The 40,490-nt window shown below is 48.1% G+C and carries 34 protein-coding genes; 9 read left to right on the top strand and 25 right to left on the bottom strand.

Annotated features, from left to right (window positions below; all coding sequences use genetic code 11):
- Positions 1-6 precede the first annotated feature (6 nt).
- A complete protein-coding gene (locus QZV24_RS05255; RefSeq protein ID WP_290656654.1) occupies positions 7-330 on the bottom strand; it encodes a hypothetical protein in 324 nt (107 codons plus the stop codon).
- Between the two features lie 150 nt (positions 331-480).
- Between QZV24_RS05255 and QZV24_RS05250 the strand changes: the two genes are divergently transcribed.
- Positions 481-1,332, top strand: coding sequence for an AraC family transcriptional regulator (locus tag QZV24_RS05250; RefSeq protein ID WP_294521138.1), 852 nt, complete (start codon positions 481-483; stop codon positions 1,330-1,332).
- A gap of 10 nt (positions 1,333-1,342) precedes the next feature.
- Here the strand turns inward: QZV24_RS05250 and addA are convergent, their stop codons facing one another.
- From addA to QZV24_RS05235, 3 genes are read right to left on the bottom strand one after another with little or no spacing between them, the layout of a single operon-like run.
- Positions 1,343-5,176 carry a helicase-exonuclease AddAB subunit AddA gene (gene addA, locus QZV24_RS05245; protein ID WP_294521136.1) on the bottom strand — a complete coding sequence of 1,278 codons (3,834 nt, stop codon included), beginning with the start codon at positions 5,174-5,176 and terminating at the stop codon, positions 1,343-1,345.
- A complete protein-coding gene (gene addB, locus QZV24_RS05240; protein WP_294521116.1) occupies positions 5,176-8,697 on the bottom strand; it encodes a helicase-exonuclease AddAB subunit AddB in 3,522 nt (1,173 codons plus the stop codon). The genes addA and addB overlap by 1 nt, the downstream gene beginning before the upstream one ends.
- A gap of 24 nt (positions 8,698-8,721) precedes the next feature.
- Positions 8,722-9,399: an MgtC/SapB family protein gene (locus tag QZV24_RS05235; RefSeq protein WP_290656658.1), complete on the bottom strand. Its 678-nt coding sequence runs from the start codon at positions 9,397-9,399 to the stop codon at positions 8,722-8,724.
- 257 nt (positions 9,400-9,656) lie between these two features.
- Between QZV24_RS05235 and QZV24_RS05230 the strand changes: the two genes are divergently transcribed.
- Positions 9,657-9,794: a hypothetical protein gene (locus tag QZV24_RS05230; RefSeq protein ID WP_294521114.1), complete on the top strand. Its 138-nt coding sequence runs from the start codon at positions 9,657-9,659 to the stop codon at positions 9,792-9,794.
- A 452-nt stretch (positions 9,795-10,246) separates the two neighbouring features.
- On the opposite strand, the gene QZV24_RS05225 is transcribed toward QZV24_RS05230, so the two are convergent.
- On the bottom strand, positions 10,247-11,410 hold the full coding sequence (locus tag QZV24_RS05225) for an acyltransferase family protein (protein WP_290656659.1): 1,164 nt from the start codon (positions 11,408-11,410) through the stop codon (positions 10,247-10,249).
- Between the two features lie 33 nt (positions 11,411-11,443).
- Positions 11,444-12,025: a TetR/AcrR family transcriptional regulator gene (locus tag QZV24_RS05220; RefSeq protein ID WP_290656661.1), complete on the bottom strand. Its 582-nt coding sequence runs from the start codon at positions 12,023-12,025 to the stop codon at positions 11,444-11,446.
- A 139-nt stretch (positions 12,026-12,164) separates the two neighbouring features.
- Here QZV24_RS05220 and larA point away from each other — a divergent pair, with 139 nt between their 5' ends.
- Positions 12,165-13,451 (top strand): nickel-dependent lactate racemase, encoded by a 1,287-nt coding sequence (larA, locus tag QZV24_RS05215; protein WP_294521104.1) that lies wholly within the window; start codon positions 12,165-12,167, stop codon positions 13,449-13,451.
- A gap of 117 nt (positions 13,452-13,568) precedes the next feature.
- On the opposite strand, the gene QZV24_RS05210 is transcribed toward larA, so the two are convergent.
- The 15 genes from QZV24_RS05210 to smc form a co-directional block, all read right to left on the bottom strand.
- Positions 13,569-14,714, bottom strand: coding sequence for a DNA polymerase IV (locus QZV24_RS05210; protein ID WP_294521102.1), 1,146 nt, complete (start codon positions 14,712-14,714; stop codon positions 13,569-13,571).
- Between the two features lie 72 nt (positions 14,715-14,786).
- Positions 14,787-15,179, bottom strand: a complete 393-nt coding sequence (locus QZV24_RS05205; RefSeq protein WP_294521100.1) for a CGGC domain-containing protein — start codon at positions 15,177-15,179, stop codon at positions 14,787-14,789.
- Positions 15,180-15,253: 74 nt separating this feature from the next.
- On the bottom strand, positions 15,254-16,189 hold the full coding sequence (locus QZV24_RS05200; RefSeq protein WP_294521098.1) for an Abi family protein: 936 nt from the start codon (positions 16,187-16,189) through the stop codon (positions 15,254-15,256).
- Between the two features lie 173 nt (positions 16,190-16,362).
- Positions 16,363-16,995 (bottom strand): lytic transglycosylase domain-containing protein, encoded by a 633-nt coding sequence (locus tag QZV24_RS05195; RefSeq protein ID WP_294521097.1) that lies wholly within the window; start codon positions 16,993-16,995, stop codon positions 16,363-16,365.
- The gene (coaE, locus tag QZV24_RS05190) at positions 16,982-17,575 is read right to left on the bottom strand and encodes a dephospho-CoA kinase (RefSeq protein ID WP_294521096.1); all 594 of its coding nucleotides are present in this window, start codon (positions 17,573-17,575) and stop codon (positions 16,982-16,984) included. The genes QZV24_RS05195 and coaE overlap by 14 nt, the downstream gene beginning before the upstream one ends.
- A gap of 232 nt (positions 17,576-17,807) precedes the next feature.
- Complete coding sequence (mutM, locus tag QZV24_RS05185; RefSeq protein ID WP_294521095.1) at positions 17,808-18,638, bottom strand: bifunctional DNA-formamidopyrimidine glycosylase/DNA-(apurinic or apyrimidinic site) lyase; 831 nt, start codon at positions 18,636-18,638, stop codon at positions 17,808-17,810.
- Between the two features lie 70 nt (positions 18,639-18,708).
- Complete coding sequence (gene polA, locus QZV24_RS05180; RefSeq protein ID WP_294521140.1) at positions 18,709-21,375, bottom strand: DNA polymerase I; 2,667 nt, start codon at positions 21,373-21,375, stop codon at positions 18,709-18,711.
- A gap of 61 nt (positions 21,376-21,436) precedes the next feature.
- Positions 21,437-22,402: a L,D-transpeptidase gene (locus tag QZV24_RS05175; protein WP_294521088.1), complete on the bottom strand. Its 966-nt coding sequence runs from the start codon at positions 22,400-22,402 to the stop codon at positions 21,437-21,439.
- Between the two features lie 165 nt (positions 22,403-22,567).
- Entirely contained in the window at positions 22,568-23,323 is a 756-nt protein-coding gene (locus tag QZV24_RS05170; RefSeq protein WP_294521086.1) for an exodeoxyribonuclease III, read from the bottom strand.
- Positions 23,324-23,338: 15 nt separating this feature from the next.
- Positions 23,339-24,187, bottom strand: coding sequence for an undecaprenyl-diphosphate phosphatase (locus QZV24_RS05165; protein WP_290656671.1), 849 nt, complete (start codon positions 24,185-24,187; stop codon positions 23,339-23,341).
- 203 nt (positions 24,188-24,390) lie between these two features.
- Positions 24,391-24,831, bottom strand: coding sequence for a cytidine deaminase (gene cdd / locus QZV24_RS05160; RefSeq protein ID WP_294521074.1), 441 nt, complete (start codon positions 24,829-24,831; stop codon positions 24,391-24,393).
- A gap of 12 nt (positions 24,832-24,843) precedes the next feature.
- Positions 24,844-25,788, bottom strand: coding sequence for a nitronate monooxygenase (locus tag QZV24_RS05155; RefSeq protein WP_290656675.1), 945 nt, complete (start codon positions 25,786-25,788; stop codon positions 24,844-24,846).
- Between the two features lie 66 nt (positions 25,789-25,854).
- The gene (ftsY, locus tag QZV24_RS05150) at positions 25,855-26,769 is read right to left on the bottom strand and encodes a signal recognition particle-docking protein FtsY (RefSeq protein WP_294521070.1); all 915 of its coding nucleotides are present in this window, start codon (positions 26,767-26,769) and stop codon (positions 25,855-25,857) included.
- A gap of 20 nt (positions 26,770-26,789) precedes the next feature.
- Positions 26,790-28,211, bottom strand: coding sequence for a hypothetical protein (locus QZV24_RS05145; protein ID WP_294521067.1), 1,422 nt, complete (start codon positions 28,209-28,211; stop codon positions 26,790-26,792).
- Between the two features lie 7 nt (positions 28,212-28,218).
- A complete protein-coding gene (smc, locus tag QZV24_RS05140; protein ID WP_294521064.1) occupies positions 28,219-30,279 on the bottom strand; it encodes a chromosome segregation protein SMC in 2,061 nt (686 codons plus the stop codon).
- A gap of 207 nt (positions 30,280-30,486) precedes the next feature.
- On the opposite strand from smc, the gene QZV24_RS05135 reads away from it, so the two are divergent.
- The 3 genes from QZV24_RS05135 (at position 30,487) to QZV24_RS05125 (ending at position 34,020) form a co-directional block, all read left to right on the top strand.
- Entirely contained in the window at positions 30,487-31,368 is an 882-nt protein-coding gene (locus tag QZV24_RS05135; protein ID WP_294521061.1) for a LysR family transcriptional regulator, read from the top strand.
- A gap of 133 nt (positions 31,369-31,501) precedes the next feature.
- Entirely contained in the window at positions 31,502-32,731 is a 1,230-nt protein-coding gene (locus QZV24_RS05130; protein WP_294521058.1) for an LL-diaminopimelate aminotransferase, read from the top strand.
- Between the two features lie 50 nt (positions 32,732-32,781).
- On the top strand, positions 32,782-34,020 hold the full coding sequence (locus QZV24_RS05125; protein WP_294521055.1) for an ATP-binding protein: 1,239 nt from the start codon (positions 32,782-32,784) through the stop codon (positions 34,018-34,020).
- A 68-nt stretch (positions 34,021-34,088) separates the two neighbouring features.
- Here the strand turns inward: QZV24_RS05125 and QZV24_RS05120 are convergent, their stop codons facing one another.
- Positions 34,089-34,793 (bottom strand): TVP38/TMEM64 family protein, encoded by a 705-nt coding sequence (locus tag QZV24_RS05120; protein ID WP_294521052.1) that lies wholly within the window; start codon positions 34,791-34,793, stop codon positions 34,089-34,091.
- A 339-nt stretch (positions 34,794-35,132) separates the two neighbouring features.
- Here QZV24_RS05120 and QZV24_RS05115 point away from each other — a divergent pair, with 339 nt between their 5' ends.
- From QZV24_RS05115 to QZV24_RS05105, 3 genes are all read left to right on the top strand, one after another.
- Positions 35,133-36,086 (top strand): magnesium transporter CorA family protein, encoded by a 954-nt coding sequence (locus tag QZV24_RS05115; protein ID WP_290656689.1) that lies wholly within the window; start codon positions 35,133-35,135, stop codon positions 36,084-36,086.
- A 71-nt stretch (positions 36,087-36,157) separates the two neighbouring features.
- A complete protein-coding gene (locus QZV24_RS05110) occupies positions 36,158-36,388 on the top strand; it encodes a hypothetical protein (protein WP_294521049.1) in 231 nt (76 codons plus the stop codon).
- A 22-nt stretch (positions 36,389-36,410) separates the two neighbouring features.
- The gene (locus tag QZV24_RS05105; protein WP_290656693.1) at positions 36,411-36,584 is read left to right on the top strand and encodes a type II toxin-antitoxin system Phd/YefM family antitoxin; all 174 of its coding nucleotides are present in this window, start codon (positions 36,411-36,413) and stop codon (positions 36,582-36,584) included.
- 46 nt (positions 36,585-36,630) lie between these two features.
- Here the strand turns inward: QZV24_RS05105 and QZV24_RS05100 are convergent, their stop codons facing one another.
- From QZV24_RS05100 to QZV24_RS05090, 3 genes are all read right to left on the bottom strand, one after another.
- On the bottom strand, positions 36,631-38,787 hold the full coding sequence (locus tag QZV24_RS05100; protein ID WP_294521045.1) for a hybrid sensor histidine kinase/response regulator: 2,157 nt from the start codon (positions 38,785-38,787) through the stop codon (positions 36,631-36,633).
- 109 nt (positions 38,788-38,896) lie between these two features.
- Entirely contained in the window at positions 38,897-39,298 is a 402-nt protein-coding gene (locus QZV24_RS05095) for a hypothetical protein (protein ID WP_294521043.1), read from the bottom strand.
- A gap of 236 nt (positions 39,299-39,534) precedes the next feature.
- Positions 39,535-40,113, bottom strand: coding sequence for a peptidoglycan-binding protein (locus tag QZV24_RS05090; protein WP_294521038.1), 579 nt, complete (start codon positions 40,111-40,113; stop codon positions 39,535-39,537).
- Positions 40,114-40,490 lie beyond the last annotated feature (377 nt).

Raw genomic sequence — 40,490 nt, 5'->3', positions numbered from 1 at the left:
ATATACTTACGCAGTCTGCCGCAGGTCCTTATCAACGGCAATAACGCTGAGATAATAATCTGTGAGATGGTATTCCCGGTGCTGCCCCTGATTGGCAATTGCCCGAGCCGTCTGAAAATCATTCATATCAGGTACGATGGTCTTGCCATTAGCATTGAAAATGGCAATCACGGTATTGTTTACCATATCCATAAAAAGGACGCGGTCTGCACCAACACCATCCTTATATGCAGACAGGCTGCGGACGGAATCACGGTTCATCAGTGCCTCGTTAACATCCATCACCAGGTAATTTATTCCATTTATCTCATAGCCGTATACAATCTGCATATCTATCCCTCCCGATTCTTTCTGGCTTTATTATAACAGGCATTTTTTACACAAAATATGAAATTATTGCCATAAACATTGCAAAAAATGCTATAATATATCATATTCAAACCGCAGCTGAATAAAAATATTCCATCAAGGAGGCACAGTATGGCTAAATACATAAAAAAGGGCTATCTGCACCAGCACTTCCGAATATTTCATTTAAAGGATGTGGCTATGAAGGAAATTCCCTTCCACTATCACGACTTCCATAAAATCATCATATTTATCGATGGAGAAGGACAATACATCATCGAGGGTAAAAATTATCCATTAAAGCCCCGGGACATTCTGTTTGTCAGCGCCGGCGAAATTCACCGGCCTGTCACCTATCCCGGCAAGCTATACGAGCGAATTGTTATCTATGTATCCCAGGATTTTCTCAGCCACTGGCAGCAAGAGCAATGGGGCGACACGCAGATTGATCTGTCCCGATGTTTTCAGCTGGCCCGTGAAACCTCCAGCGTAATGCATATGGCCAAGGGTGGAGACCACGACCTGCTGTTTCATATGAAAAAGCTGGAAAGGGTAGACCACGAACAGGGCTTTGCCAACCAGCTTTATACAGAAATTCTCTTTATTGAGTTTATGATTTTATTGAACCGGGCCTTGCAGAGCAATCAGCTGGACCAGCTGCATGAGGCTTCCTACGACCCGAAAATCCAGCAGGTGCTGGAGCATATCAACCACAATCTGACGGAGGATTTGTCCATTGACACCCTGGCCGACATTGCCTTTATAAGCAAGTTCTATCTGATGCGGAAATTCAAGGCGGAAACCGGCTACAGCATTCATCAGTACATCACCAGTAAGCGGCTGATAATGGCCAAAGAGCTGCTAAGCACCACCACACTATCTATTACCGATATATGTTTCCAATGCGGGTTTCAGGACTATTCCGCCTTCTTTCGGGAGTTTCAAAAAAATTTTAAAATATCGCCTCGCAAATTTAGGCAATAATCAACAGCCTCTACATCTTCACCACACTGCTGTCGTGGAGCATTACCAGATACCTTTCGGCAACCTTTACGCCCAGTATTTGTTCAATAGCATCGGTGTAGAGCTGTATCTGCAGGGCATATTTATTTTTCACCGCCTCCGGCTGGGTGTCGGTATCGGTCTTGTAGTCCAGCAGTACATAGCTGCCGTCTTTTTCCTTGAACAGCACATCGATAACACCCTGACTGAAAATGTATTCCTCGTCCACATCTTTGTAGTAGGCACTGGCGGCCAGCTCCCGGCTAAATGGCAGTTCCCGCCACAGCTCGTCAGCATTTATCAGCCGCTGTCCCAGCTCCGATGCCAGAAAACTGGTGATGGAGCTTATTTTTATGTAAGAAGCCTGCTCCGGCGTCATCAGCTCATTGGCAACCATTTTATCCAACTGCTGTTTTATACCGGTCCTATCCAGCGGACCGGCAAAATCCAGATGCTGCATCACCGAATGCATCAATGTACCGTATTCATTGCCCCGCAGGCCGGCCTTGCCGGTGTCTTCCTGAATAAACCGTGGCCGGTTAAAGATGTATTCCCGGTGCTCCTGGTCGATCTGCTGCATATCCTCTGTCTGCAAATCCTTGGCAAACTGCCGCTTCAGCTCGGAAACCGACAGCTTGGCCGGTACTTCCCGGGTACCACGATAGTCATAATTTAACTCCAAATGATCAGACAAAGCCGCCGTTTCCTTAACGCCTGTTATCAATTCCCCAGCCTGAACCGCCTTCAATAAGGCATTGTCCTCTGTATCATTTTGCTGCTTTTTCCGGATATCACCAGCCCCAACAATAGATACTGCCCAATTGGACTCCCCGCCCATGGCACCAGGTATATTCACCTGTTCTATATCCAGTTTACGGACTCTGTTGACATATTTGATAATAGGTGCTCCATCCTGATGATGCACCACCGCGGTAGCTACCCAGTCCATAAAGGAATTCACCGCCAATAGGGAGTGTTCCAGCAAAACCTTATTGTTTTCACCCACATACTCACACCAACGCTCCCCTGCCGGTCCCAACCGATGGTTTTTGCTGATACGCCCTACCATAATCAGCTTTTCCCGGGCCCGGGTCATAGCTACATAAAGTACCCGTAGCTCCTCGGCCCGAATATCCCGCTTCATTTGAGCTTTTACGGCCATTTTGGCAAAAGTAGGATATTTTACCATCAGCTCCGGGTCCACATAACTGAGCCCCAGCCCCAGTTCCTTATGCACCAGCACATCCTTTGTCAATTCCTTTTCATTGAATTCCTTCCACATATCGGCAATAACCACCACCGGAAATTCCAGTCCCTTACTTTTATGAATGGTCATTACCCGGACTACATCCTCCCCTTCCCCCAGGGTACGGGCCATGGACAGGTCAGTTTCCATATCTCTCATCCGCTGGATAAACCGTAAAAATCGGAACAACCCCTGATAGTCAGTGCTCTGGAACTCCTGGGCCCGGGTCACCAGCATACGGAGATTGGCCTGCCGCAGCATACCGCCGGGCAGACTGCCGGCATAGTCATAGTAGCCGGTATCCCTAAATATCTGCCAGATAAGCTCCGGCACACTGACCTGCCGGGCCAGCTGCCGCCAGCTGCTCAACAGGTTTAAAAATTTATCCACCTTGTCCTTTATATCAGCTGAAACGCCGGAATCCGGGGTATTGGCCGCCAACAGAGCAGTATACAAATCACCGTTTCTGGCTGCCAGACGCAGCTGAGCCAAATCCTCAGTACTCAGTCCTACCACCGGGGAATACAGCACCGCTGCCAGGTAAATATCCTGCTGGGCATTATCAATAACCGACAAAATAGAATACATCAGCTGAATTTCCGTGGTCTTAAAAAACCCATCATCAGCATTGGCGTACACCGGTATGCCATTTTTCTGGAGAATTTCCTGAAAAACCACCGCTTTGTCCCGGGTTGCCCGAAGCAAAATAACCATATCCCGCCAAGTCACGGGGCGATACCCCTTGTTATCCGCCCAGTTCTTGTCAAATACCATTCTGCCGCTTTGCTTTATCTCCTTTAACCGGTCAGCAATGTACTGTGCCTCCAGCTCCAGGCCGCGCAGTTCCTCATCTTCCCCGTCGTCTTCATTATCTGATACATTTTCCTCTGCTTGAGGATCTTCCATATCCTCACCAGACATGCTGTTGATAATGGCCAATTCCACATTTTGCTCCAGAATATCGCCCTTTACCGGCTTCTGATATCCATAGGGTTCTCCCTCATTCAGCATAGCCCGCTCATCATAATCAATTTCATTTGGCACAGGCGTCATAACCTGGGCAAAAACATAGTTGATGGCCGACAAAACCTCCCGCCGGCTACGGAAATTCCGCCCCAGGGTAATAAGTTCTCCCTGCTCATTATCCGGCTGCTCATAGGCCTTATATTTGCCCAAAAACAGCCCCGGCTCCGAGGAACGGAACCGATAGATGCTCTGTTTTACATCACCAACAGTAAAGATATTGGCCTTGGCTTCACCGGCAATCAGCCGCACAAGAAAATCCTGCACTTCATTGGTATCCTGATACTCGTCCACCATTATTTCCTGGTAGCGTTCCCTCAGCGCCAAAGCAATCTCTGACGGCTTGATTTCACCTGGATTGGCCTCAGAATCATTCAAAATCTGCAGGGCAAAGTGCTCCACATCACTAAAGTCAACAATGTTTTTCTCCCGTTTGGCCTGAGCATAGGCCGCCGAAAAATCCTTGACCATTTGCACAATACAGGCCACATCCTCAGCCGCACCCTTAAGATCCTCCAACAGTACATCAGCATCTACCTGCACCAGCTTCCCGATATGATTGTCAAGATATTTCTTCAGCTTATCCCGGACTGGTGTAAAATTGTCTTTGACAAATTCAACTTCCTTTTCCTCTTCTATGGAAAGTTTTTTACTAAACCTCAGCGCCGGAATCTTCATATTTGAAACAGCTGCATAAACCTCATGCCAACCCTGCGCCAAACCGGCTTTAATGGCTTTAATCCCCTCATCATATGCATAAACAACTTTATCCAGGACCTCTTTTACCTTCGGCTCATCAATTTGCCCAGCAACTGAGACAAGCTGTTCCAAATATGCCTGAACCGGTACAATATGACAGCTTATTTCCCGTTTTATTATTGGCCACCACTTTGTTTTCTCCAGGCAAGTAATTTCCTGGCCTGCCGGTTTGTAATCAGCCGCCAGCTGGTCCAGCCACAAATCAGGAAATGGCTGATTTTGAGCTTTTACATACAAATTAAGCAGTATATCGTAAAGGACACTGTCCCCCCGGTCAGTACCATACTTGGCGGCAAAGCCAGTCAAGGCCTCATCTCCATCGGCATACTTTTGTTCAAACAGTTCATCCAACACATCCTGCTGAAGAATAACCAGTTCATTGCCATTGGCAATGCGAAATTTCGGGTCAATATCGATGGCATTAAAATTGTTTCTTACCAGATTTTGACAGAAGGAATCAATAGTACAGATGGATGCCCCGGACAGTAAAATCTGTTGGCGTTCCAGGCGTCTTACTTTTTTCCGGTTCACCTCCGGCTGGTCCATTTCCTGGGCAATAACCTCCTGCAAGCGTTTTTTAATACGCTGCTTCATTTCCTCCGCTGCTGCATTGGTAAAGGTCACTACCAGCAACCGGTCCACATCCCAGGCATGGGGCTCCGTTTCCGGGTCCCGCAGGAGATGGGAAACCACCCGCTCCACCAGCACCGCTGTTTTGCCGGAGCCGGCCGCTGCCGATACCAATATATTTTTATCGTCATTATTTATGGCTAGTTGTTGTTCCTGTGACCACTCCATTATTGTGCCTCCTTGCTACCCGTAGTGGCTTCTTCCTTTATTTGCTCCTCAATGGTGGATATTACTGCATCGTCTTTCAAGTTATCCAGTTTTCTGTAGCGATAACCGTCCTGCTTCGGGTCAAATCCGCACAATGGTTTAAACTTACAATAATCACACGCACTCCTGTCATTATATTGGCACGGAGCAATGTCAATAGCCCCATCCAATATTTTCTCCCCGGTTGCGGTAAGGATATGCTCAATATGTTCCATAATGAGGTCAAATTCAGCCTGGCTTCGCATGATTTTCATGGTGTTTTTGTCGAAATTACCATCCTTATCCAGCTTCATCTGAATAAACCGGCTGGCTGTCTTCGGCGCCAATGTGTAATCGAGTTCCTTGGCCACGGCCATATCATCTACGACCCAGCCCGGCATTTTCAGCTTGCTATCTATGGCCGCCTGAATTTTTTCCGCGTTATGGCTTTGCTTTTCCGGTGTCACCACCGGGCGTTGCAGGCGAAAATACAATATGGCAGCCGGCAGCACCGGGGTGTCCTTCCCTTTATTCAGCAGCTGGTTGGCCACCAGCAGATAGGTCAGCAGCTGCAGCTTCAGGCCATAATAAACCTCCGTAAGCTTGATTCCGGCCGAGCCGGTCTTATAATCCATTATCATAAAACGATTTTTGTCTTCGTTAAGGTCAATGCGGTCAATTTGCCCCACCAGCTCCAGCCGGTTGTTTTCCGCCAGTGGGAAAATCAGATTCAACGGCTCCCCGTCCCCATGGTATTCCCCAAAGGAGCGTTCAAACATCTCCGGATGGAACTTGCTGACCTGGTCAAATTCACAGAGCCGCTTCAGGGCAAACTGCGCCGTCTTTTCCAGCCGCTTCAGCTGAACTTCCAGCTGTTTGGAGGAATAAAGCATACCGTTGTTAACCCTTGGGGCCAGCTTGTGCAATATATCATGACACAGCTGATCCCGCTCCGCCTGGTCCAGTTCTCCCCACTTTTTTCCGGCCTGTTTCATCTGCTCGCCAAAATCCTTTAAAAGGGCGTGCATAAGCGTGCCCAGTTCCGGATTGCTGAAGCGGTTTATCTTGCGCTCCTTCAGCTTTAAGCCATCCTGGACAAAGAACCGGAACGGACAATTGTTGTACCGCTCAAATCTGGTAACAGAGCCCCGCAGGACTCCTTTTCTGGCATAAAGTGCCCTGGCCAAATCCCGGGGCAGCCTGTCCAGCCGCGGGTCCATAAACAGGCCTTGGCAAATCAGCTTCATATAGCTCCGGGTGGACTCATTCTGCAAAAGATAGTTGTATACCCGCTGCCACAGCTGAGGCAAATCCCCCTCATCCCGCAATTCCCGCAGGGCAATGGCCAAAGCCGATACAGACTGGCGCTTGTTGGCCAGCATGGTCAGCTGCTCAGCTTCCTCAAAGGATTTCATCCAATCCAACGGGATAGTCCGCAGCGTACCGGTTGGCAACAATGCTTTAATTTTGCTCACTATTTCAGCTCCGGTCATTGCTTCACCGGCCGCTGAGGCCAAGGTATAGGATACCCACAGATATTCCTGGGCCTGAGTAAAGGCCTTGTATATGAGATAATTTTCGCTAAAGCTGGCTTCCTCCCCCATAATGGCCAGCTCGATGATATTTGTCTGGTTTATATGCAGGCGGTCCGCATCGGACAATACGGGACTTTCCACCGTATGTCCCGGCATGACTCCAGCGTTGGCCCCCAAAATATATATCGCTTTGATATTATCCAGAGCATTTTTATCAAAGGAGGCAATATTAACATAATCCAGTCCCGGTGGTATCAAGGACATCTGCAGACCCGTCAGGCCTTCCTCCAACAATACCTGCAGCTCCTGAATCCCCATTTGGGTATCGCCACTGACCTCCACCAGCTGGTCCAGCATTTCCATAATGTCATTCCACACCTGCTGATGCTCCCTGGCCACATCCAGTGCCCCCGTTTGTTCCGCCTGATCCGCCCAGTCCTGCAAGGTCTTGGGCACATCTATATCCACTAAGAATTGATATATAGCCCCAATTTTTCCCCGGGTTGTACTGCTGTTGGTCAAAGCATCCTGCAGCTTGGCCAGCGGGGCCGCCACCAACCGGCGAAGCTGGTCAGCCGTTCCGGCCCGCAACTGCTTTTCTTCACTGATTTCTTCCTGCTCATCATCGATGGAGTACCGGGCATAATATGCCCATGGCTCGGTCTGACACCACACTTTACGGCCCTTCAGAACAAATTCCAAACAATAATTTTCCAACAAATCAATCTGCTGAAAGGTCAGCGGGAAAAAGCCCGTCTTAATGCAGGCAAATACATCCTCATACCGCCACCCCCTGGTCACGGCCAAAGCGGACCGAATCAGCTCTGCCACTGGGTGATTGGTGCATTGCCGCTTTTGATCACTGAAAAAAGGAATTTCATAATCCTTGAACACAAAGCTCAACAAATCACCATAGGCCGCCTCATCCCGGATGAGCACCCCGATATCCCGCCATTTATAGCCCTTTTCCTTCACCAGCCGAATGATGTCCGCCGCGGCCGCCTCTACTTCCAGACGGCAGGTAGCCGCTTCCACCAGGGAAATATCCCGGACATCAGCCACCGGCTGCAGTTTTCGCTTATCAAAGCCATTTTCCAGTGCCTTCAGCACCGGATTGGCAAACCGTTTTGTATCGGTAAAATGCCTGTATTCCACCGGACAGTGGTACTGTTCAGCCAGATTTAACAGCCGATTGCGGGTAATATAGGCCTGGTTGAACAGACCGGCGGCCTCCTGGTTGGCCCACTGCCCCTGGGCCGTAGTCATATCGTCCATATTAAATGTCACATGAATATTGGCTGCATACTGAAACAACTCGGCCAGAACCTGCCGCTCCAGGGGATTGAAATACAAAAAACCGTCCAGCCAGATATCAGCACCAGCCACCGTCCGGGACATAGACAGCCGCTCCGCCAAAATACTCATAATATCCTTGCTGTCATTGTAACGCCCCTCCATAGCTGCGGTATAATCCCCATACAGCAGGGCCAAATCAGCCAATTTATTGGTTAGGCGGATATCTTCCATGCTGTCACTGGTATCCTGCAGCTGAGCCGGGGTGATGCCATAGCCCTTGAACTCGTCAATAATATTGCCAAGAATCGCAGTAAAACCTCGCTGACGGGCTGCCCGGCCGAACACCTTCAACTCCTGACCGCGTTGGTCCAGAATATGCTTTAACAGCAATTGGCGTCCCATATCTGTAATGCCCTGCTCCAGTCCACCGCCGGTTTCCTGCAATATTTGATAAGCAAACCGTTTGAAGCCATAAATCTGGCACCGCATATACCCCCGGCCCTGTTGAGCCATCCGGTTGGCCAGCTGCCGCTCCACTTTGTATGTCATATGTTCCGGCAACAAAAGAATAATGGAAGGGCCCAGAGGCCTCTCCATTATCTCATTGCATATTTGATTGAGGCAGTAGTGGGTTTTACCACTGCCAGCCCTGCCTGTGATTATTTCTAACATTTTCCCCTCCAAAATAAATACGGCTTAATCCAATTCCACGCTAAGGACATCCGGAATACCGTTCAATGTCGACACAATAATTGGTTCCGGAATATTTTTCGTATTCAAAAGCTCCATGGCCACAATCAGCTGATTGCCGTCCGTAATCCGTTGAGCCGCCTTCAGTTTGACATTACGCACCTTTACTTCGTGACGATGGAGCACATCGTAGACTTCTTCCAGTGCCTCCGGCTTGTTGTTGATAATCAATCGGACGGAAAAATGTTTGTCAATGGCCAAAAAGGAATCCAATCGGGCCAGTAATGCCAATACCCCAAAGACAAAAACGGTGGTGGCCACTGCACCGGTGTAATGACCGGCCCCTACAGCCAGTCCTACTCCTGCAACTACCCACAGGCAGGCTGCTGTAGTCAGCCCGGTAACATTCAATCCTTCCTTCATTATGGCCCCGGCCCCCAAAAAACCAATGCCACTGACCACCTGGGCCGCCAAACGGGCCGGATCAGCATTGGTCTTACCCTCAACCCCGGCATACAGCTCCAAAGATAAAATCATAATCAGGCAGGACCCCAAGCATACCAACACATTGGTCCGCAACCCCGCCGATTTGTTTTTGGACTCCCGCTCATAGCCAATAATTCCTCCTAATATACAGGACATGGCCAGCTTGCCCAAAATTATCAAATCATATTCCAGCTCCATACCCTCACCACCTAAAAAGAAAAGGTTGTTATCGATATAATTACTACAATTATAGCACGATAACAACCTTTTATGTAAAAATTATAATCACTTCTTAGCCAACTGCAGGATAATCAAGAATTGTGCGAAGCCAGCCGGAGTGTCTATAAGAGAAGACGGGGTATTGGGCGGGGGCTGATTGCCTGAAGCCCCCGCCCAATTAGCCGCTACCCCCTCAGTCATCTAAAGATGCCAGCTCCCCAAGGGGAGCCGAGGGAATGGACCGGAGGGAAACTTTTCGCCTGCAAGCAGCGAAGTCCGGCCGCCGGCAGGCTCATCATGGGCAGAACACTTATTTACGCCTAGTGGAGGAGCGGCTCCGCCGCCTACGAAGAAACCGAAACCTTATTGCATGATGATTTCGGACGCAGCAATGAAGCCGAAAATGTTTTCCGCAGGGCTTGGCTGAATACTACATCCCATGGCAAGACTTGCGAAAAAGCCCCGTTGGGTTGAACCTCATCCGAGCGCTTCGCGCCCACCGACGGAGCTTTGCTCCTAGTGCCTGTAGGTGCTTCCCCATAGGGGAAGGCTTAAACAGGACCCGCGAAAAATGCCCGTTGGGTTGGACCTCATCCACCGTCTTCGACGGTCGGGAAGGCTTAAACAAGCCAGCTGGAGTGTCTATAAGGGGACATCAGATTGCCTTGGCACTTAGTGAGCACAAGCAACGAGCCGGGCGAGCTTAGTACCACTAGGCAATCTGTCTCAAGCGAGAGCGTGCCCCGTTAGACCTGCAGCTGGCAAATATGACCTGTTGAGTATTAGCTTATTGGTCGGGGCAGCTGCCTGTCGCCCCACCCCTCATTTATGCTGCAACCTTGGCTTTTTTACTCCCTGCAAAGCATGGCAAAAACAGCAGCAACCGGCTCACACAATAGGTCAGCACCAATCCGATGGCACAGGCCATTATCCACTTAGCCGCCGCCGGCAAATCAATCGGCAGCAGGAAATAAGCTACCGGGAACACAATCTGCATATGGCAGTAGTACATAGTGTAGGAATTGGCCGCCATTTCTCCCCAAAACTTGTTGGTCCCATCCAAAAACTGGCTAAAGAGAGCCAACAGCCCAAACACGGCTGACATCAGCAAAGACGCCTGCAAGGTAGCCTTTATCAGGACAAATTCGTACAGTGAAGTGGCAATCAGCTTGCCGAAAATTGCCCATACCGGATAAGAAACGGAAGCCACGCAAAACAGCGGTACCCATTTCACAAAAGACGGACGGTAACTCTCTTCCCCCTCAGCAAACCACTGGTGCTTCCAGGCATAGGCTCCCAAAAAGATAAACAGCACATACAGCAATATCCGGCATGGCTGCAGCACCAAAAAGTAGCTGAGATGTATCCACAAATCATCGTTACCGGTAATCAAATCCATGGCAAAAATATTGCAGAAAATCATTATAAACACGCACCACAGCAGGGTATTCCCCGGCTTGGACGGCGCACTCTGCTCCAACATCCCCGGATTAACCTTGCTGAACAAATACATCAACAGATACAGCACCGTCAATATTCCCAAATACCAATACTGCACATGGGAAAAGAATACGCCACTTCCCCCGGTCTGGGGATCAAAGAAGAACAAAGTATTGCAGAAAGTAGCAAAATCCATTGGAATATGGCGGCTATACAAAGTCAGATAAGAGGTTGGTGCCGCAAAGAGGGCTGCCCCCACTATCCACGGAATGGTAATCCGTTTTATCCGGCCCTTCCACCATTTGCTGTCGCCGTGCTTTTTCAGGCTCATAATACCGAAATAGCCCGCCACAAAGAACATTATTGGCATAATAAAAATATCGGCCCACAGGATAAACTGGGTAAAAAATAAATCGGAATGCTCCGCATCTACCACATACCACCATTCCGGCGCATAGGCCATATAACACATGGCCAGGTGAAAAATAATCATCAGATTGACAATAAACATCTTCAGATTATCCAAAAAAAACAATCTTTTTCCCTTCATCGAACAATACAACACCCTTCACAAAATATTTGATTACTTATGTATGATAACAGCATCCCAGCTGGCATCAAATAATATCTGATAAACCACATCATCGGCCCGGTTACCCCAAAACAGCTTGCCCTTTTCCAGGTTGGCCGCCAACAGGGAAAAATAACTGAGTACCACTATAGGATGCAGTTCTTTTTTGATTACCCCTTCCCGTTGGCCCCGTTCCACAAAGGAGTACAATGGCTTAAACAAATCAGTAACATTTTCCAATTCAGCAGTCTTGCTGATCATGGAGGCCATAAATTGCTCATAGACCTGAAATTCAGCCGGGTAAAGGCGATAATACTCCACCGTCCGCCAGTAATATCTTTCAAAGCACTGCTTTATCTCCCCCGTATCGTCAAAATCCTTCAACAGAAAATCGCAGTTCTTCTTTATGACATACCGGTACAGCTCCTTCAGCAGTTCCTCCTTGCTACTGAAATACACATATATTGTCGCCTGCGGTATGCCGGAGGTTTTGGCAATCATCGACATGGATACGCCGTTAATCCCCTGGGCTGCCATAAGTGAAACAGTGGCTTCCAATATTTTATTCTTCTTCAAGTCATTACGCTTTCTCATAGTCAATATGATAACCGATTAGTCGGTCGGTGTCAATCGTGAAAATTTATCAGACAAAAAAGAGGATAAACACCCTTATGTATCGAATTTTTACTATGTAATATTGTGGCGAAAAACCATATCGAAAGGAAGTAACGCAATGAGTGAAATGAAAAAAGTCAGTTTTTTGTATGGCAACGGAACCTTGGAGCTGGAGGTACCAGCCGAAAGTGCCGTACTTACCTCCCGGGTTGATGAATTAAAAAGCGACCGCTCCGGTCGGGAAATTGTCCATGAGGCTATGCTGAACCCCATCGACAGTCCACGGCTGTCCGAGCTGGCCAAAGGAAAACCCGACTGCACCATTATCATCTCTGACCATACCAGACCGGTACCCAGCCAGGACATTCTGCCGGAAATGATTGCCGAATTACGCAAGGGCAACCCTGATATCAAAATCACCCTGCTGGTATCCACCGGCTTCCATCGTCCTACCAGCACCCAGGAGTTGCAGGCCAAATTAGGCAAGGAATTGTATGATGAATTCAAGGATGATATTGTTGTCCACGATGCCCATAATCCAGCCACCAACACCAAGGTAGGTGAACTGCCGTCCGGTCCGGACTGCATTATCGACAAGGTAGCCGCCAATGCTTCCCTGCTGGTAGCCGAGGGCTTTATCGAGGCTCACTTCTTTGCTGGCTTCTCCGGTGGCCGAAAAAGTGTATTGCCGGGCATTTGTGATGCCGTAACGGTAATGGGCAATCACTGCGGTGAGTTTATCGCCTCCCCGTACGCCCGCACCGGCATTTTAAAGGGTAATCCTCTGCATATTGATATGGTGGCCGCCGCCAAAATGGCTAAACTGGCCTTTATCTGCAATGTAATAATCGACGAGGAGCAAAAAACTGTAGCCGCCTATGCCGGTAACTTTGAAACAGCTCATCTGGCCGGCACGGAATTTTTGGCCAAGTATTGCGCTGTTAAGCCTGCTCCGGCAGACATTGTTATAACCACCAACGGTGGTTATCCATTGGACCAAAATGCCTACCAGTGCCCAAAGGGGATGACTGCTGCCGAAGCCTCTATCAACGAGGGAGGCGTTATCATTATGCTGGCTACCTGTAGTGACGGTCATGGTGGTCAATCCTACTACGAGTCCATTCGGGATGCCAAAACAGCTGACGAATTTTTCCAAAAATGCGTCAACACCCCACAACGGGAAACCTTACCGGACCAGTGGTGTGCCCAGATATGGTGCCGTATCCTCCGAAAGCACACCGTACTTTTTGTAGCCGATCCAGCTCAAAAACAACTGATTGAGGATTTAAAGGCTCATTACTTCCCAACCTTGGAGGAAGCCTATGCTGAAGCCCGTCGTATAAAGGGTGAAAACGCAACGGTAACCTGTATTCCAAACGGGATTTCTGTAATAGTACGGGAATAAAAATAAAGTGACAGAAACAGTTGACTTTTTCAGGTGGCTCTCCGGGCTAAAAAAATTATCCCCCTGGCCAATTCTTCCGTCAATCTGCCTCTGTCGCTTTCTTGTTGCTGCACCGCCCTATTTCTTCAATAGAGCCCCCCGAGTCACCCCCAGGTTTCCAAACTTACTGTTAATATCATCAATAGCCTGATACAGCCTGTCCTTTTTTTCATCATGGAAAAGGGACAGGCTTTCCATTTCCTCAAAGCCGGTGGTGGACACCCCCAGCAGCCGAATTCCTCTGGTAATATTCAGATTTTCAAACAGCTCTTTTATCACCGTATATATATCATTATCAAAATTGGATGGCTCAAACAGCTGCTTTTGCCGGGTAAAAGTGGAAAAATCACTTTGCCTGAGCTTCAGCTGAACAGTTTTGGCCTTGAAGCCAGCCTGACGGAGCCGCCACCCCACCTTCACTGATAAATATAGCAAAACCTCCAACGCCGCCTCGGCAGACTGCAAATCCTCCGAAAAGGTGGTTTCGTTCCCAATGGACTTGGCCCGTCCTCTAGGCGCCACCGGTCGCTCATCAATTCCCTGCGCCAGTAAAAACAAATGCTGGGCCGTTTTATCCCCAAAGGTCTTATGCAGCTCCTCATAGGACATTTTCCGCAAATCAGCAATGGTCTTAACCCGCATTCTGTCCAAAATTGCCGCGGTCTTGGCCCCTACCCCCCAGATACGCCTTACCGGCAATGGATCCAAAAACTCCTGAACACGGTCCTTGTTCACTATCACCAGCCCGTCCGGCTTATCCAAATCCGAAGCTATCTTGGCCAAAAATTTATTGGGGGCAATCCCCACTGACGCTACTATTCCAGTCTTTTCCTTTATTTCCTGCTTTAACTTCAGGGCATATTGACGAGGACTGTCCATCAACCGTTCCATGCCAGTCAGGTCCAGAAAGGCCTCATCAATAGACAAAGGCTCTATCAATGGGGAATAATGGTCAAAAATATCAAATATCTGTTGGGATACCTCCGCATAGCGGGGATAATTTCCCTGAATAAAAATCCCTTGGGGACACAGCTTCATGGCCTTGGCTGTGGGCATAGCGGAATGCACCCCAAATTTTCTAGCTTCATAGGAGCAGGTTGACACCACGCCCCTACCACCAATACCGCCTACTATCAGAGGCTTTCCCCGGTATTCCTCATGATCCAGCTGCTCCACCGAGGCAAAAAAGGCATCCATATCCACATGCATAATGATTCTTTCCATGATTTTCTCGCTATCTTCTGCGATGACACCTCCCCCAAGACAGGCAAGCTTTATTCCATCAATACCGTAACATCAATCCAGCTTTAACCGCTCCCCACTGGCGTGCTGGCCGTGGGTGCCATCGTACACCCTCACCCCAACAGCTTCCAGCTTGCGGGAAATATTAGCAATAGTCGGGCAAAGCACCGGCACATCTTCCGCATTTTTCTTATTGGTGCAATGGGAAATATGCACCGCCTCAATATTATTCTTCACCATGCGGGCAATCTTCTTTTCAATGCCCTCTTCCTGGTTTTCCAGCATACTATCCCCACAGCCGTTACAGGTCCACATAGCCGCCAGCTGTACATCCTCACCAGCATATTTCCCAAACCCTTCACTTCGTTCATTGAAGGCTCTGAGGCAACCGGTCCCCGCACATGACGCAGATGTTTTCAGGCAACGCAAAATGGCAATTTTTTTCATATCATACTCTCCCAAATGAATATTATCTTTTCTCGTTTAAAGATAGGGCTTTAAGCCCCTCATTCCTAATTGTCTCAATACACCCAGTAGTTCTTCTCAGCCCGCTCATAAAAGGCCTTCACCAGCTTTTCTGAAAACTGCAGCACCGGCAACACCACCGGATTGTCCGCAAAGAAATCAATATGCCGGTTGAAGCGCTGACTGGTCAGCTTATTCAGCTCCTCCAGCTGAAAATATTTTTCCTCCCGACTGGACACCACATTATCAAACACATACAGGGTTATGGTCAAATCCCGGATAAACGGCACCAGCATCAGCTCCCTGACCATGTCCGCCTCCATACCCATTTCCAGGGCAATATCAACAGCAATGTCCGTTTCGGCGACGGCAGGCGTCTGGTGAAGGTTAAACATTATACAATTATTATGGGCAATGCTGTTCCGCAGGTTTTTTACCACATCCAGCAAATGAGCCGGTATATGCTTTTGGTCATATTTGTCAAAATACATCTCGTACAGGTCAATAAACTGGGAAAAAGTCTGGATTTCAATAATATTCCAAACCGCCAGGTTTCCCTTGTACTTTTCAATCAGGCCCTTGGCGTATTTAGTCTGGTGCTTGGACAGCTCCTTATCAAACCACTTGTGCCGGGCCAGATATTCCTCCACAATCTGGTAGCCATCTTCCTTCTTGTTTTTGGCCAGAGCCTTCAATAGCTTGATTTTGGCATAATGCTCCACATCCTGAACCAGATTGAACATTACCCGCCTAAAATATAAATCCAGCAGGGACAACTCCTTTAAATAAGCGAACTCCAGCTTCTTATATCGAGTCCCCACCCCGGGCAGCTTGGTTTTTTCATAATTTTCCGCATAGTATTTCAGACGAAAATAATATGTATGGTTAGACAGATATTCAATGGCCTCCGGCTCCTTCACAATGTTAAAGCCAATATTTTGGGCCTTCATCTGCTGTATCTGCCCCTCAAGGCTCAATTTATTGTTCCCCAATTTACCACCCCCAACTGCATTTACATAATAATTTTAACATTGCCAAAAAAGATTATCAAATAGGCCGCGGCATCGGCTGGCAAAAACAGGCCCCGTCTTATCGCTATTCTCCCCTCAAGGCCCCGCCGCCCATCCCACATATAAAAAAGTAACTACCTTTCTTGCACAGGTAGTTACTCATTTTCGTACAGCTTGCGGTATATTCCTTCATGTCGCAATACACTTTTAACATACAGCTCTGTTTCCTTGAAAGGAATGGCCGTCACATCGTTAAAATCGTAATCCCAACCGTTTTGTACCATCCATTCCTCCACATTGCCCCGGCCGGCATTATAAGCCGCCAAAGACAATATCTTGTTGCCATGGAACTCCTTCATTAGCTGGGCCAGATACCAGGAGCCGTACTGAATATTTTTTTCCGGTTCGCTAAGCGCCTCCACCGAATAATCCCGGTCATCCGTTTCCTCCGCAATCCAGGAGGCTGTTTCCGGCATAAGCTGCATCAGCCCCACCGCTCCGTGATGGGATTTGGCGTTATTTTTAAAGTTGCTTTCGGTCTTTATTACCGCTGCCACCATAAATTCATCAATTCCGTTGTCCTGACAATCCCTTTGAACAAACTCACGGTAATAATACGGGAACATAAAGGTCCGCTGCACCGTTTCCTGCTGCATGACAAAAAAGGTCAAAAAGGCCGAAAACAATATAGTTATACCAATAACAAAGCTCCAGGTCTTGCGCTTAAATTCTTTTTTCCGTTGCAGATATTCCTGCCTGCGCTGCCGTCTGACCTCATCTCTGTCCATTGTTCACCTTCTCCAACACCTGGCGACGCAGTGCTTCTATGTCGCCATCATTATTTATCACCACATCGGCCAGTTTTTGCTTTTCAGCAAGACTCATTTGGGAATTTATCCGGCGAAGAGCCTCGTCCTCCGTATACCCGTTGCGGTTTATCAGCCGAGCCTTTTGGGTAGCCGGAGATACATACACCAGCCATTTTTCATCAGTCATTTTATCAAAACCCGTCTCAAATAGCAAAGGCACATCCCAAAAAATCACTTTGGCACCCCGTTGCCGGGCAACCTCTGCCTCAGCCAGCAACCGGTCCTTTATCAGGGGATGAACCAGCGAATTTATAATATCCAACTCCTGCCGATCCCGAAAGACAATATCGGCCACGGCCTGTCGGTTCAGAGTTCTGTCCTGATTCAAAACCTTGGCCCCATACCGGTCCACATAAATTTGCCAAATGGCTTGACCCGGTTCGGCCAGCTGCCAGGCTATTTTATCACAGTCTACCACAGTGCAGCCAGCCTGAATCAGCATATCAGCCACCGTGCTTTTGCCGCTGGCAATGCCCCCTGTCAAACCAATTATTTTCATGGCTATACATCACCCACCAGTTCCCAATTCTATTACTACCCCCTCAGACATCTAAAGATGCCAGCTCCCCCCAAGGGAGCCGAGGAGAAATTCCTAATTCTTAATTCATCATTCCCAATTCTATTACTCCCCCTCAGACATCTAAAGATGCCAGCTCCCCCAAGGGAGCCGAGGAGAAATTCCTAATTCCTCATTCATAATTCCTAATTCCTAATTAACAACCAACTTCCGCTCAGTTCATCATCTGGCACTGCGGGCAGAAATGGGTTCCCCGGCCACCTACCCGAATCTTCTGCATTATAGTGCCACACTTCCGGCATGGCTGTCCATCCCGTCCATAGGCAAACAGATTATCCTGATGGCTGCCCTTGTCACCGTTCCCATCCCGATAATCCCGGAAGGTGGTACCACCATCATTTATACCGTCAGCTATCACCTTATTGATGCTTTCGTACAGTCTGGTCAGTTCATCCGCTGTTACCGAGGCTGGCGTCCTGATAGGATGAATTCCGGCCAAAAACAAGGCCTCATCCACATAAATATTTCCCAATCCCGCTATAACGGACTGGTCCAGCAGAAAGCTCTTAATGGCTCCCTGGCGACCGGTGCAGACTTTTTCCAGATATTCCAGAGTAAAGTCCGCTGACAGAGGCTCCGGCCCCAGCTCAGCTAAACCCTTTATCTGATTCAGCTCATTCGGCTTCATAGCATAGATAGTGCCCAAGGTCCGGCTGTCAGCATATACCAGGCTTCCCCCATCATTCAAGTTAAAGACAATCCTGGCGTGTTTTTGCTCCGGAGCCCCAGGTGGACAATAGCATACCTGCCCGGTCATCCGCAGATGAAACACCAGGGAAATCTGATTATCCATGTGCAGTATCAGATATTTGCCCCGCCGCTCCAGTCGGTCAATCACCCGAAACAGCAGCCTGTTTACAAACTCACCGGGAGTTGGATGCTTTATCTGACGACTTAACAACAGATTTATATTCTTAATGCGCTTGCCCTGAATATGAGGCTCCAGGGAACGCTTTATCGTTTCCAGTTCCGGCATCTCCGGCATATTTACTCCTCCAATCAACGGTTATTCTGCCAATTCTTTCATAGCAGGCCCCGCAGTGATATTTCGCTTATTACTTAGCTTCAGCCCAGTTTTTGCCTAAATTTATATCTATGGAAAGGGGCACCTTCAAGTGTACCACCTGCTCCATAGCCTCTTTCAAAATGTCCTTAACCGTCTCCAGCTCGGACTCCACTACCTCCAGCACCAATTCATCGTGCACCTGCAACAAAATACGGCTCTTCAGTCCGGCCTCCTGTATCATCCTGTAGGCCCTTATCATAGCCAGCTTGATAATATCCGCCGCCGTCCCCTGAATCGGCGTATTCATCGCCATACGCTCCGCCAGCATCCGTTGGTTATAGTTGCTGCTGTTAATGGCCGGCAAATCCCGGCGCCGTCCGAAAAGCGTCTGCACATAGCCATTGGTATGAGCCTCCGCCACAGTTTTATCAATGAAGGCCTTAACCCCCGGACATTTCTCGAAATAGCTTTCTATGTAGCCAGCTGCTTCCTTACGGGTAATCTTCAAATCCTGGGATAAACCGTAATCACTGATACCATACACAATACCAAAATTAACCGCCTTGGCACTGCGGCGCAGCTGTGGCGTAACCTCGCTGATGTCCACCCCAAACACCTCAGCCGCGGTACGGGCATGTATATCTTCGTTTTCATTAAACGCCTTAATAAAGCTCTTGTCCTCCGACATATCCGCCAAAACCCGCAGCTCAATCTGGGAATAATCCGCCGACAGAAGGTAGTCATATCCCGGGCCTGGCTCAAACAGCTGGCGTATTTTCTTGCCTTCCTCCCGACGCACCGGAATATTCTGCAAATTCGGATCCGAGCTGCTGAGACGGCCAGTGGCCGTAACAGTCTGGTTAAAGCTGGTATGCACCCGGCCAGTACGACTGTTAATCAACTGGCTTATGCCATCCAGATAAGTGGATTTCAGCTTGGTCCATATCCGATAGCTCAATATTTTCTCAATCACCGGATGGGCTCCCCGGAGCTGTTCCAGCACCTCAGCGTTGGTGGAATACCCGGTCTTGGTCTTTTTCAATACCGGCAGACCCAGCTTCTCAAACAAAACCTCGCCCAGCTGTTTGGGAGAATTAACATTAAATTCCTGCCCTGCCAAGTCACAGATGTCCCGTTCCAAATCCTCTATAGTTCCGGCTACCTTTATGGCCTGCTCCCGCAAATTCCGACTATTGACGAAAATACCGTTGGCCTCCATGGAAGCCAGTACCTCCACCAAGGGCAGTTCCACCTCGTTATACAGCCTGGTAAGTCCCTTTTTATCCAACAGCTCCTGCATCTTCCCACCTATTTGGGATAAGGCAAAAGCCTGCCATGAATACAGCTCGCTTGCCACAGTATCCTTTCCCGGAACCGGCAAAGACGGCTCATACTGACTAGCCAATTCTGCCACATCGTATTTGCTGCTGACCGGATTTAAAAGATAGCCAATCAATTCCATATCAAAAATCGGCCCCTGTAGCACCAGCCCGGCGTGACAACAGCTTTTCAGGTTGTGAATGTATTTTGTAATTGATGCATCGGCAAAGACGGTTTTGACCGTCTCCCAGACCTGCTTATCAACGGAATTATCCTCTGCAAACAAGGAAGTCATGTCTTCCGCCAAATCCGGTGCTATTTCCACAAAATACCGCTCGCCGGCCACACTAAGCCCCATACCCAGCAACTCCAGCTGGGGCACCTGTCCGGTAAACTGGGCTACAGCATAAACACGGCCTGCAGTCTGACATGTCTGCACCAGCTGTCGGGCCTCATCTACTGTAGCAATTTTTCGGGGCGCCGGCACCACAATCTGGTCCACCGGGGCCGCCTCCGCCCCCTCCGTTGAAATAAACGGCTGAATAGCCTTAAGCATAGAGCGGATATTATATCTGGTATAAAATCGTGTAAGTTCACTGCCTACAGTTTTAATTTTGAATTTATCATCATCAAAGTCCACCGGCACATCCGTGCAGATGGTAGCCAACTTCTTGGACAAAATAGCCTGCTGCTGATTGTCGCGGATATTTTCCTGCAGCTTTTTTCCGGCAATCTCCTCGATGTGCAGCAACACCTCTTCCACGGAGCCATAGGCGGACAAAAGCTTGATGGCGGTCTTTGGACCCACCCCCGGCACCCCGGGAATATTATCGGAGGTATCCCCCATCAGTCCCTTCATATCAATGAGCTGAATCGGGTCCAGGCCATATTCCTCTTGAAAAGCCGCCTCATCATATACCTTCAGTTCTGAAATTCCCTTTTTGGTAAACAGCACCTTCAGATCTGGCTTCACCAGCTGCAGGGCATCCTTATCCCCGGTTACGGCGTAGGCTTCGTAGCCATTATCCACCGCCTTGTTAGCCAGTGTACCGATGATATCATCTGCCTCATAGCCAGCCAGCTCAATCAAAGAAATGCCCCAGGCTTCGGCCATTTCGTGCAACAGGGGAATTTGGCTCAACAGCTCCGGTGGCGTTGGCTTTCTGGTCCCTTTATATTCGGCAAACATCTCATTCCGAAAGGTCTTTTTCCCCTTGTCAAAAGCAATAACCAGCGCATCCGGCTGCCACTCCGACAAAAGCTTTACCAGCATATTGGAAAAACCGTATATGGCATTGGTAAATTCCCCCGAAGCCGATTCCAACAGGGGCAAAGCATAGAAAGCCCGGTATAGCAGGCTGCTTCCATCCAAAACAAAAAACTTCTTCTTCAAAATACTTCCTCCAGGCAAAGCTAAGGGATGTGAAAAATGCTCCCGTTTCTTCACATCCCCCTTGTTACTTCATTGTGTAATATATCAAGCCGGCCTTATCTGCTGTACCGCCACCTAAATGTAGCAGTTTGCCAGCATAAGCAGCATTTATATACAAAACATCCTTAAATACACTAACCGGAGCCGTACTGTAGCAGGTTACTGCGACCTCATTGTCCCGGTCATAGAAAATAGGTATATTCAGCGCCTCAGCCATGGCTACAGCCGGCAGATAACATTCACCATTCTTTTCCACTGCCTTAAAGGCCATCATCTGCCCATTCAGCTGGATGCTGTATGGCTTGGCAACATAGGTTGGCTGTCCATCTTCCGCCTCAATCTTGGCAGCGATGGCTTCATCACTTTCAAAGCATTCTACCCCAAAACCGTGCAGCCACTCATTCACCTGGGCCACCGTAATCGGCTGCCGCTCATAAGTATCCGGGTAGATATAATATGTTACAGTACCATCCGGGGCTTTTTCCACCACGACCCGATTGTAAAAAATCTCCACCGGGGTGCCCACCTCAACCCGTTCATACAACGCCTCCACATCCTGTTCATGCATCCGAATGCAGCCCCTGGACGCAAAGGAACCTATGCTGTCCGGGTTGTTGGTGCCATGGATACCATAATACGGCCGAAAACTAATCCACCGATATCCCAGCGGGTTGTCCGGACCGGAATAAACCACCTCACCGCTGCGGGAATCCCGCCAAATCGGATTGACCTCCTTTTCGATAACCGTATAATACCCCACCGGCGTCGGATCTGACGGCTTACCACAGGCGATTGGATACAGCCGGGTTTTCACACCTTGTTCGTATAGATAAAGCCCCCGGCTGGCCAGATTGATAACTATTTTAGTTCCATCGTTTACTTTGGGAACAATCTCCTCACTGGCAGTCCCGCTTTCAGCCGCCAATGCCACATTGCACATCAGCATAACTGCCATAGCAGCAATTCCCGCTACTTTCTTTAAGCCCCTCATATTATCCCCCTGAAAAATTACTATGTACAAAGCTGTATACCCCTATACTTTTGCACACTTTCCCTGAGTGTAAGTTTATCACGGTGACACTATTTTTTCAATTACAAGTTAAAAGGAAAAAGGACCGTGACCAACCGCTAAACGCCTTGTCACAGTCCCCTCAAATTATTCCTTTAGTTCCAGCCCCACCGGGCAATGGTCACTGCCAAAAATTTCGTTGTATATAGTAGCCGACTCAATCTGGTTGTCCAATCGGTTGGATACCAAAAAGTAATCTATCCGCCATCCCGCGTTATTGGCCCTTGCCTTCCGCAGATACGACCACCAGGTGTAAGCACCTGTTACATCCGGGTATACCTTGCGGAAGGTGTCCGTAAAGCCTGCTGCCAACAGCTCGGTAAATTTCTGACGCTCATCATCGGTAAAGCCGGCATTCTTGTGGTTTGTCTTGGGATTTTTCAAATCTATTTCCTTGTGGGCCACATTCAAATCCCCACAGATAATCACCGGTTTCTTTCGGTCAAGACTGCAGACATAATCCCGAAATGCCTTTTCCCATTCCATCCGATAGCTGAGTCGGGCCAGCTCCTTTTGAGAGTTGGGGGTATACACCGTCACCAGATAATAGTCCGCAAATTCCAGCGTAATAACCCGGCCCTCATGGTCATGTTCCTCAATGCCCAATCCATAGGATACATCCACAGGCTCCACCCGGGTAAACACTGCTGTACCGGAATAACCTTTTTTCTCCGCACTGTTCCAGTATTGCTTATATCCAGGCAAATCCAGTATAGCCTGCTCTGGCTGCATTTTGGTTTCCTGCAGGCAGAAAACATCCGCATCCATATCCCGGAAGGATTCCATAAATCCTTTGGTCAAACAGGCCCGAAGGCCATTGACATTCCATGAAACAAACCGCATACACTGTCCCCCTTATCAGCCATTCTGGGTAGGGTCTCCCACCATAACGAGATAGGCGATCACTATCAGGCCCAAAACTATGCGATAGTAGCCAAAGGCCTTAAAATCGTTGTTTTTAATGTATTTCAGCAAAAATTTAATGGACAATATGGAAACCACAAAGGCAGTGGCCATACCAACCACCAAAATCAAAATTTCAGCCCCGGTGTAATGAAAACCAAACTTGACCATCTTCAACAAGCTGGCACCAAACATAACCGGAATTGCCAAAAAGAAGGTAAACTCTGCCGCCACATAACGGGATGCGCCAAACATAATCCCCCCCAGAATAGTAGCTCCGGAACGGGAAGTCCCCGGTATCAGGGACAACACCTGAAACAGACCAATAATAAACGCAGTCTTGTAGCTGAGCTTGTCCAAATCACTAACCGCCGGAGTACGGTTCTTGTTGTAATTTTCTACCACAATAAACATTATGCCGTAAAAAATCAAGGTAGCCGCCACCACTGGTGCCGTCATAAAATGTTCTTCCATATACTTGTTGAACATCAGTCCGATAACACCGGCCGGAACACAGGCAAAAATAACCTTGTACCACAGACGATAGGTTGCCCGTTTTTCCGCTTGATTCTTGTACCCGGCAAAGGGGTTCAGCTTTTCAAAGTTAAGCACCACAACCGCCAAAATAGCTCCCAGCTGGATAACCACCAGGAACATATCCATAAATGACTTGGACACATCCAGCTTGATGAATTCGTCCACCAAAATCATATGACCGGTGCTACTGATTGGCAGCCATTCCGTAAGGCCTTCCACCACACCAAGAATAACTGTTTTTATTAACTCCATTATAGTTAAATCCAATTTTTATCTCTCCCTGTATTTCTTTTCAAATCAAACAGAAAGATTATAACGCAATCGTTCAAATTTTTCCATACAAATATGGAAAAATATACTACTTAGCGTTTCGCCGATGGTTCAAAAGATATCTCGGCATAACGCAGTTGTTCAAAAAATTCCATAATTTTATGGAATTTTATACCACTTGGCGTTTCGCCGATGGTCCCCTACCCCAACATGTTCGGTCCAAAGCTCATGGGCAGCAGCTCCGCCAAACTCATTGCCTTATAGTCAGTCACGCTTTTGGCCACTATCACCTGCATATGATCCGGCTCAGCAAACTCCCGCATCACCTGACGACATATTCCACAAGGCACACAGTAGTCTGTTACGGTATAGTCCTTGCCCCCCACCACAGCCAACGCCACAATTTTCGCGTTCTTATCCGCTGCAATAGCCTTAAATATAGCCGTCCGCTCCGCACATATAGTAGCCGAATAGGCGGCATTTTCAATATTCACCCCGGTATACATCTCACCGTTATCCATCAGCACCGCCGCTCCTACATTAAAATGGGAATATGGCGCATAGGACCGGGGCAGCACATCCAAGGCCGCCTTTATCAATTTTGACCGGTCATAGTCATTTCTTTCGGTATAACTTTCCATGGCCCAGCTCCATTACAGCGTGATTGATTGGGCGGCCTTCAGCGTTTCTCTGGCCTCAGTCACCAATGCTTCAATAATATCCGCCATAGGCTCAATCTTCCGGATTGGAGTCAGGCTCTGTCCGGCCTGTATCATACCATTTTCCACATCGCCATCCACGGCAGCCAGCTTATTGGTACCGGTGGCCATTTTCAACAGCTCTTCCTTGGTAGCCTTGCCAGAAAATTCCAACGCCTGATATTCCTCGGAGAATTTGTTTTTCAGCCCCCGTACGGCACTCTTAATAGTCTGGCCGGTAACAATGGTATCGGTATCCTTGGCCTCAATGAGCTTCTGCTTGAAATTGGCGTGTACCGGGCATTCCTCGGCCACCAAAAATCTGGTACCTATCTGTACACCGGCAGCACCCATCAACAGGGCCGCCGCAATACCCCGGCCATCAGCAAACCCGCCAGCCATTACCACCGGAATACTTACCTCCGGAATAACCTGGGTCATCAATGCCATGGTGGTAAGCACCCCAATGTGGCCCCCGGCTTCCATACCTTCTACCACAATGGCATCAGCCTTATTGTCCTCCAACCGCTTGGCCAGCTTCACATTTGGTACCACCGGCACAACCTTGATACCGGCCTGATGAAGCGGCTCCACAAATGGCACCGGATTGCCGGCCCCCAGGGTAACAAACGCCGGCTTCTCCTGACAAATAACCTCCAAAATTTCATCCTTATTCGGTGCCATCAGCATGATATTCACACCAAATGGCTTGTCCGTCAAAGTCTTAGCCTTGCGAATTTCCTCCCGCACATAATCCGTGGTCCGGCCCCCACAGGAGATAATGCCGGCCCCACCGGCATTGGACACAGCCGCTGCCATTTTGGCATCAGAAATCCAGGCCATGCCTCCCTGAATAATCGGATATTTTATCCCCAGAACCTCACAAATACTTTTACCCATTGTTGCACCTCCACTTTTACTGACAATTTACCCCTAATATTTCTGCTAAAAAACAGCAGTTACTTGTTATCCCTCGAACAGTGCCTTGGCAAAGTCATCTGCCACAAAAGGTCGCAAATCCTCCACCCCTTCTCCTACGCCAATCCATTTGACCGGCATGGAAAGCTCCGCCTTGATACCGATTACTACGCCGCCCTTGGCTGTACCATCCAGCTTGGTGAGCACAATACCGGAAATCGGCGCCGCTTCGGTAAAAAGCTTGGCCTGACTGATGGCATTCTGACCAGTGGTAGCATCCAAAACCAAGAGGGTTTCATGGGGAGCATCCGGTATTTCCCGCTGAATAACCCGATTTATTTTCTTCAGCTCCTCCATCAGATTGGACTTGGTCTGCAGACGACCGGCGGTATCGATCAGCAGTACATCCACATTGCGGGCTACTGCCGCTTTTACCGCATCATAGGCCACTGCCGCCGGATCAGAGTTTTCCTCATGCCGAATAACCTTGGCCTCAGTACGCTGTCCCCATATTTCCAATTGGTCAATGGCCGCGGCCCGAAAGGTATCCGCTGCAGCCAGCATAACTGTCTTGCCCTGAGACTTGTAATAGGCACTGAGCTTGCCAATGGTGGTAGTCTTGCCTACCCCATTGACACCGATAACCAAAAATACCGTTGGTCCGGACTGGGCCATATTTATTTCATTGGAGTCACGGGTGAGCAAATCAGAAATCTGTCGCTGCAAAAATGGCTTCAAATCCTCCGGCGAGTTGATTTCCTTCTTTTTTATGCCCTTTCGCACGGACTCCATCAGCCGTTCTGTGGTGTTTACCCCCACATCGGCCATAATGAGGATTTCCTCCAGCTCATCCAGCAAATCATCATCTATATCTGCGTAGCCAATCACCAGCTTTTCAATTCGCTCAGTAATAGACGCCCGAGTTTTGGTCAATCCCTGTTTTAACTTATCAAAAAATCCCACAACAATTCCTCCAAATAATCTTAGTTGTCCACATAGCTTTCCGCATCCTTCAGCTTTACCGACAATATCTTGGACACACCGGCATCCTCCACGGTCACGCCATACATTGAGTTGGCCACTTCCATTGTCCCCTTGCGGTGAGTTACCACAATAAACTGGGTATTGTCCGCATATTCTTCCAGAAAGCTGCCATACCGGCCAATGTTGGCCTCATCCAACGGGGCATCAATTTCGTCCAATAGGGAGAATGGCGCTGGCCGATACTGCAGAAAGGAAAATAACAGAGCTACCACCGTAAGGGCGCGCTCGCCGCCGGACAATACCGCCAAATTCTGCTGCTTTTTTCCCGGAACCTGCACCATAATATCCACACCGGACTCCAGTACATTTTCCTTGTCGGTAAGGGTAATCTTGGCCATACCACCACCAAACAGGCGGACAAAAATGTCGCCAAAGAAAGCATTTATCTGATGGAAGGCCTCCGTAAACTGAGTGGTCATGGTGGCATCCATTTCACCAATAATCTTCAGCAAATCCCCCTTGGCCGCCACCAAATCGGCTGCATTGCCGGAAAGGAAATCATGCCGTTCCAGCTGCTCCTGATATTCCGCCGGGGCATTTGGATTCACCAGTCCCAAAGCTTCAATCTCCCGCTCCAGGCGTTTCAGCTCCCGCTTCAAAGCCGGTGGTTCCATTTCCGGTACCAGCTCCGCCGCCCGTTCCGGCAAAATGCCATGCTCGGACAGCATATGCTGCTGCAGCTGATCCAAATCGTATTCAGTATGGGAAGCATCCATTTCCAGCTTGTGCAGCTCTGCCTGAATTTCATTGAGCCGGTTCTGGGCCTCTCTGGTTTCCTTCTCATTTTTCTGGCTTTCCACCAGTTTATTCATTCGGTTGTTATAAACCTCATTATAATCCTTTTTGGCAGCCGCAAAATCATTTTGCAGCTGCTGAATGCGGGTAAGCAGCTGCCCAATCTGGGTCTGGCTCTGCTCCAGCTCATCGTCCAGCCGATGGATTTCCTGCTGGTTTTGGCCGATGGTTTCCTGATTGCGGTCCAGCTCTCGCTGGCGAAGCAAGGTCTTTTCCTTTACCAGCAGCAAATTCTGTTCATAAACAGTCTGCTCATGCTCCAGTCGGTTAGTATGGGCCGCCAGCTCATCTGCTTCCTGATCCAGCTGGTCGTACTCATCAGTCAAAGCCTGCAGCTGGTCTGACAAGGCTTTATTATCGCCATCCTGCTGGGAAATGGCCTCCCGCAGCGCACCGACTCTGGCCTCCAATGCCGCAAAATCGGCTTGGGCATTGGCCAAAGTCTCCTGCAAGCTTCGTTGATTATCCCGGTCCTTATCAATATTTTCAGTCAATGATTGACAAACCAGCTGATATTCCTGTACCTGCAGCTCCAAATTATGCAGTTCATTCCGCCGGCTGTCCATATCCTTATCATTGCTCCTCCCTGAGCTGCTGTATTTCGCCCTGGCGATTTAGGAAACTGCTTTCCCGATGCTGATGACTACCACCGGTCATAGCCCCGCCGGGACTTAACAATTCCCCTTCCAGGGTAACAATCCGCAAGCGCTGTCCCATATGCCGATTTAAGGCAATGGCATTATCCAAGCTATCCACTATCAGGGTTCGTCCCAGCAAAAATTCCACCACAGGCTTATACATTGGCTCAGCCGACACAATTTCACTGCCCCAGCCGACAATCCCCGGCATATGCCCCGGCAACTGCTCACGACTTTTCTTGGGAATAATATCCGACAAAGGCAGGAAGGTTACCCGACCAGCTTTAGCCTGTTTTAAAAATTCAATGGCCGCCTTGGCTGTATCCGTATCCTTGGTGACAATATTCTGCAGACTGCTGCCCAAAGCCGTTTCTACCGCTGTAATGTATTTACCGGGCACTGTCATGAGCTCTGCCACAGTACCGCAGACCCCGGAACGCCAGTCAGCCTCGCTTTTCAGCACCTGTTTTACCGCCTTGCCAAAGCCCTCATAGGACTGCTGCAGCTTTTCCATTATCTGCAGCCGGCTGGTTATCTTTTGCAGCTGGCTGTCCTGCTGTGCCTTGCGTTGAATAATATCCACCAAGGACTCCTTATCCCGCCGGAGCTGCTCCTCCAATTGCCGGAGGTCGGCTGTCTGCTGCCGCTGCTCTCCTTCGGCTGTAGCCAAATCGGCCGACCGGCGCTTCAGTTCCAATTCCTTGGCAAAAAGCTCCCTGTTTAAGGTATCCAGCTGAGCTCTCTGCTCATCCCTCAGCTGACTATCGCTGGCCAGATCCCGCTCCAGCACCATCAGCTCACTGGTTTTTTGATTCAGTTCAGCTGACTTTCCCTGAAAATCCTGCTGGATTTTTTGCTGGGTATCCCGCTTGGCCTGCAGAGACTCCCGCAGCTTTTTGGCCTTCTCCCGATTGGCCCTTATCTGGTCAACGACATCGGCCAGAGCCGCCTTGGACTCCATCTCACTGCTGCCGGCTGCCTCGATATCCGCCTGAGCCTCCTTTACCGCACTGTTTAACTCAACCATCTGCTGACTCAACAGTCGGCGGGCCGCTTTACCCTGACGGCGGCGTTCCTCCAGCACCTTTATCTCGCTTTCCGCTGCCTCAATCTGACTATGCACCTCATTCCGGCGTTGGGCTACACTTTCCTGTTCCTTTTCCAGCTCCAGAATAACCTTGTTGTACTGCTCCTTCCGGTTTTCGGATAACTGCAGGGCCGTTTTGGCCGCCGTTTCCTGATCCTGCTTGGCCTTGATGGCAGTCCGATGCTTGTCCCGTTTTTTGGTCAAAGCCAAATAATCCAGGTAAATCCCTGCCAGATTAAACTTTTTCAGCTCAATCTGTAGAGCATTATATTTTTCTGTCTTTTCCGCACTTAGCTGCAAAGGCTCCAGCCGGTTTTCAATTTCCCCGATGATGTCCTGCACCCGAAGAAGATTGGCCTCGGTATCCTCCAGCTTGCGCATGGATTCCCGTTTCCGGTTCCGATATTTGGTAATTCCAGCGGCTTCCTCAAAAAACAGCCGCCGTTCCTCCGGCCGGGCATTCAAAATAGCATCAATCTTGTTCTGACTTATGATGCCCATACTGTCGTGCCCGATACCGGTATCGGCAAACAGATTGGTTATATCCTTCAATCGGCACCGGGATTTGTTTATGTAAAATTCGCTGTCGCCGTTGCGAAACAATCGTCTGGTAATAATGACTTCCTGAAAATCCACCGGCAGAGTGCCATCATTGTCGAAAACCAGGGAAACCTCCGCCACCCCCATAGGCCGCCGGGCTGAGCTACCGTTAAATATAACATCCTCCGCCTTGGTTCCCCGGATATTACGGACATTTTGCTCCCCCAATACCCATTTTATAGCATCGGAAATATTGCTCTTGCCGCTGCCGTTTGGACCAACGATGGCGGTAATTCCCTTGTCAAAATCCACCTCTATTTTATCAGCGAAGGTCTTAAAACCATAAGCCTCCAGTCTTTTTACCTGCAAATATAACACCAGCCTACACAGAATTTAATAACATCTTATTTTATCATAATTAGCCTTTTATGGCGAATTTTCCCCCTTTCATCTTAAAATATAAATTTTCATTATCATATCATAAAATCCGTTTAACATTTGCAAAATATATGGTATAATTCTTTTAGATAATTTTAATTTATTATTACCTTATGTACAATTTCGGGGTGATGTACTGTGGAATTACGACAACTGGAATATTTCCAAATGGCCAGCCGGCTGAAGAATATTACCCGGGCCGCTGAACGGCTCAATGTATCCCAGCCAAACATTACTGTGGCCATCAAAAAGCTGGAGGCGGAGCTGGGTATACAATTATTTGACCGCAGTCAAAAACAACTCTCACTTACGCCGGAGGGTTCTATATTCTTAAACCGCATTGAATTAGCCCTCAGAAACATTCAGGACGCGGTGATAGAAGTCAATGACTACAAACAGCTTCAGAAGGGAACCATCAAAATCGGCATTCCGTCCATGATTGGTGCCTACCTGTTTCCAAAGATTTTTTCCAGCTTTCAGCATCTGTATCCTCATCTAGACATTTATCTATATGAAGAAGGCTCCATGACCATTCGGGAGCAGCTGGAACGAGATGAGCTGGATTTCGGTATTGTTATCCTGTCGGACGCTTCTGCCAATCTGCAGCTCCTGCCAATGACCCGCAATCAAATTGTGGCCTGTGTGCCGTCCCAACATCCTCTGGCCAAAAAGAACTCCTTGACTATACATGATTTGGCCAACACTGACCTGATTATGCTGAAGGAAGGTTCCTTCTTGCGGTATATGGTACTGAACAAGCTGAAAATGGCCAATATTACTCCTAACATTGTACTGGAGTCCAATCAGATTGAAACAATCAAGGGTTTGGTCAGCAGCAATGTGGGTATTTCCTTCCTGCTGGATTTCATTGTCAAGGGAACACCGGGTATCAAGCCGCTTTCCTTTGCTGAACCAATCTATGTGGATCTGGGTCTGGCATGGAAGAAAGAGCGGTATATTTCCAAAGCCGCCCAATCATTTATTGATTTTTGCAAAAACACTTTAAATACAAACCAGTAATTGTTAAAATAATAGCGGTACAATGGCGTGCCGGTAACAGCAGACTCAGTGATGTTCTGTTGTTGCCGGCTTGTTTTCTATTACTATCCTGTTTAATCAATCACATTGCATATATAAGATTGGAGGATTTATCATGGCAATTATCAACGAAAACTATTTGAAGCTGGCTGGGAGTTATCTATTCCGCGAAACAGCCCACCGCACGGCTGCTTACAAAGAAGCCCATCCGGAGGCCGATGTTATCTCACTGGGTATCGGGGATGTTACCCAGCCGTTGCCGGCGGCCTGTATTGAAGCTATGCATAAGGCTGTTGACGAGATGGCCAATGCCGATACCTTCCGGGGCTACGGCCCGGAGCAGGGCTACAGCTTCCTCATCGATGCCATTATTGAAAACAATTACCAGAACTGTGGCATTGAACCAGATGAAGTCTTTGTGTCCGATGGAGCAAAAAGTGACTGCGGCAACATTCAGGAAATCTTCGCCACAGATAACACCATTGCCATTACTGATCCGGTGTACCCGGTGTACCTTGATACCAATGTAATGGCGGGTCGTACCGGACTTCTCCAGCCGGATGGCCGCTATGCCGGGGTCACCTATCTGCCCTGTACGGCGGAAAATGGCTTTGTACCTCCCCTGCCGGAAAAACGGGTGGACTTAATCTATCTGTGTTGTCCGAACAATCCAACCGGCACTACCCTCACCCGGGACCAGCTGAAGGTCTGGGTTGACTATGCCCGGGCAAACGAGTCCATCATTCTCTTTGATGCGGCCTACAGTGCTTACATTTCCGAAAAAGATGTACCCCATACTATTTTTGAAATCGAAGGAGCTAAAGAAGTGGCTATTGAGTTCCGCTCCTTCTCCAAAACCGCCGGATTTACCGGTACCCGCTGTGGCTATATTGTTTTGCCAAAGACAGTAATGGGGAAAACGGTTGACGGCACCAAAAAGCCCCTCAATCCGCTGTGGAACCGCCGTCATACCACCAAGTTCAACGGCACTGCCTATATCATCCAACGGGGAGCCGCCGCTATTTTTACTCCGGCAGGCCAGCAACAGGTCCAGGCTACTATTGATTATTATATGGAAAATGCCAAAATTATCCGGGAGGGAATTTCCTCCACAGGGATTGCCTGCTTCGGTGGCGTAAATTCACCTTATATCTGGCTAAAGACACCAAATAATATGCCATCCTGGGATTTCTTTGACAAGCTCCTAAAGGAAGTAAATATTGTTGGCACCCCAGGGGCCGGCTTTGGACCATGCGGCGAGGGCTATTTCCGGCTCACCGCCTTTGGTCAGCGGGAAAAGACTCTGGAAGCTGTGGAACGCATCAAAAATAAGCTGAGATTTTAAACTATTACCACCTAAGTTACATTTCTTTTTTCTCTTCTGGAGGTATTTATATGATTACCCTTGACCTGGAAAACATGCTGATTTGCCGCAGTATCCTGAAAGACAAGCTGGTTCAGGAGCTGATAGCTGCCAGTGCCGAACCGAAAAATCTAGCCCTTAGCCATGCCTTTGCCGGTCATCTGATTGAAAAGGCGGAAAATAACGGATGGAGCGGCAATTTAATACGAGCCATGTTTCTTCACCTGCTCAGCCAAGAGGGCTGTCTGGCCGCCAAAATGGCCGAAAGCGCCCAAGGTGCCGTAGGGGAAAGCCTAAAAAAGGCCTTTGTCCACGATGTAAAAAAACTGATGCCCGCCCTTTTTCAGCCCGCGTCTACAATTGTAAACATCAGCCTATTGGATAACTACCAGCCGTCCATCCCATATACCCTGGAGGCCACCCGTTATCTCAATGAAAAGCTGCAGGGCTGCACCACACCGGAAGCTGTTACAGACGCTTTTCTGGCCTTTTATCACAAATACGGCTACGGTGAAATCGCCTCATATCAGGCCTTTGCCTGGGATTCTAAGCACCAGAAGCTGCAGGGCATCCGTCATTTTGAAGCTATGGATTTTGCGGACATTATTGGCTACAAGCGACAAAAGGAGCAGCTCATCAACAACACACTGGCCTTTATCCATAAAAAACCGGCCAACAATGTGTTGCTGGTCGGTGCCCGTGGCACTGGAAAATCCTCCGGAGTAAAGGCTCTGGCCCGGGCCTATTACACAGAAGGACTGCGACTGCTGCAAATGCAGAAGGCTCAGCTCAACGAACTGCCCAAAATAATGGCTACGCTGCGCCAATATGCCAGCAAGCGGTTTATCATTTTCTTTGATGACCTGTCTTTTGAGGAGTCGGACAGCGACTACAAATATCTAAAATCCGCCATCGAGGGCGGCGTGGAATCCTGCCCGGAAAATGTGCTGATTTACGCCACCTCCAACCGCCGTCATCTCATTCGGGAAACCTGGCGGGATCGGGCGGACGGACAGGACGAGCTGTTTAGAAATGACAGTATCAACGAAACCATTTCCCTGTCTGACCGGTTCGGGCTTATCATTACTTATCTGGAACCAACTCAGGATGAATATTTGGATATTATCGACCACTTCCTCCAGCAGGAGGATATAAAATTGGACCGGGAGGAACTGCGGATACTGGGGCACCGTTGGAATTTGGAGCATTCCGGCCGCAGTGGGCGCAGTGCCCGCCAGTTTGTCATCCACTATCTGGGCCAGATGAAATAATTTTTTACACCAAAAAGAGGATGTGGAAAATGCAACGGCATTTTTCACATCCCCTTTTTAGTTTACCTTTATCCATTATCATTTTCCGCTTTTTTCTTGTTGCGTTTTTCATAGATGAAAAATCCACCGATAACCGCCGCCGCCAGCAAGATGTTAAACACCAGCCGATACGGGTTTTCACTGGCTGTTACCGCATCGTGGCCAATCATGGCCTCAATGGCCGTGGAGGGCAGCTTACCGATAAGGGCCGCCAGCACATAGTCCCGCAAGCTCATTTTGCTCAGTGCCCCCACTGCATTCAGCAGTCCGGAAGGCAAATACGGCACCAAACGGGCAATGAGCATCACCTTGAAGCCGTCCCGTCCGCTTACATCATCGATTTGTTTTAAATAGGCGTTTTTGGCAATAATTTCCTCCGCTGCATCACGAAACAAAAACCGCAGCAGCAAGAAACTGATGGTAACTCCCACTGTTTCCGCCAGCCAGGCCAGGATTATCCCTGGAACAATGCCGAAAATCAGGGCATTGGCCGAAGAAAAAATTATAGCCGGCGGAAAACCTATGGCATTGACACACAGCACCAGCATAAAGCTGAACACCATGGCCCAGGGTCCAAAGGAATTGATGTACTCCGCCACCAGATGCATATCACCGCTGAGACATACCGCCCACAGCTCGTTAAAAAAAGCCGGATTTAACAGATATATGATCAAAAACAACAGCATCATCAGACCTGCTGCCCCGATTTTTATCATTGAACCTGATTTTTTCATACTGCTTATCCCCCAAATTTCTTTGACAGAGGAAATTATACCGCAGTTGTTCAAAATTTGCCAATTTATTGGAAAAATATTCTATAATCCCACAAAAGCATTGACGAAAGCCCGCCCCAGTAGTAATATTTTAATGGCTTTGCTGAAAGATTTAATATACACAGCAAAACAAAAATTTTCAAGAAAAGTTGGTGAGGAAAAATGGATAACGATTACCCGAGTCCGGAACCCCCGGGAAACCCCAAATTAACCCAAGAGATCCTATCCGTTTTACCCCGCCATTGTCTTATGTTGGGATAAAACCATATATGGTCTCTTTTATATGAAAGGAGTACCATTATGCTCAAAATCCTTAAATCCCATGAGAATGGTCCTCTCACCGAGCTCAGTCTGAAGACCTTGGAAAATGGTGCCTGGATTAACATTGTTGACCCTACACCATACGAGCTGAAAGTTGTGGGCAATCTCACCGAGGTTGAACCTGACTTTCTCCGTTCAGCACTGGATGATGAGGAGCGTTCCCATATCGATATCGAGGACAACAGCGTCATGATTTTGACCAATGTCCCGGTACTGCGTGAGGAAGGCGGCTATGATACACTGCCTCTGGCCATTATCGTCACCGAGGAGTATATCATCACCGTATGTCTGGAGGAAACTCCGGTCCTGTCCTATTTTAACGAAAAAAATGCCCGGTTCTTCCGGACTTTCAAAAAGACCCGTTTTTTGTTTCAAATCCTGTACCGGTCAGCCACATTTTATTTGACCTATTTGCGGCAGATAAGCAAACAGTCGGATGAAATCGAAGGCAATCTTCGCCATTCCATGCGAAATCAGGAGATATTGAAGCTGTTGGAGCTGCAAAAAGCCCTGACCTTCTTTAACGCCTCCCTTCGGTCCAATGGTGCCGTTCTGGACAAGCTTATGCGACTCCGGACCAACTCCAATATGCATCCGATGCTGAAATACTACGAGGAAGACGAGGATTTGCTGGAGGATGTTATCATTGAGAACAAACAGGCCAAAGAGATGGTTGAAATGTACAGCAAAATCTTGGCCCGACTGGCAGACACCTTCTCCTCCATTATTTCCAACAATTTGAACCAGGTCATGAAATTTTTGGCGGCTGTTACCATTCTGTTGGCTATACCAACTGTTATTTCCAGTTTCTTCGGTATGAATGTGCCGGTACCAATGGAAGAAAGTACCCGGGCCTTCAGCTATATCTTTGTTATATCCGGTGCGTTGGTAGGGATTTGCGGCTATCTTCTCTGGAAACGGGATATGTTCTGATAAAATGAGGAAATAGTCATAGCCCCCGTTAACATCGGACATAATGAAGACTTATTCAAAAGGAGCTGTTTATGGCAACAATGACCGAAGCCGAGCTGAAAGCCGGCGTGATATTTGGCGACACCAATACGGATGAATATGTCTATATGCCCGCCAGTGAATTGGGCACAGAGCATCCCCTGTGCGTATATGAATACGACGATAAGCGGGATGATTTGGATATGCCCACTGCCCTGAAAACCATCCGGAAGCGTAGCCTGCGGCCAGTTTCTCATCCGCGGCTTGGAAAAACATCCTGCTAGTTACAGCAAGAAAGGCCTAGAAATGATAGCAGTATCTTCATCTGATTTTATCAAGGAATTTACCATATACGCGGAACGGGCCAATGATGAACCGGAAACCTTTGTGGTACAGCGGGCCAACGACAAAAATCTTGTGGTAATGTCCATGGAAACCTATAACGGACTAATGAAGCAAATATATAAGAATAAAGAATAAATATCGGCAATACAAAAGGCGGCTACAGCCGCCTTTTTGCTTGCTTTTAATTTATTACCGATTTCAGGATACTGAACAGGCGATCCACATCTACCGGCTTGGTGATATGCTCGTTCATCCCACACTGGAAGGCCAACTGCCTGTCCTCCGAGAAAGCATCCGCCGTCATGGCAATAACCGGAATATTTTTCTTGCCTTCGTCCGGCAAAGCCCTGATACGACGGGTTGCCTCATAGCCATCCATAATCGGCATCTTGATATCCATCAGCACCAAATCATAATGACCAGTTGGATGATTGATAACCTTGTCCACAGCCACTTCGCCATTTTCCGCCAAATCCACAAAGAACCCGGCATCTTCCAGAATAGTAATGGCAATTTCCTGATTCATCTTATTATCCTCGGCCAACAAAATACGCCGTCCGATAAACTCATTCTCCTGAACAACAGATTGCACTGTCACATCAACGCCATCATTCTGCATGGCATCCTTGAGCAGGCCTTGCACATCAGAAGCAAAAATCGGCTTGGTCAGGAACCCGAATACGCCAACTTCCTTTGCATCACTTTCAATATCCTGATAATCGCCATCAACCACCAAAACCATCGGTACATCATCCGAAACAATCTGTTTCAGCTGTCTGACGATTTCCACACCACTCATATCCGGCATATGCCAGTCGATAAAGAACACCTGATATCCCTCATCCTTCTGGCAAGCCATTTTAGCCCGAAGAATAGCTTCACTGGCTGACATAGTCCATTCCGCAGACGCCCCGAAATTCTCCAGCATAGTAACCATACTGCTGCAGGTGTCCGACGAACTGTTTATCACCATTATCCGCTTGCCTTCGATTTCCGGTACCACCCCGACTGTGCCATTAACATAATGTTCACTCTGTATCTTGAAAGCCAGGTTGACCGTAACCTCGGTGCCCACACCCATTTCACTTTGAACGGAAATACTGCCCCCCATCATATCAATGAGGTTCTTGGTTATAGCCATCCCCAGGCCGGTACCCTGCATAACATCCTTGACCGACCGCTTTTCCCGCTCGAATGGCTCAAATATATGCTCAATGAATTCCGGACTCAAGCCTTCCCCATCATCCTTGACCACAAATTCAAAGGTGACAAAGCCCCGTTCACTGACTTCTTTTTCCGTGATGATAACAGCAATGGTCCCATTCTGCTGAACATATTTTATAGAATTGCTGATGAGGTTGAGCATGATTTGATTGAACCGCATCTTATCGCAATAAATCCGCTCATGAACCACATCCACCGTTTCAAAATCAAACTTAATCTGTTTGGCTTCAACCAAGCCACGCACCATCTTGGTAACATCCCGTACCATCTCCGGCAGAGAATGAGGCAGCTCATCCAGTTGGGCCCGCCCCTCTTCAATGCTGGTAATATCCAGAACATCATTGAACAAACTGAGCAAGTGCTTACTGGAAGCCGCAATCTTGTTAAGATAATCCCGCACCCGTTCGTGCTCCTGAATATGGGTATTGGCCAAGGTGGCAAACCCGATAATGGCATTCATCGGCGTACGGATATCGTGGGACATATTGGACAGGAACCTCTGCTTGGCCTTATTGGCTGTTTCCGCCTGATTAAGGGCCTCTTCCAACTTCTTTCGCTGGTTCTGCTCAGTCTGTACCTGAGCATCCAGCTTTTTCATCTGCTGTTTGTTTACATCCCGCAAATAATCATATTCAAAACACAGCCGGATAATCTTTCCGACCTTCATAACAGCTTCTTTTTCCTCTTGGGTCCACTCCCGCTGGTCATTTTCAAAGTCCATAACGCCAACCAGCGCCAGTACCTTTTCATCTATAATCAGGGCATAATAAACCATAGGACAGGCAAAGTCGCTCCCCAAAAAGCTCAACTGCCCAGTCCCAATCAAATCATCATTCAACAGCTTGGACAACGACCTGACATCATTTGGTCCAACTGGAAATTCCGCCCCTTCCAGCTCTATGCCGTCCATGTCGGTACTGCACTCAGCAAAGGTAAACTTGTTTTTCAGCAAATCCCGCTGAAGCCAAAACGCAAACCCACAACCGATGCTCTTACGGAGAGCAGTCAACAAATCCTCATTGTTGGAACGCGCCTCATCCAGTCCCTCTGCCAGCAGCCACAAATATTCTTTTATATAAGCATCAAGTTCAGATACCTTGTCTTGAATACTCATACGGCACAATACCTCCCCAAAAAGTATAAACCCTCTTACAATATATTTTCCTAAAAACCTAGCGGATAGTCAAGAATTATTCCAACAATTCAAAAACTTTGTGTATATGCTACAGCAATTCCGTAATATCGACTTTTCTCATCTTTTCCCGAGGAATGGCAATCCGTTTGGGCATGGTACGGCTCATTACATATTCATCATCATTGACGGATACTATCACAGCCGGACTGGATTTTAAAAGCTCATCAATTTTGCCAAAAACCTCCATTACCCGCTCCTTGCAACCGTAAACCCGGTTTATCATATAAATGGAATCCGGTTTTTGGGCATAATAAACCACCCCTGCCTCATCCTCCAGCATTACCAGCAGGCGTCGCAAAAAGCTCTTGGGAACGGCATTGCCAATGGAACGGACATCATAATTATCCCTTACGATATTGGAAATACTGGCAAATGGAAATAATTCATTGTCACTTTTGATTTCCTTTAGATACGAAAACAAGATTATCACTCACTTTCTGCAATGCTTTGCCACAGGAAAACCAGGCCTGTGGTGGGTGTCCAAATACTCCGGGTAAAAATATAACATATTATACAAAAAACTTTTTAAAATTAAATTAAATTATCTATAATTTTTTAAGTATAATACCATATTTTTCATATACGCACATAAAAAATACATAAAAATACATAAATACACAAAAAAAGAGTTATGATAAAAACTTTCTTTCATCATAACTCAATAATTCAATCTAAAATGAAAATTTCGATGTCCTGCCGGCCAAAAGCACAGGCTTCCTCATAGGTATCAAAGGCAATGTCGATTTTGTTGCCGATAATACTGGTGCCTCTGTCCTCAGCCACAGCCTCACCATAATCCGGAATATACACCCGGGTACCCATTGGAATGAAGTCCGGATCAGTAGCGATAACCCCCCGCCGCAATATAGTGCCGGTTGCCGTCCAAGTACTTGTTTCAAATGGGCTGTAGGCCGACGCGTTTACCATCACCCGTCTGGCATTTTCCAATCCCACTGGAGCAGGTGGTGGGTCCAATCTTCTATAAGTCTGTGGGCCGCAGACACCGTCTACCAAAATCCCTTCAGACTCCTGAAACTGCTTAATCGCCTCAACTGTAGCACTATCACATTTACCGGTAATTGCTCCGGAATAAAAGCCATTTTCCTGCAACAAGGTCTGAACCTTTTCCACAGTCTCACCAGTAGAACCTTCCTTTACCAGGACCCCGTACGCCAGTGCCGAAGAACAAACCATCATTACCACAGCACATACCAATGTGCAAATACTGAGCTTGCCAAGTCTCAAAAAAGCCACCCCTTTCTCTCTAACAATAAGATGGAAAAATTATATCATACCGTCAGTAAATGTGTCAAAAACCCAGTCATAGCACAGTTTTAGCAATGAAGCCGAAAATGTTTTCCGCAGGGCTACCTCTTGCCCTTCGGGTTGGACCTCATCCACGAAGATAATTAAGAATTAGGAATGAGGAATTAAGACTTGGGAATTTCTCCTCGGCTCCCTTGGGGGAGCTGTCATCTTTAGATGACTGAGGGGGTTGTTATAGAATTGGGAATTGTGTAAGACCAGCTGGAGTGTCTATAAGGGGACATCAGATTGCCTTGGCACTTAGTGAGCACAAGCACCGCGCCGGGCGAGCTTAGTACCACTAGGCAATCTGTCTC

The sequence above is a fragment of the uncultured Anaerovibrio sp. genome, from assembly GCA_902786545.1.
Taxonomy (GTDB): domain Bacteria; phylum Bacillota; class Negativicutes; order Selenomonadales; family Selenomonadaceae; genus Anaerovibrio.
Note: the sequence above shows the minus strand (reverse complement) of the source record. Positions and strands in the feature narration are given on the sequence as shown.

Bases quoted from the DNA above. Each gene is read 5' to 3' on its own strand.
- addB (WP_294521116.1), bottom strand. From the start codon at position 8,697: ATGTTAGAAATAATCACAGGCAGGGCTGGCAGTGGTAAAACCCACTAC.
- QZV24_RS05230 (WP_294521114.1), top strand. From the start codon at position 9,657: ATGGACCGGAGGGAAACTTTTCGCCTGCAAGCAGCGAAGTCCGGCCGC.
- QZV24_RS05235 (WP_290656658.1), bottom strand. From the start codon at position 9,399: ATGGAGCTGGAATATGATTTGATAATTTTGGGCAAGCTGGCCATGTCC.
- QZV24_RS05255 (WP_290656654.1), bottom strand. From the start codon at position 330: ATGCAGATTGTATACGGCTATGAGATAAATGGAATAAATTACCTGGTG.
- QZV24_RS05155 (WP_290656675.1), bottom strand. From the start codon at position 25,788: ATGGGTAAAAGTATTTGTGAGGTTCTGGGGATAAAATATCCGATTATT.
- QZV24_RS05145 (WP_294521067.1), bottom strand. From the start codon at position 28,211: ATGGACAGCCGGCGGAATGAACTGCATAATTTGGAGCTGCAGGTACAG.
- QZV24_RS05125 (WP_294521055.1), top strand. From the start codon at position 32,782: ATGATTACCCTTGACCTGGAAAACATGCTGATTTGCCGCAGTATCCTG.
- addA (WP_294521136.1), bottom strand. From the start codon at position 5,176: ATGGAGTGGTCACAGGAACAACAACTAGCCATAAATAATGACGATAAA.
- QZV24_RS05205 (WP_294521100.1), bottom strand. From the start codon at position 15,179: ATGAAAAAAATTGCCATTTTGCGTTGCCTGAAAACATCTGCGTCATGT.
- QZV24_RS05210 (WP_294521102.1), bottom strand. From the start codon at position 14,714: ATGGAAAGAATCATTATGCATGTGGATATGGATGCCTTTTTTGCCTCG.
- QZV24_RS05170 (WP_294521086.1), bottom strand. From the start codon at position 23,323: ATGCGGTTTGTTTCATGGAATGTCAATGGCCTTCGGGCCTGTTTGACC.
- QZV24_RS05120 (WP_294521052.1), bottom strand. From the start codon at position 34,793: ATGAAAAAATCAGGTTCAATGATAAAAATCGGGGCAGCAGGTCTGATG.
- QZV24_RS05175 (WP_294521088.1), bottom strand. From the start codon at position 22,402: ATGAGGGGCTTAAAGAAAGTAGCGGGAATTGCTGCTATGGCAGTTATG.
- coaE (WP_294521096.1), bottom strand. From the start codon at position 17,575: ATGAAAATAATTGGTTTGACAGGGGGCATTGCCAGCGGCAAAAGCACG.
- larA (WP_294521104.1), top strand. From the start codon at position 12,165: ATGAGTGAAATGAAAAAAGTCAGTTTTTTGTATGGCAACGGAACCTTG.
- QZV24_RS05250 (WP_294521138.1), top strand. From the start codon at position 481: ATGGCTAAATACATAAAAAAGGGCTATCTGCACCAGCACTTCCGAATA.
- QZV24_RS05100 (WP_294521045.1), bottom strand. From the start codon at position 38,787: ATGAGTATTCAAGACAAGGTATCTGAACTTGATGCTTATATAAAAGAA.
- mutM (WP_294521095.1), bottom strand. From the start codon at position 18,638: ATGCCGGAGATGCCGGAACTGGAAACGATAAAGCGTTCCCTGGAGCCT.
- QZV24_RS05115 (WP_290656689.1), top strand. From the start codon at position 35,133: ATGCTCAAAATCCTTAAATCCCATGAGAATGGTCCTCTCACCGAGCTC.
- QZV24_RS05195 (WP_294521097.1), bottom strand. From the start codon at position 16,995: ATGGACAGAGATGAGGTCAGACGGCAGCGCAGGCAGGAATATCTGCAA.
- QZV24_RS05225 (WP_290656659.1), bottom strand. From the start codon at position 11,410: ATGAAGGGAAAAAGATTGTTTTTTTTGGATAATCTGAAGATGTTTATT.
- QZV24_RS05105 (WP_290656693.1), top strand. From the start codon at position 36,411: ATGATAGCAGTATCTTCATCTGATTTTATCAAGGAATTTACCATATAC.
- cdd (WP_294521074.1), bottom strand. From the start codon at position 24,831: ATGGAAAGTTATACCGAAAGAAATGACTATGACCGGTCAAAATTGATA.
- QZV24_RS05220 (WP_290656661.1), bottom strand. From the start codon at position 12,025: ATGAGAAAGCGTAATGACTTGAAGAAGAATAAAATATTGGAAGCCACT.
- QZV24_RS05130 (WP_294521058.1), top strand. From the start codon at position 31,502: ATGGCAATTATCAACGAAAACTATTTGAAGCTGGCTGGGAGTTATCTA.
- QZV24_RS05110 (WP_294521049.1), top strand. From the start codon at position 36,158: ATGGCAACAATGACCGAAGCCGAGCTGAAAGCCGGCGTGATATTTGGC.